The sequence below is a fragment of the Acidocella sp. MX-AZ03 genome, assembly GCF_027626035.1.
GTDB classification, from domain to species: domain Bacteria; phylum Pseudomonadota; class Alphaproteobacteria; order Acetobacterales; family Acetobacteraceae; genus Acidocella; species Acidocella facilis.
Map to the genome: position 1 here is coordinate 555,596 of NZ_CP110774.1, position 54,311 is coordinate 609,906.

At 64.8% G+C, this 54,311-nt stretch carries 56 protein-coding genes and 13 pseudogenes (2 of these 69 running past the window's edge); 41 read left to right on the plus strand and 28 right to left on the minus strand.

Going from position 1 to position 54,311, the window contains the following annotated elements; all coding sequences use genetic code 11:
• Together GT370_RS03140 and GT370_RS03145 are read right to left on the minus strand one after the other, a co-directional pair.
• A protein-coding gene (locus tag GT370_RS03140) for an OmpP1/FadL family transporter (RefSeq protein WP_270183882.1) crosses the window boundary here: on the minus strand, positions 1-256 show its 5' portion. The gene continues 68 nt to the left of window position 1, outside the view; only the first 256 of its 324 coding nucleotides appear in the window; its start codon is at positions 254-256; the stop codon falls past the left edge of the window.
• Positions 253-1,230, minus strand: coding sequence for an OmpP1/FadL family transporter (locus GT370_RS03145; RefSeq protein WP_270183883.1), 978 nt, complete (start codon positions 1,228-1,230; stop codon positions 253-255). Before GT370_RS03145 ends, GT370_RS03140 begins: the two co-directional genes overlap by 4 nt.
• A gap of 135 nt (positions 1,231-1,365) precedes the next feature.
• Here GT370_RS03145 and GT370_RS03150 point away from each other — a divergent pair, with 135 nt between their 5' ends.
• From GT370_RS03150 to GT370_RS03180, 7 genes and pseudogenes are all read left to right on the plus strand, one after another.
• Positions 1,366-1,848 (plus strand): DUF2147 domain-containing protein, encoded by a 483-nt coding sequence (locus GT370_RS03150; protein WP_168118396.1) that lies wholly within the window; start codon positions 1,366-1,368, stop codon positions 1,846-1,848.
• 2 nt (positions 1,849-1,850) lie between these two features.
• On the plus strand, positions 1,851-2,495 hold the full coding sequence (locus GT370_RS03155; RefSeq protein WP_270183884.1) for an AMP-binding protein: 645 nt from the start codon (positions 1,851-1,853) through the stop codon (positions 2,493-2,495).
• Positions 2,414-3,006, plus strand: a pseudogene (locus tag GT370_RS03160) (AMP-binding protein); the annotation flags it as partial. The gene GT370_RS03155 and the pseudogene GT370_RS03160, both read left to right, overlap by 82 nt.
• 207 nt (positions 3,007-3,213) lie before the next feature.
• Positions 3,214-3,507: an AMP-binding enzyme gene (locus GT370_RS03165; protein ID WP_270184347.1), complete on the plus strand. Its 294-nt coding sequence runs from the start codon at positions 3,214-3,216 to the stop codon at positions 3,505-3,507.
• Complete coding sequence (locus tag GT370_RS03170) at positions 3,504-3,656, plus strand: hypothetical protein (protein WP_270183885.1); 153 nt, start codon at positions 3,504-3,506, stop codon at positions 3,654-3,656. Before GT370_RS03165 ends, GT370_RS03170 begins: the two co-directional genes overlap by 4 nt.
• A pseudogene (locus GT370_RS03175) lies at positions 3,656-4,026 on the plus strand (thioesterase family protein). The gene GT370_RS03170 and the pseudogene GT370_RS03175 overlap by 1 nt, the downstream one beginning before the upstream one ends.
• A 66-nt stretch (positions 4,027-4,092) precedes the next feature.
• Positions 4,093-5,298, plus strand: coding sequence for an MFS transporter (locus GT370_RS03180; protein WP_008493255.1), 1,206 nt, complete (start codon positions 4,093-4,095; stop codon positions 5,296-5,298).
• 63 nt (positions 5,299-5,361) lie between these two features.
• On the opposite strand, the pseudogene hydA reads toward GT370_RS03180, so the two are convergent.
• The 3 genes and pseudogenes from hydA to GT370_RS03195 all read right to left on the minus strand — a co-directional run bounded on the left by hydA (position 5,362) and on the right by GT370_RS03195 (position 7,479).
• A pseudogene (hydA, locus tag GT370_RS03185) lies at positions 5,362-6,824 on the minus strand (dihydropyrimidinase).
• Complete coding sequence (locus GT370_RS03190; protein ID WP_270183887.1) at positions 6,821-7,204, minus strand: TetR family transcriptional regulator C-terminal domain-containing protein; 384 nt, start codon at positions 7,202-7,204, stop codon at positions 6,821-6,823. The pseudogene hydA and the gene GT370_RS03190 overlap by 4 nt, the downstream one beginning before the upstream one ends.
• The gene (locus GT370_RS03195; RefSeq protein ID WP_270183888.1) at positions 7,201-7,479 is read right to left on the minus strand and encodes a TetR/AcrR family transcriptional regulator; all 279 of its coding nucleotides are present in this window, start codon (positions 7,477-7,479) and stop codon (positions 7,201-7,203) included. Before GT370_RS03195 ends, GT370_RS03190 begins: the two co-directional genes overlap by 4 nt.
• Before the next feature lie 112 nt (positions 7,480-7,591).
• On the opposite strand from GT370_RS03195, the gene GT370_RS03200 reads away from it, so the two are divergent.
• The 7 genes and pseudogenes from GT370_RS03200 (at position 7,592) to GT370_RS03230 (ending at position 14,921) form a co-directional block, all read left to right on the plus strand.
• The gene (locus GT370_RS03200) at positions 7,592-8,971 is read left to right on the plus strand and encodes an NAD(P)-dependent oxidoreductase (protein WP_008493252.1); all 1,380 of its coding nucleotides are present in this window, start codon (positions 7,592-7,594) and stop codon (positions 8,969-8,971) included.
• A pseudogene (gene preA / locus GT370_RS03205) lies at positions 8,964-10,234 on the plus strand (NAD-dependent dihydropyrimidine dehydrogenase subunit PreA). Before GT370_RS03200 ends, preA begins: the two are co-directional and overlap by 8 nt.
• Entirely contained in the window at positions 10,231-11,487 is a 1,257-nt protein-coding gene (locus GT370_RS03210) for a M20 family metallo-hydrolase (RefSeq protein WP_008493250.1), read from the plus strand. The pseudogene preA and the gene GT370_RS03210 overlap by 4 nt, the downstream one beginning before the upstream one ends.
• Before the next feature lie 14 nt (positions 11,488-11,501).
• The gene (locus tag GT370_RS03215; RefSeq protein WP_039885042.1) at positions 11,502-12,269 is read left to right on the plus strand and encodes an ABC transporter ATP-binding protein; all 768 of its coding nucleotides are present in this window, start codon (positions 11,502-11,504) and stop codon (positions 12,267-12,269) included.
• A complete protein-coding gene (locus tag GT370_RS03220) occupies positions 12,262-13,044 on the plus strand; it encodes an ABC transporter permease (RefSeq protein WP_026438864.1) in 783 nt (260 codons plus the stop codon). The genes GT370_RS03215 and GT370_RS03220 overlap by 8 nt, the downstream gene beginning before the upstream one ends.
• A complete protein-coding gene (locus GT370_RS03225; protein WP_240376542.1) occupies positions 13,041-13,883 on the plus strand; it encodes an ABC transporter permease in 843 nt (280 codons plus the stop codon). Before GT370_RS03220 ends, GT370_RS03225 begins: the two co-directional genes overlap by 4 nt.
• A 27-nt stretch (positions 13,884-13,910) precedes the next feature.
• Complete coding sequence (locus GT370_RS03230; RefSeq protein WP_008493245.1) at positions 13,911-14,921, plus strand: ABC transporter substrate-binding protein; 1,011 nt, start codon at positions 13,911-13,913, stop codon at positions 14,919-14,921.
• On the opposite strand, the gene GT370_RS03235 is transcribed toward GT370_RS03230, so the two are convergent.
• The gene (locus GT370_RS03235) at positions 14,922-15,470 is read right to left on the minus strand and encodes a TetR/AcrR family transcriptional regulator (RefSeq protein ID WP_270183889.1); all 549 of its coding nucleotides are present in this window, start codon (positions 15,468-15,470) and stop codon (positions 14,922-14,924) included.
• A 160-nt stretch (positions 15,471-15,630) separates the two neighbouring features.
• On the opposite strand from GT370_RS03235, the gene GT370_RS03240 reads away from it, so the two are divergent.
• Together GT370_RS03240 and GT370_RS03245 are read left to right on the plus strand one after the other, a co-directional pair.
• Positions 15,631-16,470, plus strand: coding sequence for an enoyl-CoA hydratase/isomerase family protein (locus GT370_RS03240; protein ID WP_270183890.1), 840 nt, complete (start codon positions 15,631-15,633; stop codon positions 16,468-16,470).
• A complete protein-coding gene (locus GT370_RS03245; RefSeq protein ID WP_008493242.1) occupies positions 16,452-17,228 on the plus strand; it encodes an enoyl-CoA hydratase-related protein in 777 nt (258 codons plus the stop codon). Before GT370_RS03240 ends, GT370_RS03245 begins: the two co-directional genes overlap by 19 nt.
• 61 nt (positions 17,229-17,289) lie before the next feature.
• Here the strand turns inward: GT370_RS03245 and GT370_RS03250 are convergent.
• From GT370_RS03250 to GT370_RS03260, 3 genes are all read right to left on the minus strand, one after another.
• Positions 17,290-18,044 (minus strand): IS5 family transposase gene (locus GT370_RS03250; RefSeq protein ID WP_144052895.1). Its coding sequence is split into 2 segments (ribosomal slippage): positions 17,290-17,711 and positions 17,711-18,044, totalling 756 coding nucleotides; the frame shifts between segments, so codons are not numbered across the junction.
• A 247-nt stretch (positions 18,045-18,291) separates the two neighbouring features.
• Entirely contained in the window at positions 18,292-19,203 is a 912-nt protein-coding gene (locus GT370_RS03255) for a GDP-mannose 4,6-dehydratase (RefSeq protein WP_008493241.1), read from the minus strand.
• Positions 19,200-20,177, minus strand: a complete 978-nt coding sequence (locus tag GT370_RS03260; RefSeq protein ID WP_008493240.1) for a GDP-mannose 4,6-dehydratase — start codon at positions 20,175-20,177, stop codon at positions 19,200-19,202. Before GT370_RS03260 ends, GT370_RS03255 begins: the two co-directional genes overlap by 4 nt.
• 197 nt (positions 20,178-20,374) lie before the next feature.
• Between GT370_RS03260 and GT370_RS03265 the strand changes: the two genes are divergently transcribed.
• Together GT370_RS03265 and GT370_RS03270 are read left to right on the plus strand one after the other, a co-directional pair.
• Positions 20,375-20,773 carry a baeRF12 domain-containing protein gene (locus GT370_RS03265; RefSeq protein ID WP_083878497.1) on the plus strand — a complete coding sequence of 133 codons (399 nt, stop codon included), beginning with the start codon at positions 20,375-20,377 and terminating at the stop codon, positions 20,771-20,773.
• 89 nt (positions 20,774-20,862) lie between these two features.
• On the plus strand, positions 20,863-21,426 hold the full coding sequence (locus GT370_RS03270; RefSeq protein ID WP_333490011.1) for a ferritin-like domain-containing protein: 564 nt from the start codon (positions 20,863-20,865) through the stop codon (positions 21,424-21,426).
• Between the two features lie 143 nt (positions 21,427-21,569).
• Here GT370_RS03270 and GT370_RS03275 read toward each other — a convergent pair whose 3' ends face one another.
• Both GT370_RS03275 and GT370_RS03280 read right to left on the minus strand, forming a co-directional pair.
• Positions 21,570-22,013, minus strand: coding sequence for a DNA polymerase III subunit chi (locus tag GT370_RS03275; protein ID WP_270183891.1), 444 nt, complete (start codon positions 22,011-22,013; stop codon positions 21,570-21,572).
• 1 nt (position 22,014) lies between these two features.
• Positions 22,015-23,030: pseudogene (locus GT370_RS03280) on the minus strand (Mrp/NBP35 family ATP-binding protein).
• 64 nt (positions 23,031-23,094) lie between these two features.
• Here GT370_RS03280 and GT370_RS03285 point away from each other — a divergent pair.
• Entirely contained in the window at positions 23,095-24,549 is a 1,455-nt protein-coding gene (locus GT370_RS03285) for a trypsin-like peptidase domain-containing protein (RefSeq protein ID WP_008493235.1), read from the plus strand.
• A gap of 67 nt (positions 24,550-24,616) precedes the next feature.
• Here GT370_RS03285 and GT370_RS03290 read toward each other — a convergent pair whose 3' ends face one another.
• Positions 24,617-24,907 carry a 4a-hydroxytetrahydrobiopterin dehydratase gene (locus tag GT370_RS03290; protein WP_008493233.1) on the minus strand — a complete coding sequence of 97 codons (291 nt, stop codon included), beginning with the start codon at positions 24,905-24,907 and terminating at the stop codon, positions 24,617-24,619.
• A gap of 177 nt (positions 24,908-25,084) precedes the next feature.
• On the opposite strand from GT370_RS03290, the gene GT370_RS03295 reads away from it, so the two are divergent.
• Positions 25,085-25,465: a YidB family protein gene (locus GT370_RS03295; RefSeq protein ID WP_008493232.1), complete on the plus strand. Its 381-nt coding sequence runs from the start codon at positions 25,085-25,087 to the stop codon at positions 25,463-25,465.
• A gap of 88 nt (positions 25,466-25,553) precedes the next feature.
• Here GT370_RS03295 and GT370_RS03300 read toward each other — a convergent pair whose 3' ends face one another.
• From GT370_RS03300 to efp, 6 genes and pseudogenes are all read right to left on the minus strand, one after another.
• Positions 25,554-26,093 (minus strand): 5-formyltetrahydrofolate cyclo-ligase, encoded by a 540-nt coding sequence (locus GT370_RS03300; RefSeq protein ID WP_270183892.1) that lies wholly within the window; start codon positions 26,091-26,093, stop codon positions 25,554-25,556.
• 5 nt (positions 26,094-26,098) lie between these two features.
• Entirely contained in the window at positions 26,099-27,205 is a 1,107-nt protein-coding gene (locus GT370_RS03305; RefSeq protein ID WP_008493230.1) for a peptidoglycan -binding protein, read from the minus strand.
• Positions 27,202-28,366 (minus strand): annotated as a pseudogene (locus tag GT370_RS03310) (flagellar motor protein MotA). Before GT370_RS03310 ends, GT370_RS03305 begins: the two are co-directional and overlap by 4 nt.
• Positions 28,363-28,905: an OmpA family protein gene (locus tag GT370_RS03315; RefSeq protein WP_270183893.1), complete on the minus strand. Its 543-nt coding sequence runs from the start codon at positions 28,903-28,905 to the stop codon at positions 28,363-28,365. Before GT370_RS03315 ends, GT370_RS03310 begins: the two are co-directional and overlap by 4 nt.
• Before the next feature lie 85 nt (positions 28,906-28,990).
• Complete coding sequence (locus tag GT370_RS03320; protein ID WP_083878494.1) at positions 28,991-29,818, minus strand: inositol monophosphatase family protein; 828 nt, start codon at positions 29,816-29,818, stop codon at positions 28,991-28,993.
• A 284-nt stretch (positions 29,819-30,102) separates the two neighbouring features.
• Positions 30,103-30,668, minus strand: a pseudogene (efp, locus tag GT370_RS03325) (elongation factor P).
• A 231-nt stretch (positions 30,669-30,899) separates the two neighbouring features.
• Here efp and GT370_RS03330 point away from each other — a divergent pair.
• From GT370_RS03330 to GT370_RS03390, 14 genes and pseudogenes are all read left to right on the plus strand, one after another.
• Positions 30,900-32,057 carry a hypothetical protein gene (locus tag GT370_RS03330; protein WP_270183894.1) on the plus strand — a complete coding sequence of 386 codons (1,158 nt, stop codon included), beginning with the start codon at positions 30,900-30,902 and terminating at the stop codon, positions 32,055-32,057.
• Positions 32,045-33,490, plus strand: a complete 1,446-nt coding sequence (locus tag GT370_RS03335) for an autotransporter outer membrane beta-barrel domain-containing protein (protein ID WP_270183895.1) — start codon at positions 32,045-32,047, stop codon at positions 33,488-33,490. Before GT370_RS03330 ends, GT370_RS03335 begins: the two co-directional genes overlap by 13 nt.
• A 319-nt stretch (positions 33,491-33,809) precedes the next feature.
• Positions 33,810-34,637, plus strand: coding sequence for an urease accessory protein UreD (locus tag GT370_RS03340; protein ID WP_008493224.1), 828 nt, complete (start codon positions 33,810-33,812; stop codon positions 34,635-34,637).
• Between the two features lie 11 nt (positions 34,638-34,648).
• Positions 34,649-34,951 carry an urease subunit gamma gene (locus tag GT370_RS03345; protein ID WP_008493223.1) on the plus strand — a complete coding sequence of 101 codons (303 nt, stop codon included), beginning with the start codon at positions 34,649-34,651 and terminating at the stop codon, positions 34,949-34,951.
• A complete protein-coding gene (locus tag GT370_RS03350) occupies positions 34,948-35,256 on the plus strand; it encodes an urease subunit beta (RefSeq protein ID WP_008493222.1) in 309 nt (102 codons plus the stop codon). The genes GT370_RS03345 and GT370_RS03350 overlap by 4 nt, the downstream gene beginning before the upstream one ends.
• Positions 35,256-36,960 (plus strand): annotated as a pseudogene (gene ureC, locus GT370_RS03355) (urease subunit alpha). Before GT370_RS03350 ends, ureC begins: the two are co-directional and overlap by 1 nt.
• A 2-nt stretch (positions 36,961-36,962) precedes the next feature.
• Positions 36,963-37,226, plus strand: a complete 264-nt coding sequence (locus GT370_RS20700; RefSeq protein WP_333490012.1) for a hypothetical protein — start codon at positions 36,963-36,965, stop codon at positions 37,224-37,226.
• Between the two features lie 8 nt (positions 37,227-37,234).
• Positions 37,235-37,990 (plus strand): NUDIX hydrolase, encoded by a 756-nt coding sequence (locus tag GT370_RS20705; RefSeq protein WP_333490013.1) that lies wholly within the window; start codon positions 37,235-37,237, stop codon positions 37,988-37,990.
• A gap of 131 nt (positions 37,991-38,121) precedes the next feature.
• Entirely contained in the window at positions 38,122-39,084 is a 963-nt protein-coding gene (gene nadA / locus GT370_RS03365; protein ID WP_008493219.1) for a quinolinate synthase NadA, read from the plus strand.
• 32 nt (positions 39,085-39,116) lie between these two features.
• Positions 39,117-40,477: pseudogene (locus GT370_RS03370) on the plus strand (L-aspartate oxidase).
• Positions 40,477-41,329: pseudogene (nadC, locus tag GT370_RS03375) on the plus strand (carboxylating nicotinate-nucleotide diphosphorylase). The pseudogenes GT370_RS03370 and nadC overlap by 1 nt, the downstream one beginning before the upstream one ends.
• 128 nt (positions 41,330-41,457) lie before the next feature.
• Positions 41,458-42,627 (plus strand): aminotransferase class I/II-fold pyridoxal phosphate-dependent enzyme, encoded by a 1,170-nt coding sequence (locus tag GT370_RS03380; protein ID WP_008493215.1) that lies wholly within the window; start codon positions 41,458-41,460, stop codon positions 42,625-42,627.
• Positions 42,624-43,193, plus strand: coding sequence for a methyltransferase domain-containing protein (locus tag GT370_RS03385; protein ID WP_270183896.1), 570 nt, complete (start codon positions 42,624-42,626; stop codon positions 43,191-43,193). The genes GT370_RS03380 and GT370_RS03385 overlap by 4 nt, the downstream gene beginning before the upstream one ends.
• Positions 43,190-43,330: a hypothetical protein gene (locus GT370_RS03390; protein ID WP_168118395.1), complete on the plus strand. Its 141-nt coding sequence runs from the start codon at positions 43,190-43,192 to the stop codon at positions 43,328-43,330. Before GT370_RS03385 ends, GT370_RS03390 begins: the two co-directional genes overlap by 4 nt.
• 18 nt (positions 43,331-43,348) lie before the next feature.
• Here GT370_RS03390 and GT370_RS03395 read toward each other — a convergent pair whose 3' ends face one another.
• From GT370_RS03395 to GT370_RS03435, 9 genes and pseudogenes are all read right to left on the minus strand, one after another.
• Positions 43,349-44,146, minus strand: a complete 798-nt coding sequence (locus GT370_RS03395) for an ABC transporter ATP-binding protein (RefSeq protein WP_270183897.1) — start codon at positions 44,144-44,146, stop codon at positions 43,349-43,351.
• Between the two features lie 89 nt (positions 44,147-44,235).
• Positions 44,236-44,382, minus strand: a pseudogene (locus GT370_RS03400) (ATP-binding cassette domain-containing protein); the annotation flags it as partial.
• Positions 44,379-45,173, minus strand: coding sequence for an ABC transporter permease (locus GT370_RS03405; protein WP_240376540.1), 795 nt, complete (start codon positions 45,171-45,173; stop codon positions 44,379-44,381). The gene GT370_RS03405 and the pseudogene GT370_RS03400, both read right to left, overlap by 4 nt.
• A 9-nt stretch (positions 45,174-45,182) precedes the next feature.
• Entirely contained in the window at positions 45,183-45,335 is a 153-nt protein-coding gene (locus tag GT370_RS03410) for a hypothetical protein (RefSeq protein WP_270183898.1), read from the minus strand.
• On the minus strand, positions 45,332-45,577 hold the full coding sequence (locus GT370_RS03415) for a hypothetical protein (RefSeq protein ID WP_270183899.1): 246 nt from the start codon (positions 45,575-45,577) through the stop codon (positions 45,332-45,334). Before GT370_RS03415 ends, GT370_RS03410 begins: the two co-directional genes overlap by 4 nt.
• The gene (locus GT370_RS03420) at positions 45,571-46,062 is read right to left on the minus strand and encodes an ABC transporter permease (protein WP_270183900.1); all 492 of its coding nucleotides are present in this window, start codon (positions 46,060-46,062) and stop codon (positions 45,571-45,573) included. The genes GT370_RS03415 and GT370_RS03420 overlap by 7 nt, the downstream gene beginning before the upstream one ends.
• Entirely contained in the window at positions 46,047-47,060 is a 1,014-nt protein-coding gene (locus GT370_RS03425; protein ID WP_035178764.1) for an ABC transporter substrate-binding protein, read from the minus strand. Before GT370_RS03425 ends, GT370_RS03420 begins: the two co-directional genes overlap by 16 nt.
• On the minus strand, positions 47,060-47,398 hold the full coding sequence (locus GT370_RS03430) for an NIPSNAP family protein (protein WP_008493207.1): 339 nt from the start codon (positions 47,396-47,398) through the stop codon (positions 47,060-47,062). The genes GT370_RS03425 and GT370_RS03430 overlap by 1 nt, the downstream gene beginning before the upstream one ends.
• Positions 47,399-47,569: 171 nt before the next feature.
• Positions 47,570-48,265, minus strand: coding sequence for a GntR family transcriptional regulator (locus GT370_RS03435; protein ID WP_035178761.1), 696 nt, complete (start codon positions 48,263-48,265; stop codon positions 47,570-47,572).
• 131 nt (positions 48,266-48,396) lie between these two features.
• Between GT370_RS03435 and GT370_RS03440 the strand changes: the two genes are divergently transcribed.
• From GT370_RS03440 to GT370_RS03460, 5 genes and pseudogenes are all read left to right on the plus strand, one after another.
• Positions 48,397-48,984 carry an amino acid synthesis family protein gene (locus GT370_RS03440; RefSeq protein WP_008495854.1) on the plus strand — a complete coding sequence of 196 codons (588 nt, stop codon included), beginning with the start codon at positions 48,397-48,399 and terminating at the stop codon, positions 48,982-48,984.
• Positions 48,977-49,798 carry an alpha/beta fold hydrolase gene (locus GT370_RS03445; protein WP_270183901.1) on the plus strand — a complete coding sequence of 274 codons (822 nt, stop codon included), beginning with the start codon at positions 48,977-48,979 and terminating at the stop codon, positions 49,796-49,798. The genes GT370_RS03440 and GT370_RS03445 overlap by 8 nt, the downstream gene beginning before the upstream one ends.
• Positions 49,799-49,842: 44 nt before the next feature.
• A pseudogene (locus GT370_RS03450) lies at positions 49,843-50,873 on the plus strand (LLM class flavin-dependent oxidoreductase).
• Entirely contained in the window at positions 50,866-52,344 is a 1,479-nt protein-coding gene (locus tag GT370_RS03455; protein WP_270183902.1) for an aldehyde dehydrogenase, read from the plus strand. The pseudogene GT370_RS03450 and the gene GT370_RS03455 overlap by 8 nt, the downstream one beginning before the upstream one ends.
• 20 nt (positions 52,345-52,364) lie before the next feature.
• A pseudogene (locus tag GT370_RS03460) lies at positions 52,365-52,870 on the plus strand (flavin reductase).
• Positions 52,871-52,924: 54 nt separating this feature from the next.
• On the opposite strand, the gene GT370_RS03465 reads toward GT370_RS03460, so the two are convergent.
• On the minus strand, positions 52,925-53,281 hold the full coding sequence (locus GT370_RS03465) for a MarR family winged helix-turn-helix transcriptional regulator (RefSeq protein ID WP_270183903.1): 357 nt from the start codon (positions 53,279-53,281) through the stop codon (positions 52,925-52,927).
• A gap of 262 nt (positions 53,282-53,543) precedes the next feature.
• Between GT370_RS03465 and GT370_RS03470 the strand changes: the two genes are divergently transcribed.
• Positions 53,544-53,867 (plus strand): enoyl-CoA hydratase-related protein, encoded by a 324-nt coding sequence (locus tag GT370_RS03470; RefSeq protein WP_270183904.1) that lies wholly within the window; start codon positions 53,544-53,546, stop codon positions 53,865-53,867.
• Positions 53,780-54,311: the 5' portion of a p-hydroxycinnamoyl CoA hydratase/lyase gene (locus tag GT370_RS03475; protein WP_270184348.1), read on the plus strand. Its footprint extends 50 nt past the window's final position; the window shows 532 of its 582 coding nt (coding positions 1-532); the start codon lies at positions 53,780-53,782; its stop codon lies off the right edge, out of view. Before GT370_RS03470 ends, GT370_RS03475 begins: the two co-directional genes overlap by 88 nt.

A 54,311-nucleotide genomic window follows, 5' to 3' on the forward strand; every position in this document is an offset into this window, starting at 1 on the left:
CGGTGGTGTTGACGCTGCCGCCCGGGGTGAAGACATGGCCATAAGCGAGCTGGAAGGTCGTCGCCGGGGTCAGCTTATATTGCGCGCCGACGCCGATATCGTAATGGTTGGCATCGGGCACGCGCGAGGTGCGGTTGCTGTCCGTCACCGGCGACTGGTCGAAGGCAAAGCCCGCCTGCAGCATCAGCCGTTCGCTGAGCTGATAATTCGCGCCGATGCCGGCGAACCAGGTATTATGCCAGTTCTCGTTGATCACCGTGCCCGGCGCGCCGTTGGTGGGGTGACATGGAGGCTGTTGAACAGCGCCCAATGCGTCCATTGCAGGCTGCCCATCAGCGCCAGCCGGTCATTCACCTGGTGATAGATGCCAACCCCGATCGAATCCGGCAGGGTGATGGAGGTGGTGGCACGGCTGTTTTCCGCCCCCAGCAGCGCCACCGTCGCCGGGCTCAGCGCGGAATAGATCGGCGGGGTGGAGATGCTCTGGGTGCCGGTGATGTTGTGGCGGATGCGCGAATGGTAATCCACGCCGATGCGCGTCGCGTCATCGAGCTGATACATCATACCGATATTATAGCCGACGCCGAGATCGCTGCCATGCACATCGGCGAAGGGATCCTGCCCGGTGGCGGCACTCAGCACCGGCACGTTCAGCGCCTGGGTGAGGCGGGCATGGAAATATTCGAACACCGGCCCGCCGCCGATGGAGAAATGGTTGTTCACCTTATAGGAAATCGACGGGCTGAAATCGATGCCGGTGATGCTGGAGACCAGACTCTGATAGCGGCCGACGAAATTGGTGGGGTAGGAGGTGCGCTCGCCATACGGGTTGGTGACGGAGAAGCCCACCCGCCAATCCGGCCCCAGCACCAGCACGCCGAACATCGCGCCCGAGGCCGCCGGGGTGACGGCATTGCCGCCCTGCACGCCGCGCACCGTGCCGCCGGTCAACGGGTCGGTGTTATAGCCGCTGAAGCTGGCGGACGGGCCGATATAGCTGACATTGCCGTCAATCTCGTCCTGGTTCAGCAGCGCCATGCCGGCCGGGTTGGTCCAGGCGGTGGAGGCGTCATAGGCTTTCGCCTCGCCGCCGACAAAGGCGTTGCCCAGCCAGTCGGCGGAGCCCTCACGCAGGCCAAAGCCGGAGGCCCGCGCCGTGGGCGCCGCGGCGAGGGCGCACAAGGCGCTCGCCGCCAGAAGATAAGGCCTGATCGCTGTTGTTTTTTTCATGATACCGCTTTCCTCCTCAGCTTTCTTTCTAGGGCCAGGTCCCGTGTGCGTCTTTGCCGTCACGCCGCGTCTTTATTGTTGAATAGAGTCGTTACCTGACGTATTGTGTATGTTAAATACCAAAAAGGGATGGAAATGCAAGCATTCACTTTCCGCCGCCTGGCGATTTTTCTTCCGGCGCTCGCCGCCGGGGCGCTGTTGGGCGCCCCGGCCAGCGCGCAGCCCTCGCCGCAAGGCTGGTGGCTGGACCAGACCGGCAAGGCCGGAATCGAGATCGCGCCGTGCGGTGCTGATCTCTGTGGCAAAATCGAATGGCTGCGCGCGCCGCTGGATGCGCAGGGCAAGCCCAAGACCGATATTCACAACAGCAATGCGGCGCTGCAAAACCGCCCGCTCTGCGGCCTGCCGATTCTCGGCCGCTTCACCCCGGATGGGCCGGGCAGTTGGAAAGGCGGCTGGATCTACGATCCCGAAAACGGCAAAACCTATAAATCGGTGATGCATCTGGCCGCCGACGGCACGCTGCATGTGCGCGGCTATGTCGGCATCCCGCTGCTCGGCCGCTCCGAAACCTGGACCCGTCTGCCGGCTCCGCCCACCCCCTGCGCGGGAGGCTGAGCATGCTGCAATTCGATAGCCGTCACGGCAGCATCCCGGCGGTGCCGGTGCACGCGCTGCTGGAGCGCGCCGTGGCGCAATGGCCGCAGATCACCGCTTTGGATTTCCTGGGCAAGCGCACGAGCTATGCCGAGCTTGGCCGGCTGGTGGCGCGCGCCGCCGCCGGGTTTCAGCGGCTGGGGGTGGAGAAGGGCACGCGCGTGGCGCTCTGCCTGCCGAACACGCCTTATTATGTCATCTGCTATTTCGCCATCCTGCAGGCGGGCGGCATCGTGGTGAATCTCAGCCCGCTTTATGTCGAGCGCGAGCTGCGGCATTTTCTGAAAGATAGCGGCGCGCGGATCGCCGTGACGCTCGATGTCGCGGAGCTGTATAACAAATTCGCCCCCATCGTCGCCGATGGCGGGCTGGACCATCTCATCGTCGGCTCGATGCTGGAGAGCCTGGATGTCGTCAAACGCTGCGGCTTCTGGCTGACGCGGCGCAAGAGCCTGGCACGGCTGCCGGCGGATGCGCGGGTGGTGCGGTTTGCAGAACTTGGGGCGGGCGCGGGGCGCCGCGCCCGGTGCCGTGCGATCCCCAGACCGACATCGCGGTGCTGCAATATACCGGCGGCACCACCGGCATCCCGAAAGCGGCGATGCTGAGCCACGCCAATCTCTCCGCCAATTGCGCCCAGGTGGATCGCCGCCTGCCCGAGATCGAGGCCGGTGCTGGCATGCTCACGCTGGTGCCGCTTTTCCATGTGCTGGCGATGACGGTGGCGATGAATCTTTCGGTGCTGCTCGGCCTCACCATGATCCTGTTGCCGCGCTATGACAAAGCCTTGCTGCGCAAGACGCTGGCACGCACCCGCCCGCTCTTCTTCCCGGCGTGCCGACCATCTATGCCAATATCAACGAGGCGGCGGCGAAGGAGAAATGGGAGCTGGCCTCCATCCGCTTCTGCGTCTCCGGCGCGGCGCCGCTGCCGGCGGAAATCCGCACCCAGTTCGAGGCGCTGACCGGCTGTCAGCTGGTCGAGGGCTACGGGCTTTCCGAGGCCTCGCCGGTGGTCGCCTGCAATATCTTCGGCGCGGTGCGCGATGGCTCCATCGGCCTGCCGGTGGAGGGAACCATTGTCGAAATCCGTGGGCTGGACGATCCCTCCCGCGTGCTGCCGCCTGGTGAGCTGGGGGAGGTTTGCGTGCGCGGCCCACAAGTGATGCTGGGCTATTGGAACCGCCCGGACGAGACCGCGAAGGTGATGGTGGAGGGCGCGCTGCGCACCGGCGATGTAGGCTATATCGACGCGGATGGCTATATCTTCCTGGTCGATAGGATCAAGGATCTGATCATCTCCGGCGGCTATAACGTCTATCCGCGGATGGTGGAGGAGGCGCTCTACCGGCATCCGGCTGTGCATGAGGCGGTGGTGATCGGCATTCCGGACGCCAGGCGCGGCCAGGTGCCGAAAGCCTATGTGACGCTGCATGAAGGGGCCAGCCTCACCGAGGCAGAGCTGCAGTCCTTCCTCGAGGATCATCTCTCCCCGGTGGAACGGCCCAAGCGCATCGAATTCCGTGCCAGCCTGCCGAAAACCGTGGTCGGCAAGCTCTCGCGCAAGGATCTGGTGGCGGAGGAGCAGGCCGCTGTGGCACAGGCCAAGGCCGCGTCATGAATCTGATCTTCCGGCTGCTATGCGTCATCCTTGGCGCCTGGCGCGGCAAGGCGCTGGGCTGGAGGAGGTCTCGCGGGTGTGCTTCCGGGTCTGGCCGCTGGATCTCGATCTCAACCTGCATCTCACCAATTCCCGCTATCTGGCGCTGATGGATCTCGGCCGCACGGATCTGATCCTGCGCTCAGGCGTGTGGCGGGCGATGCGCGCGCAGCGCCTGGGGGTGGTGCTGGGGGCTCCGCCTTGCGCTTTCGCCGCCCGCTCGCCCCTTTCGCGCGCTTCACGCTGGAGACGCGTCTGCTCGGCTGGGATGAGCGCTGGATGTATGTGGAGCAGGTTTTCATCGGGCCGGAGGGCATCGCCTGCAAGGCGGCGATGCGCGCCGGCTTCGTGAAAGCCGGCAAGCTGGTGCCGCCGGGCCCGGTGCTGGCCGGGCTGCGCCCTGACGCGGCGGCGTACGGGCCGCCCGCCCCCAGCTGGGCCTTGGATTGGGCGGCTCTGGAGGCGCAATTCGCGGGGTGAGGTTGTGCCCGCCGCATGGCCGGCGGAATGTACGGGTTGGTCCAAACCGCCTAATAAAGCCGCGCCATGACCGCCCCCAAGCCGCACCCGGATAGCCTGACCAAAGGCCAGCGCACCCTGCGCATTCTGCCCGTCGCCCTGCTCAACGGCATCAATTATCTGCTGATCGGCCTGCCGCTGGCGGTGTTTCCGAGCCTGGTGCATTTCAAATTGGGCTATAGCGCCGCCCTGGCCGGGGCCATCATCAGCCTGCAATATGCCGCCACACTGGTCAGCCGCTCATTGGCCGGGCGGATTTCGGACACGCGTGGCGCAAAAACCATCGTCATCTTTGGTCTGGTCTTTGGCGCGCTGAACGGGCTTTGCATCCTCATCGCCAGCTTCTGCCACACGCCGCTGGTGATTCTGCTCTGGCTGGGGGCAAGCCGGCTGCTGCTGGGCATTGCCGAGAGCGGCACCGGCACGGGCTGCGTCACCTGGAATATCGGCCGGGTCGGCAGCGCCGCCACCGCCGAGGTGATCTCCTGGAACGGCGTCTCCTCCTATGGCGGCATCGCGGCGGGCGCGCCTCTGGGCGTGCTGCTGGCGGGCTGGGGCGGGCTGCATCTGCTCGGCGCGGTGGCGGTGGTGCTGCCTCTGGTCGGCCTCTATTTCACCGGCAGGATCCCGGCTGTGCCACCGCTGGTGGGCGCGGTGCGGATGAGCGCCTGGCGCGTGGTCCGGCAGATGACCCCTTACGGGCTGGCGCTGGCCGGCGGCTCTTTTGGTTTTGGCATCATCGTCGCGTTCATGGCGCTCTATTATGTCGCCCATGGCTGGGAGGGGGCGTCGTTGGCGCTCACCGCCTTCGGGGTCAGCTTCGTGCTGGTGCGCATTGTCCTGGCCGGGGCGATCGGCCGGTTCGGTGGGTTTCGCGCGGCTCTGGTCTCATTCATGGTGGAGGCGGCGGGGCTGGCGCTGATCTGGCTGGCCCCGGCGCCGCTGATCGCGCTGCTTGGCGCATCGTTGGCCGGGTTCGGGTTCTCGCTGGTGTTTCCAGCCTTGGCGGTGGAGGCGCTGCACCCGGTCGCCGCCGGCAGCCGCGGGGCGGCGATTGGCATCTATACCGTGTTCATGGATATCGCGATGGGCCTCACCGGCCCACTGGCCGGGCTGGTGGCGGCGCAACTGGGCTATCCGACGGTGTTCCTGCTCGGGTTGCTGATTGTGCTGGGCGCGCTGACACTGACCTGGAAGCTGCGCCAGGCGGTGCTGATGAAAGGCATCGGCTAAAAGCGAGCAAAAGTTTTTTGGCGATGTGGGGAGCTTTTTCAAAAACGCCCCACGTCTTTCGCTTTAAGGCGTCACCGCCACCGCCGGCTCCCGCAGAACGGCCTGCGGCGCGGCAAGCCGGTTGCGGATCTCCTGCGCCCGCAGCACCGGCGTATAGCAAGGCCGTTCGATATAGCGCCCGGCCCCGCGCTCAGCCCGCAAATCCCCCTCGCTATACACAAGCTTCCCCGCCGCGATGGTGTGGCGCGCCAGCCCGGTCACCTCCATCCCCTCATACATATTCACATCCACCTGTTGATGCTGGGTCCTCGCCGAGATCACCCGGCGCGCCTTCGGATCCCACACCACCAGATCCGCATCCGCCCCCACCGCAACCGCGCCCTTGCGCGGATAGATGTTGAAAATCTGCGCCGTGTTGGTGGAGGTGATGCGCACGAATTCCTGGGGCGTAATCCGCCCGCTGCCGACACCGTGGTGCCAGAGCACGCTCATCCGGTCCTCGATGCCGCCAGTGCCGTTGGGAATGGCGGTGAAGTTCTCCCGCCCCGCCGCCTTCTGCGCGGCGCGGAAACAGCAATGATCCGTCGCCGTGGTCTGCAACTGCCCGGACGCCAGCCCCGCCCACAACGCTTTTTGATGATGCTTGGGCCGGAAGGGCGGGCTCATCACATGCGCGGCGGCAAAATCCCAATCCGGGTTTTGGTAGACACTCTCATCCACCACCAGATGCTGTGCGAGCACCTCACCATAGACACGCTGCCCCGCCGCCCGCGCCCGGGCGATGGCATTCGTCGCCTCCGCCGTCGAGACATGCACGATATAAACCGGCACGCCGAGCACATTCGCAATCGCAATCGCCCGCTCCGCCGCTTCGCCCTCCACCGCCGGCGGGCGCGAGAGCGGATGCCCCTCCGGCCCGGTAATCCCTGCGCCAGCAAAGCCCGCTGCAGATGATACACCGCCTCGCCATTCTCGGCATGCACGGTCGGAATCGCGCCCAGCTCCAGCGCCCGGGCGAAGCTGTTCAGCAGCACATGGTCATCCGCCATGATGGCGCCCTTATAGGCCATGAAATGCTTGAAGCTGTTTACCCCATGCTCGCGCGCCAGAATGCCCATCTCCTCGGCCACGCGCGCGGACCATGAGGTGATGGCGACGTGAAAGCCGTAATCCGAACAGGATTTCTCCGCCCAGCGCCGCGAGGTCTTGAAAATCTCCAGCGGTGAATCGTTGGGGCCGGGAATGGCGAAATCGATAATCATCGTCGTCCCGCCCGCCAGCCCCGCCGCGGTGCCGGTGTAAAAATCATCAGAGGCGGTGGTGCCCATGAAGGGCAGCTCCATATGGGTGTGCGGGTCGATCCCGCCCGGAATCACGTAGGCTTCCCCGGCCTCGACAATCTCCGTGCCTACGGGGGCGTCCAGCCTTTCGCCGATGGCGATGATCTTGCCGTCCGCGCACAGCACGTCGGCCCGGTGCTGATGCTCGGCGGTGAGAACCGTGCCGCCGCGAATGAGTAGGCTCATGCTCTGTGCTCCTTGAGGGGAAACTCCAGCCCGCAGCCGCGTAAGGTGAGGCGCAGGATCAGGTCTTCGGCAATCGCGAAATCCTCCTCCAGCAGCGCCTCACGCCCGAGCACGGTGCGGATTTGAGTGTCGAAATCGGCGTAGGTCTGGGTCATCGCCCAGAGCAGGAAAAACAGGTGCCGCGCATCAACGGGCTCCATCTGGCCTTTTTCCATCCAGCCTTGCAGCACCTGGGTTTTCCGCGCCACCACCAGCCGCAGCTCCTCGCCCAGATAGGACTGCAGATGCACCGCCCCATGCAGCACCTCATTGGCGAACACTTTCGAGGCGTAGGGGCGCGTGCGCGAGTAGGCGAGTTTCGCTTTGATGTAGGCGCTCAAGGCCTGGGCGGGGCGGCGGAGGCGGTGATGCCCTCTGCCGCCTCCAGCCAGAGCCGCATGATATTCTGCAGCACCGCCTTATAAAGCCCTTCCTTGGTGCCGAAATGATAATGCAGGTTGGCCGAAGGCAGCCCCGCCGCCGCCGCCAGCGCGGACATGGTGGCGCCGCCAAACCCGGCCGTTGCAAAAACCTGCTCGGCGGCGGCGAGAATACGCTGCTCCGCCTGTTCGCTGCGGGCCTGGCGCGGTTTTGCGGGTTTATGCGTCAACTGCATAAAATTTATCCTGATTTTCGCGGATATATTTCTGTTTCGCTATCTTGATAAACAACTTGACTGTTTAATCAGCTTTGGTCAAGCTGGATTTGCGATCCAATCGGGAGCTTTCATGAGCGCCACCGGAGACTCTGTTTATAATTTGGGCGGTGGCGATATTGCCGCGTCGCGCGTGCCTGTAGCGCGCCTGGCGGAATGTTTCGCCGATGCGCACCCGCTGCTGAGCCGCGACGAAGCCGCTATCGAAGCCGCGCGCTGTTATTTCTGCTACGACGCGCCCTGCATCGCCGCATGCCCGACCAGCATCGACATTCCCGGCTTCATCCGCGCCATCGCCACCGACAATCTCGCAGGCGCTGGACGCAAAATTCTAGAAGCGAACATTCTCGGCGGCGCCTGCGCGCGGGTCTGCCCGACGGAAATTCTTTGCGAGGGCGCCTGCGTGCGCACCGCCCAGCAGCATAAGCCGGTGGAGATCGGCGCGCTGCAACGCGTCGCCACAGATGCCGCCATGGCCCGCGCGGCGGCGAGCGGTCAGCATCCTTTCACCCGCGCGCCGTCCACGGGCAAACGCGTCGCCATCCTCGGCGCTGGCCCGGCCGGCCTCGCCTGCGCGCATGAGCTGGCCAAACAAGGCCATGCTGTCGCCATTTTTGATGCCAAGCCCAAGCCCGGCGGGCTCAATGAATACGGCATCGCTGCCTACAAGATGGCGGACGACTTCGCCGCCCGCGAAGTCGCGTTCATCATCTCCATCGGCGGTATCGAGATCATTCCCAACCAGGCGCTGGGGCGGGAACTCGATCTCGGCACGCTGCGCCGGGATTATGATGCGGTGTGTCTCGCCATCGGCCAGTCCGGCGTGAAGGCGCTCGCCATTCCCGGCGAGGAACTGCAAGGCGTGATGGATGCCGTGCGTTTCATCGAAAATCTTCGCCAATCCAGCGACAAATCGGACGTGCCGGTCGGCCGCCATGTGGTGGTGATCGGCGGTGGCAATACCGCTATCGACGCTGCCGTGCAAGCCAAGAGGCTCGGCGCGGAGCAGGTGAGTCTGGTCTATCGCCGTGGCCGCGAGGATATGCCGGCCACCGCCGTGGAGCAGGATTGGGCCCTGGTGAACGGGGTGGATTTCCGCCATTGGGCGGCGCCCGTGGCGCTGGAAGGGCAGGGGGCGGTGCAACGCATCCGCTTTGCCCGCACCAAGCTGGACGATGGCAGGTTGGTCCTGGGCGAGGATGGCTATATCTTACGCGCCGACATGGTTCTGAAAGCCGTCGGCCAGAGCCTGGAGATTTCGGAAGACGAAGCCTTGCCCGCAATCCGCGCCGGCCGCATCGTGGTGAATGAAGATCTGCAAACCTCGCTGCCCGGGGTTTTCGCAGGCGGGGACTGCATCCCCGGCCAGGATCTCACCGTCCAGGCCGTGGCCGATGGCAAGCGCGCCGCGCAAAGCATCAACGCCTACATGAAAGGCGAACTCAATGGCTGATCTGCACATCGATTTCGCCGGCATCAAGGCACCCAATCCGTTCTGGCTCGCCTCCGCCCCACCCACCGACAAAGCCTATAATGTCGAGCGCGCCTTCAAGGCCGGCTGGGGCGGGGTGGTGTGGAAAACGCTGGGCGAGGATCCGCCGGTGGTGAATGTCAGTTCCCGCTATGGCGCCATTGGCTATAACGGCCAGCGTCTGATGGGCATGAATAATATCGAGTTGATTACGGATCGTCCTCTGCACCTCAATCTCGACGAAATCCGCACGGTGAAACGCAACTGGCCGGACCGCGCCGTCGTGGTCAGCCTGATGGTGCCGTGTGAGGAGGAGAGTTGGAAGCGCATCCTGCCGCTGGTGGAAGCCACGGGCGCTGACGGCATCGAACTGAATTTTGGCTGTCCGCACGGCATGAGCGAGCGCGGCATGGGCGCTGCCGTCGGCCAGGTGCCGGATTATGTCGAGATGGTCACGCGCTGGTGCAAACAATATAGCCGGATGCCGGTGATCGTGAAACTCACGCCCAACATCACGGATATTCTCAAACCCGCCGAAGCCGCCCGGCGTGGCGGTGCGGATGCTGTCAGCCTCATCAACACCATCACTTCCATCACCGGGGTGGATCTCGACAATATGGTGCCGGAACCCGCCGTTGATGGCCTCGGCACCCATGGCGGCTATTGCGGCCCGGCGGTGAAGCCCATCGCGCTGCGCATGGTCGGTGAAATTGCTCGCTCCCTCAAGGGCCTGCCTATCTCCGGCATTGGCGGCATCTCAAGCTGGCGCGACGCGGCGGAGTTCCTGGCTCTGGGGCGGGCAGTGTGCAGGTTTGCACCGCCGCCATGCATTACGGGTTTCGTATCGTCGAAGACATGATCAGCGGTCTCTCCAACTGGATGGATGAGAAAGGCTATGCGTGCATCGAAGATGTCACCGGCCGCGCGGTGAAGAATTTCGTGCATTGGAACGACCTGAACCTGGCCTGGAAAACCATCGCCAGCATCGACCCCACCGCCTGCATCGGCTGCGGGCTGTGCCATATCGCTTGCGAGGATACGGCTCATCAGGCAATCAAGCTGCAAGAGACCGGCGAGAAGAGGATTTACGAGGTGATCGATGATGAATGTGTCGGCTGCAATCTTTGTTCGCATGTGTGCCCGGTGAGCGGCTGCATCACCATGGTCCCGCAGGCGACGGCAACGCATCTCACCTGGAAGCAGCATCCGAATAACCCGATGCGCGTGGCGGAGCCAGCCCAATGAACACCAACCTACGCGTGGATGCCGCCCGTCTCTGGGAGACCATCATCGAGACCGCGAAAATCGGCGGCACGGAAAAAGGCGGCGTCAAACGCCTGACGCTGACGGACCTCGACGCCCAGGTCCGCCACTGGCTGATCGATAAATGCACCGCCGCGGGCTGCGACGTTTCCTATGACGATATGGGCAACATCTTCGCCCGCCGGCCGGGTAAGGATAACAGCCTGCCGCCGATCGCCATCGGCAGCCATCTCGACACCCAGCCGACCGGCGGCAAGTTTGACGGCATCATTGGCGTGCTCGCCGGGCTGGAAGTGCTGCGTAGCCTCAACGATGCGGGCATCGAGACCAACGCCCCGATCGAGCTGATTGACTGGACCAACGAGGAAGGCGCGCGCTTTGCCCCGGCCATGCTCTCCTCCGGCGTCTTCGCCGGCGTATTCTCGAAGGACTACGCCTACGAGCGCGAGGATTGTGAGGGCCTACGCTTCGGCGATGAGCTCAAGCGTATCGGCTTCGTCGGCGCGGAAGCCTGCGGCGCCCACAAGCTCGCCGCGCATTTCGAGCTGCATATCGAACAGGGGCCGATCCTGGAAGATGAAGGTAAATCCATCGGCATCGTCACCGGCGTGCAGGGGATGCGCTGGTACGGCGTGACGGTAACGGGCATGGATTGCCATGCCGGCACCACGCCCATGCGCATGCGCCAGGATGCGCTGGTCGCTGCCTCCAAGATGATCCAGGTGGTTCAGGCCATCGCCCTGGCGCACGGGCCGGACGCGGTCTCCACCGTCGGCCTCATCGAGGCGCGGCCGAATTCCCGCAACGTCATTCCAGGTGAAGTTTTCTTCAGCATTGATTTTCGCCACCCCAACGATGAGGTTGTGGCGAAAATGGAAAAAGAGGTGAAGGACGCATTCGAGAAAATCCTTCTCGGCACCGGCATCAGCTTCACCTTCGAATGTATATGGGATTCCCCTGCTGTGCATTTCGATTCTGACTGCATCGCCGCCGTCGAGCGCGCCACCACTGATCTCGGCCTTTCCGCGCGCCGCATCGTCTCCGGTGCCGGACATGATTCCGCCTACATCGCCAAAATCGCGCCGACGACGATGATTTTCGTGCCTTGTGAGAAAGGCATCAGCCATAACGAGGCGGAGAGCGCAGAGCCCGCGCATGTCGCCGCCGGCGCGGATGTGCTGCTGCAGGCCGTACTGGCGACAGATGCGCGCCTGGCGCAGAAACACCCGGCATGAACCAAGAGGGCTCGATGAAGCTCCCGGCTGTTTCGGCGCGTGATCTGCGCGTTGAGTTCAAAGGCACGGTCGCACTTGAGAGGATCAGCCTGGACATCGCGCCAGGTGATTTCGTCTCCTTCATCGGCCCTTCCGGCTGCGGCAAGACCACGCTGCTGCGCGCCATCGCTGATCTCGTGCAGCCGACCAGTGGCGAATTGAAGGTGAATGGCGTCAGCGCCGCCGAGGCCAGGCGCGCGCGCGCCTACGGCTATGTATTCCAGGCGCCGGCTCTCTATGCCTGGCGTAATATCGAACGCAATGTGATGCTGCCTCTGGAAATCATGGGGCTACCAAAGCGCGAGAGGCAGGAACGCGCCGCGCGCTATCTTGATCTGGTCGGGCTGACAGGCTTTGCGAAAAAATTTCCCTGGCAACTCTCCGGCGGCATGCAGCAACGCGCTTCCATCGCCAGAGCACTCTCCTTTGAGCCCTCCTTGTTGCTGATGGACGAGCCCTTCGGCGCGCTCGACGAGATCACCCGCGATGGCCTCAACCTGCATCTCCAGGACCTCTGGCGCACGACAGGCCTCACCTGCGGCTTTGTCACCCATTCCATCGATGAGGCGGTGTTTCTCTCCACCCGCATCGTCGTCATGTCGCCGCGCCCGGGCCGGATCGTTGAAATCATTGAGAGCGATCTCCCACGCACCCGTGATCTTGCCTTGCGCGATAGTGCGGTCTTCGCCGATGTCGCGCACCGCGTGCGTGCAGCGCTGCGGGCGGGGCATTCCTATGACTAGATCCGTGCTGCCGGTCGCCACTGTTGCGCTCGCCGCCATCATCCTTTGGTACGCGGCCTCGGCCTTGGTTGGCACAAATCTCCTGCCGCGTCCGGACCAGGTGATCGGCGCGCTTGGTGACAGCATCTTTGGCTGGCCGCTTTCCTCGCCGCGTAACCTGCTCTACCATGCCGGGGTTACGGCGGAGGAGGCGCTGCTGGGCCTCGCCGTGGCGCTCGTGATCGGCGGCGTCATCGCCACGCTGATCGTGCATGTGAAAGCGCTGGACCGCTCCTTGATGCCCTGGGTCATCGCCAGCCAGACTGTGCCGGTGCTCGCCATCGCGCCGATGGTGGTGGTGGTGCTCGGCAATCTCGGCCTCTCTGGCCTGGTCCCGAAAGTTGCCATCGCCGCCTACCTGGCATTCTTTCCCATCGTCGTCGGGCTGGTGAAAGGCATGCGCGCGCCGGAGACAATCCAGTTCGAGTTGCTGCAAACCTACTCGGCGCGCGAGTCCGAGATCTTCTCCAAGCTGCGCCTGCCAGCCTCCGTCGCCTTCCTGTTTCCCTCTCTGCGCGTCTCCGCGGCGCTGGCGGTGATGGGGGCCATCGTCGCGGAATTGCCGACCGGCGCGCAGGCCGGGCTTGGCTCGCGCCTGCTCGCCGGCAGTTATTACGGCCAGACGCTGATGGTCTGGTCCGCGCTGCTGGCGGCTTCCTTGCTTTCCGCCCTCATCCTGGGCGCGATCTCGCTGCTGGAGGCCGGTTTGCGTTGGCAGCGCGGGGGCAGGTTGTGAAATATCTCCTGCTTTCCATCATCTTCAGCATCGTCGCGCTCCTCGCCATGGCCGCCAGCGTGCGCCGGGAGAGCCTCGCCGCGCGCCTCGCCACCCCTGCCATCTTCGGCCTTTGGCTGCTCTGGCTCTGGCAGGCGCTGGTGAAGGGCTTTGCCGTTCCGGCGATTTTGCTCCCCGCCCCCAGCGCCATCTTCACCGCCCTTAGCGCCAATGCCGGCATGCTGGCGGCGGATTTCGTGCAAACCGTGCTGCGCTCCGTGCTGCCCGGCTACATTATCGGCTGCGTAGGCGGATTCCTGCTGGCCCTGGCCATCGACCGTTCGGATTTCCTCAAGCGCGGCCTGATGCCGTTGGGAAACCTCGTCTCCGCCATGCCGATCATCGGCATCGCGCCGATCGCGGTGATGTGGTTCGGCTTTGGCTGGCAATCCAAGGCGGCGGTGGTCGCGGCGATGACGATCTTTCCCATGCTGGTCAACACCACGGCTGGGCTGGGTGAAGCCGGCGTGCTGGAGCGGGAACTGCTGCTGAGCTACGCCGCCTCCTACCCGGTCACGCTACTCAAGCTGCGCCTGCCCGCTGCCCTGCCGCATATTTTCGCAGCGCTGAAGCTGAACTCCACTCTGGCGCTCATCGGCGCGGTGGTCGCGGAGTTTTTCGGCTCGCCGATCCTTGGCCTTGGCTTTCGCATTTCGACAGAAGCCGCCAGCCTCAATCTGGACATCGTCTGGGCCGCCATCCTCATCGTCGCGCTCACCGGCTCGCTCTCTTTCGCCGCCCTGGCGCTGCTGGAGCGGGCGGTGACCTTCTGGCATCCATCCTACCGCAACCCGAACTGAAAAACCCTATAGGAGAGGCTGAAGATCATGAAGAAGACCCTGGCCTGGATGTTGGCGCTGGCCCCGTCGCTTGGTTTCGCATCCGCCGCCTCGGCCGCGGATCATCTGACATTGCAGCTGAAATGGGTCACGCAGGCCCAGTTCGCCGGCTATTACGTCGCCCAGGCCAAGGGGTTTTACAAGGATGCCGGGCTGGACGTGACCATCAAGCCCGGCGGACCGGACATCAACCCCTCCCAGGTCATCGCCGCCGGCGGTGCCGATGTGATCGTGGACTGGATGCCGGACGCACTGGCCGCGCGTGAGAAGGGCGTGCCGCTCGTCAACATCGCCCAGGTTTTTCAGAAATCCGGCCTCGAACTCACCTGCCGCAAGGATAGCGGCGTCACCTCACCGAAGGATTTCAAAGGCAAAATTTTGGGTGTCTGGTTTGCCGGCAACCAATATCCCTTCCTCGCCTGGATGGGCAAGCTCGGCTACACCACCTCCGGCGCCAACCCGGATGTCAAGGTTCTCAAACAAGGCTTCAACGTGCAGCCGCTGCTGCAGAAGCAGGCCGCCTGCATTTCGACGATGAATTATAATGAATATTGGCAGCTGATCGAAGCCGGGATGAAGCCGGACCAGCTCGTCGTCTTCAAGTATCAGAATGAAGGCGTGGCGATGCTCGAAGACGGGCTCTACACCACCGATGCCGAGCTGGCTAACCCGCAGAAGGCGGCCGACCTGGCCAAATTCGTAAAAGCCACGATGCAGGGTTGGGATTATGCCGCCGCCCACCAGGCCGAAGCGGTAAAAATCGTGATGGATAACGACACCGCCGGGGTGCTGGATGCGGCGCATCAGACCAGGATGATGGGCTCCGTCGCCACGCTGCTCACCGACGGCAAGGACAAGGACGGCTATCTCGACCCAGCCGCCTACCAGCGTACGGTGAGCGTGCTGATGGCGGACAAGACCGATCCGGTGATCACCAAACTGCCGGAAGGTGCCTACACGCATAAAATCTACGACGCCGCCTACGGCATCAAGGAGTAACTATCCTCTCGGCTCAATCCCGCGAAGCAGGATATCCACCAGCTTCGCGGCGAGCGGCTCCGGCGGCAGATCGCCTTCGGCCTCCTGCCAGCGCGCCGTCCAGTTCAGCGCGCCGGCCAGGCCAAAGGCGGTCAGCTTCACATCGCTGATCCGCGCCGAGCCATCATCGGACGCCGCTTGCAGAAACCGCCGCAGCGCCTCGTCGATCTCGCGTTTCAGCGCGCGGAACTGCGCCCGGCTCTCCGGCGCCAGCACCTCGTCCCCGGTGCGGATCACGCAGCGCCCGAAATCATCCATGATCACCTGCGCATAGATGCACAGGAAAAGCTTCAGCCGCTCAAGCCCATTGCCTTGCAGCGCCTCGGCCTGCCGCACCGCCTCGCGCAGCCGGCTGATTCCAAGCCGCAGACACTCGAACAGCACCTGCTCCTTCGCCCCCAGATAATGATAGATCAGCGGCTTGGAGATGCCGAGGCTGGCGGCGACATCGTCGAGCGAGGTGGTGTGGTAGCCGCGCTCATTGAACATCCGCACCGCCGCCCGCAGCACAGCATCGCGCTTGGCCGCACGCTCCTGCTCACGCTCGCGCGCATTGCGGAAAGGGGGATCGCGGGCGCGCTCTTATCCATCACATCCAGGCTTCATCTTGACGGGGGCAATGAAGCATGGAACCTACGCGTTAGTAAATAATGTACCAAGAGGTTTGTTCATGAACCCGCCGCCGCCGTTGCTTTTCACCCGCGAAAGCGGGCTTGCCCGCATCACCCTCAACCGCCCAGACGCGGCCAATACGCTGAACCCGGAGATGTCCCGCGCTCTGTTCGACGCCGCCATCGAGTGCGATGAGGATGCCTCCATCCGCGCCGTGCTGCTCACCGGCAATGGTCCGTTGTTTTGCGGCGGCGGCGATATTCACGGCTTCGCCGCGGCGGGGGCGCGGGTCTCGCATCTGGCCAAGGAAATGACCACCATCCTGCATGGCGCCGTCTCCCGCCTGGCGCGCATGGGCAAGCCGCTGGTCGTGGCGGTGAATGGTCCGGCGGCAGGGGCGGGGCTGTCGCTCGCCATGCTGGGGGATATCGTCATCGCCGCGCCCGCCGCGCATTTCACAGTCGCCTATACCGCCATCGGGCTGACGCCGGATCTGGGGGCGAGCTGGTTGCTGCCACGTCTGGTCGGGCTGCGCCGGGCCCAGGAGCTGGCGCTCACCAATCGCCGCGTGGGCGCCCAGGAAGCCGCCGCCATCGGGCTGATCACCCGCGTCGCCGATGACCCGCAGGCCGAGGCGCTGACGGTGGCGCGGACGCTGGCCCAGGGCCGGGCGCGGCGCTGGCCGGCACCAGGGCGCTGCTGGCGCGCAGCCTTTCCACCGGGCTGGAGGAGCAGATGGAATGGGAAGCCCGCGCCATTGCCACCGCCCTGCGCGGCGCGGAAGGGCAGGAGGGCATTGCGGCCTTTCTGGCCAAGCGTGCGCCGGATTTTTCGTAACCATGCTAATCTGGCCGCACCACAAGGAAGGATGCCAAAATCATGGCTTATGAGACGCTGATCGTCGAACAGCATGGCGCGGTGACGCTGGTCACCCTGAACCGGCCGAAAGCGCTGAACGCGCTCAACGCCCAGGTTCTGGCGGATCTCGAAGCCGCCTTCGCCGCGTTCGAGGCGGATGCGGGGCAAGGCTGCCTGGTGCTCACCGGCTCGGAGAAGGCCTTTGCCGCCGGGGCGGACATCAAGGAGATGCAGACCCAGGGCTTCGCCGACATGTACGGGCCGGACAAATTCGCCGGCTATGACCGCATGCTGCGCGCCACCTCCAAGCCCTGGATCGCCGCCGTCTCGGGTTACGCGCTCGGCGGGGGCTGCGAGCTGGCGATGATGGCGGATTACATCCTGGCCGCCGATACCGCGAAATTCGGCCAGCCGGAGATCACGCTCGGCACCGCGCCGGGCATGGGCGGTTCGCAGCGCCTCACCCGCGCCGTCGGCAAGGCGAAGGCGATGCAGATGTGCCTTACAGGCCGGATGATGGGGGCCGAGGAAGCCGAGCGCGCGGGGCTGGTGGCCGAGATCGTCCCGGCGGCGAAGCTGATCGAAACCGCGCTGGCCCAGGCAACGACCATCGCCGGGCTCGGCCCGCTGGCGGTGAAAGCGAACAAGGAGCTGGTCAATGCCGCGTTCGAGACCAGCCTGTCGGAAGGGGTGCGCTTCGAGCGGCGGATGTTCTTCGGCCTGGCGGCGAGCCAGGACAAGCAGGAAGGCATGGCCGCCTTCATCGAGAAGCGCAAGCCGAGCTGGACGGGGAAGTAAAAACCCCCTGTAAAAACGTAAAAGTTTTTTGATGCCGCTTTTTTTCAGGGCTTGTTGACATTCATCGTGAATTGATTGTTGCAGCGGCGAGATAGATCATTGCTTTGAAGGATTGGTCTGTCTTGTCGCTGCGCATGGCGATACGCTTGAACTCCTTGAGTTTGGCGAAAAAGTTTTCGATGAGATGGCGGGCCTTATAGGTCGTTTTGTCATAATCGCGTTTGACGATACGGTTTTTCCGTTGGGGAATGACGGCCTCTGCCTTTTGCTTTTCCAGAGCCTCACGGATCCACTCTACGTCAAATGCCTTGTCGGCAAGCAAAGCGGCAAAGTCCGCCTGCTGGATGAGCGGGGCGACGCCGACAGTGTCAAAATGCTGACCGGGGATAATGACGAAGCGGACCAGATTGCCGAGCGCGTCTGTTAAAGCGACGATTTTGGTCGCCCATCCGGTGACGCTGCGCCCTATGGCCTGGCTTTTGGTCCCCCTTTTGCGCCTTGGCCATGGCGATGGACCTTTACAACCGTGCCGTCGATCATCGCGTATTCCATGTCCGGCTCATCCGATAAGGCCTCGAAAAGCTTCTGAAAAACACCAGCTTTTACCCAGTCACGGTAACGCTTGAACACCGTGTTCCATTTACCAAACCACGGCGGCAGATCACGCCACGGGCTGCCCGTGCGCGCAATCCACAAAACACCTTCAACAAATAAGCGGTTATTCAAACCGCTCCGCCCGGGATCACCCACTTTCCCAAGGCAGTGCGGCTCAATCTTCGCCCATTGGGCGTCAGTCAGGACAAAACGCTCTTCCATGAAAAGCGTGAATCACAAAAGACGTGGTCAGGGGAATCCTTAAATCTCAACAAGCCCCAAAAAAGCGTCAAAAACCTCGAGGTTTTGGCACGGGCGCCACCAAGCCCCCGAACCTTCGCGGCCCTTTCGGACAAAGGGCCGCGGCTTAAAGCATCAAGCTTTTAGCTCGATGCTTTAAGTTTTGTTTTAGCGAGCAATTCCATGTGTTTATCTTGACGCTGGCGCGTCAACCTAAACACATATTGCTCTAGCCAGCTTCCTTGGCCGCCTCCGCGCGCCAATAGGCCAGCGTCGCGGCGAGGGTTTCGCGCATGGCGCGCCGCGGCGCCCAGTTCAGCCGCGCCTTGGCCCGGCTGGCGTCGATCAGGGTATAGCGGATCTCGCCCTGCCGCTGGCGCGCCGCATCCGGCTGCACGGAGATTTCCACGCGCGCCATGCTCAGCAGCATGTCCAGCAGCGTGCCGATGCGCTGCGGCTTGCCGCTGGCGATGTTCAGCACCTCCTTGGGCGCGAAGTCGGGCAAGGCGCAGGCTGCATTATAGGCCGTGCAAATATCGTGAACATCCAGGAAATCTCGCCAGCTATCGAGATTTCCCGTCTTCAGCACCGGCGGCTGCAGCCGCGCCTCGATCCGCGCGATCTGCCGCGCGAAGGCCGGCACCACGAAATCCGGCAGCTGCCCCGGCCCGGTATGGTTGGCCACGCGCAGGCGCAGCAGCTTCAGCCCCGGCAGCGCGGCCAGGGCCTCCTCGGCATTGGCCTTGCTCAGCGCGTAGGGGCCGACCGGCTCGGGCACCGTCGCCTCCGTCACCGCCTCGCCATCGATGAAGGCGCGGCCATAGACTTCCGTGCTGGAGACGAAGATGAAGCGGCAGGCGGGCGCATGCGCCAGCACCGCCTCTGCCAGATTGAGGCTGCCCAGAACATTCACCGTGAAGCTGCGCTCCGGGTTGGCGGCGGCATGGCGGGGCGAGGAAATGCCAGCCAGATGCAGCAAAATATCCGGCTGCGCGGTTGCGATCAGCGCCTCGATGGCCTTCTGGTCGGTAATGTCGAGCGAGGGGGCGAGTAATTCCAGATGCGGTGCCTCTTGGCGCAGATGCGCCAGTAGATGCCGTCCGGCGAAACCGCTGGCGCCGGTGATCAGCAGCCTGGTCATGCGGCGCGCGACAGACGGTGCAGATCGGCCTCCACCATCTCGGCGGCCAGCGCCTCCAGCCCGACCTGCGGCACCCAGCCCAGGGTGAGATGCGCCTTGGCCGCGTCGCCGCGCAGGCAATCCACTTCCGCCGGGCGGAAAAAAGCGGGATTCACCCGTACATGATCCCGGTAATCGAGCCCGGCATGGCGAAAGGCGATCTCGCAGAATGATCGGATGCTCACGCTACGTCCGGTTGCAATGACATAATCTCCCGGACTGTCCTGCTGCATCATCAGCCACATCGCTTTCACATAATCACGGGCATGTCCCCAGTCCCGTGTCGCTTCAAGATTGCCTAGCTCAAGCCCTTGATTCAAGCCCAGCTTGATCCCTGCCACGGCATTTGTAATCTTTCGGGTAACGAATTCCATGCCACGCAATGGGCTCTCATGGTTGAATAAAATGCCGGAAGAGGCGTGCAACCCGAAGCTTTCCCGGTAATTCACGGTAATCCAGTGCCCGGCCAGCTTCGCCACCGCGTAGGGGCTGCGCGGATAGAACGGGGTGGTCTCGCTCTGCAGCGGCGCCTGCGCCTTGCCGAACATTTCCGAGGATGAGGCCTGGTAGAACCGCACCGGGAGGTTGGAGAGCCGGATCGCCTCCAGCAGGTTGAACACCCCCATGCCGGTCACCTCGCCGGTGAGAATCGGTTGCTGCCAGGAGAGCGCGACAAAGCTTTGCGCGCCGAGATTATACACCTCATCGGGCCGCACCCGGGTCAGCAGCCGCAACAGGCTGGAGAGATCGGTCAGATCCCCGTCCAGAATCTCCACTTCGTCCGCGATGCCCAGCCAACGCAACCGCGCACGCGCCTGGTCAGGGTTTGAACAGCGCCGCGCCATGCCGGCGACATGATAGCCCTTCTCCAGCAGCAGCTGCGCCAGATAGGCGCCGTCCTGCCCGGAGATGCCGGTGATCAGGGCGGTTTTCATCGGCGGTCGGCAAGCGAGCGGGGTGGGAGCATGTCGAGCCTCTTCATCTTCTGGGTGGTCATGGGCCTGTAGGTATGATGCAACCATAGGTTGGCGGCTTTATCAATCGTTCCGCCTTCGGATTTTTTTGACCAGGATCAAGGACGCGGCGATTCTGGCGACGCTATTGCTGGTTTAACGCAATAAGGGGAGTGGCCATGCCTACTCATTTGAACACGCTGATCGTCCTGGCCGACGCCGAACATGCGCGGTTCGTGCGGCCCGAACCGGAGGATGACAGCCTGCATTCAAGCGCGCGCGCCGCGCCGCAGGGGGGCACCCCCGGCGCGCGTGAGGACGCCCATGCCCGCGCCCGCGAAATATTGCCGATCTGGGTGGCGACCGAGCTGAACCAGCAGGTGGCGCTCTATGACCAGCTTTATATCGCGGCACCGGCGCACACGCTGAAGGGGATCCGCCTGCATCTCGGCAAGGCCGCGCAAGCCAAGTTGCGGGAGGTTTCGGACAAGGACCTGACCTGGCTGCAGGATCACGAGCTCTGGCCGCATCTGCGCCAATGGCTGTGCCCGGTATATGGCGCGCGGCTGCCGACATGAACAGGTTTCAAGCCGCCCGTCACATTGCGCTGGTTTCATCCGGGCAGCGTCAGGGCCAAGTGGATGTCCGATAGTTTCGGAGATCAATCATGGCCAAGACCCAAGAGAGCGGCAATTATTTCCTACGTGACATGAACGTGCTGCGCGCCCAGGCGCAAAAATCCATCGCGGATGGCGCGGTGACGCCGGATTATAAAAACCCCGCGCGCGCCATCGAACTTCTGCAAGGCGCGCTGGCGACGGAAATCGTCTGTGTGTTGCGCTACACGATGAACTCGATCTCCGTGTCCGGCATCACCTCCAAGAGCGTCGGCGAGGAATTTGCCGAGCACGCGGCGGAGGAGCGCGAGCATATGGAGCGCCTCGCCGAGCGGATCGATCAGCTCGGCGGCACGCCGAATTTCAATCCGGAGGGCCTGGCCTCACGCTCGGCCACGGAATATGGCCATGCCGAGACGCTGACCGAAATGGTGAAAGGCAATCTCGTCGCCGAGCGCGTGGCGATCGAGCATTATCGTGATCTGATCAAATATTTCAGCGAGGCGGGGATCCATCCACCCGTTCGTTGCTGGAAGAGATACTGGCGGATGAGGAAGACCACGCCACCGACATGCTGGATCTGCTTGAAGACGGCGACGTCAGGCCCATCGTAAAGGACTAAAGCGCAAAAGTTTTTGGAGGGCGGCCCTTTTTTCAAAAAGGGCCGCGAAACGTTGGGGGGGGTGGGCACAGGCGCTGCCAACACCCCAGACGTTTTCCGCCCCTTTTTTCAAAAAAGGGGCGGCCCCAAAAACTTTTATCCGGCTTTCACCCAGCCGGACTCTTCCTGCTTCCAGTAAGCCAGCACATGCCCTGCCGCCTTCTCCGCCTTCCAGCGGGCGCGCGCGGCCAGTACCTGCGCCTCGTCATTGCCATCGAACAGATCGAACGCCCGGGCAAACCCCTCCACCGGCGCTTCCACCCCGCCGACGCGAAACAGAAACCGCGCTCCGGCCGGGTTCTGCATGTCCGTGGTCAGGAAGATCGGCTGCAGCTCCGGGTAGGGGGACTGCGCGGTGCCGTGCGGCAGCCAGTCCGGGTTCTGCGCCTGCCACAGCGCATCATCCAGCGCGGCCATCATCGTCTCATCCGGGCAGGCCACCAGCGCCGTCTCGCCGGCCGCCAGCGTGCGCCCGAGCAGCGCCGGCAGCGCCTGCGCCAGCCCCGTCCGGGTGAGGTGATAGAAGCCGATCTCGGCCAAGTTACAGCCCCAGCGCCTTGCTCACGCTGGCCGCCAGCTGCCGGAACGCCACAGCCACCTTGCCGTTCTCATCATGCGCCACCACCGGCTTGCCCTCGTCCCCGGCCTCGCGCACCGCGATCTCCAGCGGAATCTCGCCCAGGAACGGCACGCCGATCCGCTCCGCCTCGCGCTCCGCCCCGCCATGGCCGAAAATCTCCGCCCGATGCCCGCAGGCGGGGCAGCAGAAGAAGGACATGTTCTCCACCACGCCCAGCACCTTGATGCCGACCTGCTCGAACATCTGCACGCCACGGCGCGCATCCAGCAGCGCAAGGTCCTGCGGGGTGGAGACGATCACCGCCCCGAGGGCTTGGCCTTCTGCGCCAAGGTCAGCTGCGCATCGCCGGTGCCGGGCGGCATGTCCACCACCAGAATATCCAAAGCCCCCCAATCGACCTGACCCAGCATCTGGTTCAGCGCCCCCATCACCATCGGGCCGCGCCAGATCATCGCCTTGTCCTCGGGCACCAGATAGCCGATGGACATCGACTTCACCCCCCAGGCGTCCAGCGTCTGGATGCGCCCGTCACGCACCTGCGGCTTGGTCGCCAGACCCAGCATTTTCGGCAAGGAGGGGCCGTAAATATCGGCATCTAGCAGCCCCACCTTCAGCCCGCGCTGGGCCAGTGACACCGCCAGATTGACCGCGACGGTGGATTTGCCCACCCCGCCTTTGCCCGAGGCCACGGCCACCACATGCTTCACCTCCGGCAGCAAAGGCGGCTCGGTGGCGGGCGCGGGGGGCGAAGACGGAGAGGGGGCCGCATGCGCGGTGAGCACCACGGTCGCGGATTTCACCCCTTGCAGCCCTTTCAGCCTCGCCTCGATCTCGCGGCGCAGCCCTTCCAGCCCCGCCGCTTCCTGGCGGGCGGCACGCAGGCTCACCTGCACCAGCCCGTCCTGAACATGCACACCGTCGATGCGGTTTTCGATTTTAAAGGGCGCGAGGGCCGCGCGAATCTCTGCTTCGGTCATGTCCTAGAGATAGTCGCTGTCGCCCCTCTTGCGAAGATCGTCCGCCGCCGCCACTCTTGGCCGCATGAAGTTTCTGGCGCGTCCGCTCCCTGCCTTGTTTCTGCTCGCCGGCATGGCCGCGCATGCCGCCCCGCCCAGCCTGGCGCCGAATGACGCCCAGGCGCTGCCGCCGCCGCTGGCGGATCTGGCGGCCAAGGTCGGCCCCGCCGTGGTCTCCATCGCCTCGATGGCGCCGGTCTCCGCCACCCCGCCCGCCGCGGGCGATAATGGCGACAATAACGGCGATGGCAGCGATGGCGGCGACGGCAATACCGGCTTCCACCCCGCCGCCGACACCAAGAACGCCGCCGATGGCGGGGTGGTGCCGCCGCCCAAAACCATCGAATCGCTGGGCTCCGGCTTCGTCTTCGACCCCGCCGGCTATATTCTCACCAATCATCACGTGGTGAATGGGGCCAGCAACGTCACCGTCACCTTCCCGGACGGCACGGTCTATCCCGCCATCATCGCCGGCGTGGATAAGGATGCTGATCTCGCGGTGCTGAAAATCAATGCCGGGCATCCGCTGCCCTATGTGCCGTTCGGCAATTCCGCGCAGATGCGGGTGGGAGATTGGGTGCTGGCCATCGGCAACCCGTTCGGCATGCCCAATTCCAACACCGCCGGCATCATCAGCGCCCTACACCGGCAGATCGGCGACACCAAATTCGATGATTTCATCCAGACCGATGCCGCCATCAACAAGGGCAATTCCGGCGGGCCGCTGTTCAATCTGCAGGGCCAGGTGATCGGGGTGAATTCCGCGATCTATTCGCCTTCCGGCACTTCGGATGGCATCGGCTTCTCCATCCCCTCGGCGATGGCCGAGCCGGTGGCCGAGGCGCTGGCCCATGACGGCAAAATGCAGCGCGGCTGGCTCGGCGTGGCGGTGGAGGAGCTGACCCCGCAGATCCAGACGGCCTTGAAGCTTTCTTCCACCAAGGGCGTGCTGGTCGGCGCGGTGGACCCGCATTCCCCCGCCGCCGGCAAGCTGCAGCCCGGCGACGTGATCACCGCCATCAGCGCCGCCGCGGTCGACGATCCCCAGGCCCTGACCATCCGCATCGCCGAATTTCAGACCGGGCAGAGCGTGACCGTGGATTATGTGCGCGACGGCAAGCCGGGCCAGGCCAGCCTGGTGATCCAGGCGCCGCCGCCCAAGCAGGATGAGAGCATCGCCCAGGCCGATGCGAAACCGGCCGCCCCGGTGGATCTGCCGCAATATGGGCTGGGGCTGGCCGGCCCGCCGGCGGCAACGGGCGTCTCCGTGCTCTCCGCCAAGGGGCCGGCGGAAAAAGCCGGGATCGTCGCGGGCGATGTCATCGAGCAGGTGAATGGCGTCGTCGTCGCCACGGCGGCGGGTTTACGCAAACAGGTGCAGGGTCTGGGCCAGATGCCGGCCATATTCATGGTCACCGGCGCGGATGGCAGCGGCGGCGATCCCGGCCCGCGCTGGGTGCCAGTGAAACCCGGTAAATAAGATTGCGAAAGTTTTTGAGGGGGTGTGGGGGAGTTTTTTCAAAAACTCCCCCACCTCTTTCAAGGCGTTACTGCGGCAACCAGACAAACTCACTGATCGCCTTCGCCAGCCCGATATCCTTCTCCGTCACCCCGCCCGCATCATGGCTGCTCAGGCTGATCGAAACCTTGTTATAGCTGTTCGACCAATCCGGGTGGTGATCCGCCTTCTCCGCCAGCAGCGCCACATGCGTCATGAACGAGAAGGCCTCGGCGAAGCTCTTGAACTTGAAGTCCTGGGTGATGGATTTGCCATCCTGCGCCAGCGCCCATTTCGCGGGCAGGGTCTTCAGCGCCTCCTGGCCGAGCAATGTGGACATTTCGGGCTCCTTTCCGGTTGTTGTCCCCTGACGCTGGGCGCGCGCCGCCCTGGCCGCAAGCGGAAAAACTTTTGCAATTCCTCACGAATATAACGGTTTGGTGAATCCATTGCGCATTCGGGATGCTTTTTTCCGGCGCCCAGGCTAGGCTGGGGCCCTGTTTAAAAGGAGCCCGCCATGTCGCTGTTCGGAAACCTCTCCGGCCTGTTCACCGAGTTTCAGTCCCTGCAGAGCAACCAGCTTGCCGGCCCGCTGATGAATGAACTGTCCCAGCACGGGATCGACGGCGTTGACGGTCTGGTCGATCGCTTCGCCCAGACCGGCTTTGGCGAACATGTCGGCTCCTGGATCGGCAATGGACAGAATTTGCCGCTGGACCAGGACAGCATCCAGCGCGTGCTCGGCCAGCCGGTGCTGCAGGGTCTGGCGGATAAATATGGCCTCGACACCAGCCAGGTCAGCGCCATGCTCGCCCAGCATTTGCCGGGCATTATCGACCATCTGACCCCGGGCGGGCAGACCCCGAACGGGCAGACGGCCGCGGACGTGCAGGGGTAAATGTCGAAGCCTTGGCGACGGCGTTGCCAGAACCCCGGGCGTTGGTGGGGAGTTTTTGGAAAAACTCCCCACACCCCCAAAAAACTTTTTAAAATTTTTTGATCCCGGTTTCGGTCGCCACGGCATGCAGCGGCAAATCCGTCGCCTCCACCGGCAGCGTCGCGACCTCCTGCATCGCATAGGCGCAGCCGAGCCGGAATGCCCCCGGCAATGCGGCCAAGGTCCGGTCATAATACCCACCGCCATAGCCCAGCCGGTGTCCCCGGGCATCAAACCCCAGCAGCGGGATCAGCAGAAAATCCGGCACAATCTCAACCGCATCCGGGTAAGTGGTGCGAAACCGCCCCGGCAGCATCTTCGTCCCCGGAATCCAGGCGCGAAACACCAAGGGCTGACCCAAAGGCAGCGTTTCCGGCAGCGCCAAGGCCTGGCCGCGCGCCGCCAGCGCGTGCAGCAGCGGCAGGATATCGATCTCGCCGCGCATCGGCATGAAGCCGCCGACCACCGCATCCGGCGGGATGATCCCGCTCGCCAGCACATGCGCGCAAAGCGCTGCCCCCAGCGCCGGGTCCTGCGCCGCGCGTAGCCCCAGAAGCTCCGCCCGCAGCGCCGCCTTGCGCGCCCCCATCTCCATCAGGGCGTGGTCAGCCGGAACTCGATCCGCCGGTTCTGCGCGTAATCCGCCGGCGTGTTGCCGGTGGCAATCGGGTTGTTGGCGCCCATGCCGGAGGTCACCAGCCGGTTCGCCGGCACCCCGTCGGCAATCAGCAGATCCAGAACCGCCAGTGCGCGCGCCGCCGAGAGGTCAAAATTCGACTTATACGGCCCGCCTTTGATCGGCTGCGCATCCGCATAGCCATCCACCGAGAGCACCCAGTTCACATTATCCGGGATCTTCGTGGCGATCTTCTTCACCGCATTCGCCACCTGCGCGATCTCCGCCTTGCCGGCCGGGGTGATTGTCGCCTCATCCACCGGAAACAGCACGTCGCTCTCAAACACGAAGCGGTCGCCGACCACCTTGATGTTCTTCTCGCCCTGCAGACTCTGGCTCAGCGTCTTGAAGAACACGCTCTGATATTGCTGCAACTCCTCCACCTTGCGGGCCAGTGCCTCATTCAGCTGCTTGCCGAGATCGGTGATCTGCACCTTATCCTTCGCATCCGCCGCCTGGGCCGCGTCCAGCGCCTGCTGCAACGCCGCCAGCTGCGTCCGCAAGGCCGCCATCTGCTGGTTCAGGAGCGCGATCTGCGCCGCATCCTGCTTGTTCAGTTTCTGCGCATCCGCGAGCTTGGAGGCGGTATCGCCGCCGCCTTGCAGGTTGGCCAGCCGCCCGCTCGCCGCCGCCAGCTGCGCCTGCGCGTCCGAAAGCTGCGCCTGCAACGCGCCCTCAGCGCTTTGCAGCCCGGAAATCGTGCTCTTATCCTGCGTCGCCTGCTGGCTCAGCGCCGCATTCGCACTCTGTGCGGCCGCCAGCTGCGCATTCAGCGCCGCCAGCTCCTGGGCGAGCGTGCTGTCCTTCGCCGTCTCCATCGACAGGCTCTGGGTCAGCTCGGCGATCTGCTCCTTCAGCCGGCTGATCGTATTGTCCGAGCCGTTCAGTGCGGAGGAGAGAAACGCCTCCGCCAGCACGAACACCAGCAACACGAAGATGGTGACCATGAGCAATGTGGAGAGCGCGTCCACATAGCCCGGCCAGGCCTCCAGCCCGTTATTGCCGCCGCCGCGCCGCCGGCTCATCCGCGCGGCTCGTCCAGCCGGTTGGTTCGCGGCTCATCCAGCCGGTTGGCCAGCGTCCGTGTCAGCAGCCGCAGATCGGCGCGCAACTCACCCAGGCTCTGCGCCCGGCCCTGGTCGGTCTCGGTGATGAAGCGGTTGAGCAGCAGCTCGATATTGCGCAGATGCGCGCGCAGCGGGTCGGTGGCGTTTTCGCGCTCCTCCGCCATCTTGGTCAGGATCGGGGTGAGGCTGAGTTGGTTGCGCGCCAGCTTCTCCATCAGCTGCTGCTGCACCCGCAGCGTCTCGTCCAGATCCCCCATGCGCTCGCCCAGAGCCCGCAGCGCCTGGTTGCCCTGCTCGCGGCTTTCCTCGCCACGCGCCAGCACACGCTGCAGCTGGTCCATATTCTCCGCCGTCTGCTCCAGCAGCGCCTGCACATAGCCCGGCACGCTGCCCTCGCCATCGCCGGAGAGGATGCCCGTGCCCAGCCTGGTCAGCGAGGCCAGCCATTCCTCCAGCTCATTGAAAAACCGGTTCTGCGCCTGGCCGGCGGTGAGGTCCAGAAACCCCAGGATCAGCGCGCCCGAAAGGCCGAACATCGAGGCCGAGAAGGCGGTGCCCATCCCGCCAGCGGCTTCGCCAGCCCGGTTTTCAGCTGCGCGAACATCGCGTTCACATCGCCGCCGGTGGTCAGGTTCATGCCATTGATCACCTCGGCCACGGAGGACACCGTATGCAGCAGCCCCAGAAGGTGCCGAGCAGACCCAGGAAGATCATCACCCCGGTGATGTAGCGCGACAATTCCCGGGATTCGTCGAGCCGGGTGGAAATCCCATCCAAAATCGTGCGCATGGACTGGCCGGAGAGGGTCAGCCGCCGCTCGCCATCCGCGCGCCCTTGCAGCATCCGCGCCATCGGCGCCAGCAGCGTCGGCGCCGGCGCCTCCACCAGCTTCTGCCGGTTGCGCCGGAACTCCTCCACCCAGGCCGCCTCCGGATAGAGCCGTTGCACCTGCCGGATATTCCAGAACACACCGAAGATCTCGACCAGCAGGATCACCGAATTGATCACCGGATTGGCCATGAAAAACCGCGCCAGCACCGGCGAGAGCGCTGCCGCCCCGCCATAGACGATGATGCAGAACAAAATCATCCGGATCAGATAATTGGTCGGTCTGGTCATGGCTTCGCCCCCGCGCCGATCTCGGCCTGATTGCTGTCCCCGCTCTTCGCCGGACCCGCCGCGCGCGGGATCACATTCGCCGCATTCACCCCGCAAGCGGTCAGCGCATCACGAATCGCAAAGGCCCGCGCCAGAGAAAGCCGCATCGCGCCGGAGGCATCGTTCGGGTCACGCGGCGCATGCGCGATCACCGGCACCGGCGTGCTGGCCGCACAGAAGGGCTTGAGCACTGCCTGCGCATTCGCCGGCAAGGCGGCGCTGCCGGGCGCGAAATCAAGGGTCGCCAAACTGGGAATCGACGGCTTCGGCGGGGCAGGGGGCGCTACAGGCTTCGCCACCACCGGCTGCGGCGCCGGCGGGGCCGGTTTGGGCGCCGGGGCCGGCTTGGCCACCGCCGGCACCGGCTTCACCGCCGCACGGTTTTCGGTATGCCGCTTATAGTTCTTATGCGGCCGCTCCATTGCCGGCTTGGCCGCCGGCACCGCCACTGGCGCGGGTTCGGGCAGCCCCTGCAATTGCCGCAGGGCCGCTGGATTCACCGTAACCTGCGCGTGCGCGTAGGCCGGAGCAACGAGGAGGAGGCCGCACAGCCAGACTGAAATCTTCACATCTGGCAAACTAGCCTTAACCCTTCCTGGCGGAAAGCCCGTCCTGCACCAGCTCCAGCAGCTTGCCGTGCAGATGCGGGTTCGCCGCCACCACCACGTCATCCACCAGATCCTTGCCCTCGCCATCGGTCGCATAACCGCCGGCCTCACGCACAATCAGCATGCCCGCCGCAATATCCCACGGCTTGATGCCCATTTCCCAATAGCCATCATACCGCCCGGCCGCGACCCAGGCGAGATCCAAAGCCGCCGAACCAAACCGGCGCACACCCGCCGTCGCCGGCATCAACGCCCCCAGCGTGCGCGCAAAGGCCAGGCGGTTCTTCGCCGACGTGGCGGCAAACGGAATCCCCGTCGCGAACAACGCCGTATGCAACTCCCGGCGCGCCGAAACCCGCAGACGCTTATCATTGAGATACGCGCCCACCCCCTTCTCGGCCCAGAACATCTCGCCATTCACCGGGCAATACACCACCGCCGCGGCGATCTCGCTGCCGCCATCCGGCAGCCGCTTTTCCAGCGCGATCGAAATCGCCCAATGCGGAATGCCATGCAGAAAGTTCGTGGTTCCATCCAGCGGATCAACCACCCAGCGCCAGGACCATTTCTCCGACCCCGAGGCCCCGCTCTCTTCCATCAGAAACGCATAGCCAGGGCGCGCCTTCTCCAGCTCCTCACGCAGCGTCTGCTCCGCCCGCATGTCCGCCTGGCTGACAAAATCCCCCGGCCCCTTCACCGAAACCTGGAGATTCTCAACCTCCATGAAATCACGCAACAAACGCTTCGCCGCCTTGTTCGCAGCGTTGTGCATCACCGTCATATGCGCCGAAAGACGTGGCATCATGGAAATACGCTCCTAGAGATGGGCAACCCAGGGGGCGCCGCCCCTGGACCCCCGCTGGGCCTGAGGCCCAGACCCCGCTACTTGGGTTCCGGGTGGGAGGGTAACTCGCCGCCCCGGACAAGGGCCATAAAACAGAAAAACCGGGCGGCGAGTTACCCCTCCCACCCGGAACCTAAACTAATGGGGGGCTGGGGCCGGCGGCCCAAAGGGCCGCCGGTTTCAGATCCGGCGCACCTCCGGTGCGACGGCCCCAGCGGGTCCAGGGGCGGAGCCCCTGGCCTTGCTTACCCCTTGGCGCGTTCCACGTAGCTACCGTCTTCGGTGCGCACGACGACGCGTTCGCCGGCTTCGATGAAGGGTGGGACGAGGGTTTTGACGCCGTTGGAGAGTTTCGCGGGCTTGTAGGAGGAGGAGGCGGTTTGGCCTTTGACGACCGGGTCGGCCTCGACGATTTCGAGGGTGACGTGGGGCGGCAGGGTGATGCCGACCGGGTCGCCTTCGACGAGGGCGACGGAGACGGCCATGTTATCCTGCAGGAAGGGGCGCTATCGCCGAGGATGGCGGTGGGGACCATGAATTGTTCGAAGGTTTCGGGGTCCATCAGCACGAGGTTGTCACCGTCGGTGTAGGAGTAGGTATAGTCCCGGTCTTCGGTGGTCAGCCGTTCGACGGTATCGGCGGTGCGCCAGCGTTCGTTGGTTTTATTGCCGGTCTTGAGATTGCGCATTTCCACCTGGATGAAGGCGCCGCCTTTGCCGGGGGTGATGATTTGCTGCTTCAGCACGGTCCAGCGCGCGCCATCGTGCTCGATGACCTGGCCGGCGCGGATGAGGTTAGCCTGCTGCTTCATAATACTGCCCTGCGGATTGAACTTTGAATGATCGTGAGGCCGGGGCTTACGCCGCCCCGGCGCGGGAGGCAAGGGTTTGTGGGCATTTCGGCCTGCGGGGCTGATTAAAGAAAAGCAAATCAACATTGCGGGCGATTAACTTTTCTTTCACGTTTTCTCTCTAAAAATGACTTATCCGTAATTAAACAGCCATGCCCGCAAAATGGGGGCTTGTTGAAAGACCCCTATCCCATGACCACCCTGAGGAGGCTCGCGCGCAAGGCGCCGCTGACCGTTTGCGCCCCGGTTTTGGCTCTGCCTGCCGCCATTTCGCTCGCCCAGCCGACGATGGCGCAGACCCAGCAACCAAGCGCCATCGACAACACCACCAATCTGCTTTCCAGCACCGCCATCGGCATTGCGCTGCCCGGCAATGGCGCCCTGATCAACAGCGCCATCATCGATGCGCCGGGCTATGCGGTACAGGGCAACGGCGCCGGGGTGAGTGTGATCAACAGCGGCGCCATTGGCGGCGGCATTGACGGTGTCAGCCTCAACCAGGGGGGCAGCGTGGCCAATAGCGGTTCCATCTTCGGCGGCCATATCGGCGTCTATACCGGTGGCGCGGCGGGCAGTGTCTCCAATAGCGGGCGGATTTCCGCCGGCACTGGCGATGCGGTCTCGCTCTTTGCCGGAGGCACCCTCACCAACCAGGCCAGCGGCCGCATTCTGGGCGCCAGCGCCGGGGTTTATGCCAATGGCAGCGGCTCCAGCATCAATAATGCCGGGCTGATCACCGGGCCCGCCTTCGGGGTCTATCTGATGGGCGACAGCGCTGTGACCAATAGCGGCAGCCTTGCCGGCGGCACGGTCGGGTTGATCGATATCGGCCATGGCGGCGAGATCACCAATACCGGGCTGATCCATGGCGGCCAGACCGGCGTGCAGCTCACCAACGGCGCCAGCCTCGACAATGCGGGCAACATCAATGGCGGCGTCGTCGGGGTGAAGCTCGGCGCGGCGGGCGGCCTGACCAATGCGGCGGCCGGACAGATCACCGGGGGCGTTGTCGGGGTTTCGGCGACGGCGGGCAGTGTCATCAATAATCAGGGCAGCATCACCGGCGGCATCGGCATTCTGGTCGGCGGCGCGGTCACCATCGACGAGACGGGTATGGTCACCGGCACCGGGGGCAGCGCCATCGCCTTGCATAACGGCGCCTCCAGCCTGACGCTCGGCACCGGGGCCCAGATCAACGGCGCCATTGATGGCACCGGCACCGCCAGTGCCATCACCCTCGCCGGGCATGGCGATCTTTCCAGCCCGATCGTGAATTTCGGGGCCGGCAGCCTGACGGTGGCCCGAACGCGGCCTGGACCGTCACCGGCAACTGGGCGGTGGGGCAGGTGACGAATAACGGCACGCTGACCGCCGGGCTGGTCGGCACGCCTCTGACCATCCAGGGCAATTTTACCCAAGGGGCGACCGGCACGCTGCGGGTTGTCGTCACCCCAACCGGGATGAATCAGCTCATCGTCACCGGCCATGCCCAGCTTGGCGGCACGCTGGCCTATGTGCTCTCGCCCGGCACCTACGCGCCGGGGACCTACGCCTTCCTGAACGCCGCCGGTGGGGTGAGCGGGGATTTCACCAGCATCGTCAGCACCGATTCGGCCCAGCATGCCCGCACCCTGACGAGCAGCCCGGCGGCCAGCCCGCTCCTGGTCAGCACGGCGCAGAGCCTGGCCCCCAGTGCGCTCGCCAGCGCCGCCACGGTGACGACTACCTCCACCACCACCCAGACCGTGCCGCTGCTCAGCCTGGCGCAGAGCGTTGTGGTCGCCCCCCAGGATGCCAGCCTCTTCGCCAATGCGGCGCAGGATGAGGCGCTATCCGGCGACGCGCTGACCCAGACCCTGCTGGCCCCGCCCGCGTCCGGCACCGGCCAGTCCTGCTCCATCCAGGTGCCGCAAGCCTCCGGTGAGGCGGGCAATCTCGCCACCGCGTTGGCAGCCGGGATGTGCCGGCTGGGTGGTTGGGTGCAGGCCAGCGCCACGGATCTTTCCACCAGCGCCTATTCCGCCCAGGGTGGCGGGGTTCTGGCTGGGCTGGACCGGAAACTGGCCAATGGCAGGATCGGTTTCGCGATGGGCTATGACCAGCAGGATCTGCTGGACAAGCAATCCGGCAAGGCCTCGATGCAGGCCGTGCGGCTGGGGCTTTATGGCGGCTTCAGCTTCGGCCGGGTCGAGATCAACGGCGCGCTCTCCGGCGGGCTGCTGACGGATCGCTCCACCCGGCCGACCGGCGCGGGCTATGCCATCGGCAAAGGCACCGGCGGGCTGATCTCGGGCGGCTTGCAGGCGGCGCTGCCCATCGAACTGAATGGGCTGGTCCTGCGACCCGCCATCGGGCTGCGCATCACCCATATCAGCCTCGGCGCCCTCTCTGAAACGGCCGCCACCCAGGGATTCGCGGTGCAGACCAAGAGCGCCTCCGGCACTTATGTCGCGCCCTATCTGCGGATGAGCGTGGCGAAACGCTTCCTGACCGCCAGCGGGGTGGAGATTGTGCCGCGGGCACTGCTGGGGGTGACGGTGAATGCCACCAATCCTGGCGCCTCGACCAGCCTTGTCGCCGCTGATGGCAGCCTGACCTCCACCAGCGCCACGCATCTCTCCCCGGTCAGTGCCCAGCTTGGCGCCGGGCTCACCATCGGGCGCGGGCCTGGCAGCTCAGCCTACGCTACGAGGCCGCGCTGGCCGCCAGTGATCACACCCAATCCGTGCAGGCGGAGCTCGCCTTGCGCTTCTGAGACCCGCTCCCACAGCCGATACGGATAAAAGCTGTTGGGGCGGTGGCGCCCGAGCTCGCAACATCGCCTGGGGGTGTTGGCGCGGCGCCGCAAAGGGGAGGCTTTTAGCCTCCCTTTGTATTTATGGGCAGGACTTAGCCTGAAGTTTGCAAAAGTTTTTTTGGGGGGGCTTTTTACAAAAAGCCTCCCACAAACGTTTGGGTGTTGGCAACGGCGTTGCCAACACCCCAAAATTTTTCGCCGCTTTTTTGAAAAAAAGCGGCACCAAAAAACGTTTATAATTTCTCCCACCGCCGCTAAGTCATTTGCCCCTTGTCCCGGGCTAAGGCCTTGGTCATGCTGGGCCAATGACCCACATCTCCGCCCGCGACGCGCTGCGCGCCGCCCCGCACCAACGCGCGTCGGGCCGGCTCGATCTGGCGCTGACGGCGCAGAACGGGCGCACCCGGCTGCGCAGCTTCTACCAGCAAGGCTGCCTGAAAGCCCGGCTGCTGCAGAGCGGGCCGATCCCCGAGCTGGTGGCGATCAATATTTCCGGGGGCATCGCCAGCGGCGACGCGGTGGAAACGCATCTGGATCTCGGTGCGGGTGCGTGCTGCATCTTCGCCTCGCAGGCGGCGGAGCGCATATATCGGGCGCTGGGCGAGGCCCCGGCGCGTATCAGCACCCGACTGACCCTCGCCCCTGACGCCCGGCTGTTCTACCTGCCGCAGGAAACCATCCTGTTCGACGGGTTTTCCCTGGACAGACATCTGGACATCGACATCGCCCCCGGCGCCACGCTGGTCGGGGTGGAGAGCCTGCTCTTCGGGCGGCTGGCGATGGGCGAGGCGTTGCGTTCCGGCTGCCTGAAAGATCGCATCGCCATCACCCGCGCCGGCAAGACTCTCTGGCGCGATGTGGCGCGGCTGGAGGGGGATTTGTTCGCCCAGCTCGACCAGCCGGGGCTGGCCGGCGGGGCGCGGGCGATGGCCAGCCTGTTCGCCATCGGGCCGGACCTTGCGGCGAAACTGCCCGGCTTGCGCGCGGCACTGCCCGGCGCGGGGGTGAGCCTGCATGATGATCTGCTGCTGGCCCGCATCCTGGCGCCGGATGCGATCACGCTGCGTCGCCGCGTGGTTGCGGCGCTGGCGATATTAAGCGAATTTGGGCTGCCGCGCGTCTGGCAAAGCTGAGGGGCAAGATTGTGATTCTGACACCGCGAGAAAAAGACAAATTGCTGGTGGCGATGGCCGCCATCGTCGCGCGCAAGCGCCTCGAGCGCGGGGTGAAGCTGAATTATCCCGAGGCGGTGGCGCTGATCACGGATTTCGTGGTCGAGGGCGCGCGCGATGGCCGGCGGGTGGCGGATCTGATGGAGGCGGGGGCGCATGTGGTCTCCCGCGACCAGGTGATGGAAGGGGTGGCGGAGATGATCCATGACGTGCAGGTGGAGGCCACCTTCCCGGACGGCACCAAGCTCGTCACCGTGCACGAGCCGATCCGATGATCCCGGGCGAGATTTTTACGCCCGAAGGCGAGATCGAGCTGAATGAGGGGCTGGAAAAGACCGTCATTCTCGTGGCCAATAAGGGCGACCGGCCGATCCAGGTGGGATCGCATTATCATTTCGCCGAGACCAATGCCGGGCTGGTGTTTGAGCGCGCGGCGGCACAGGGCAAGCGGCTTGATATCGCGGCTGGCACGGCCATCCGTTTCGAGCCCGGCCAGAGCCGGGAAGTGACTTTGGTGCCCTTCCGTGGCGCGCGCAAAATCTACGGCTTTCGTGGCCTGACCATGGGGAGCGCTGAGTAATGGCGAAAATCACGCGCGCCGCTTATGCGGATATGTTCGGCCCCACCGTGGGCGACCGGGTGCGGCTGGCCGATACGGAGCTGTTCGCCGAGGTGGAGAAGGATTTCACCCTCTATGGCGAGGAGGTGAAATTCGGCGGCGGCAAGGTGATCCGCGATGGCATGGGCCAGTCCCAGATCACCAACGCGCAAGGGGCGGTGGATACCGTCATCACCAATGCGCTGATCATCGACCATTGGGGCATCGTGAAGGCGGATGTCGCCATCGTCGGCGGGCGCATCGGCAAGATCGGCAAGGCCGGCAATCCGGATGTGCAGCCGGGGTGGATATCATTATCGGGCCGGGGACTGAGGTGATCGCGGGGAGGGCAAGATCCTCACTGCCGGCGGCATCGATGCGCATATTCATTTCATCTGCCCGCAGCAGATCGAGGAAGCGCTGAGCAGCGGGGTGACGACCATGGTCGGCGGCGGCACAGGCCCCGCCACTGGCACCGCCGCCACCACCTGCACGCCGGGGCCGTTTCATCTGGCCCGCATGCTGCAGGCGGCGGAGGCGTTTCCGATGAACATCGCCTTCACCGGCAAGGGCAATGCCAGCCGGCCGGAGGCGCTGGAGGAGATGATCCGCGCCGGGGCGTCATCGCTGAAACTGCATGAGGATTGGGGCACCACCCCGGCCGCCATCGATAACTGCCTCAGTGTGGCCGACCGGTTCGACGTGCAGGTGATGCTGCATTCGGACACGCTGAATGAAAGCGGCTTTGTCGAGGACACCATCGCCGCCTTCAAGGGCCGCACCATCCATGCTTTCCATACCGAGGGGGCCGGCGGTGGCCATGCGCCGGATATCATCCGCGTGGCGGCCCTGCCCAACGTGCTGCCCAGCTCCACCAACCCGACCCGGCCCTACACGGTGAACACGCTGGATGAGCATCTGGACATGCTGATGGTCTGCCATCATCTGGATGGCTCGATCCCCGAGGATATCGCCTTCGCTGAAAGCCGCATCCGCAAGGAGACCATCGCGGCGGAAGATATTCTGCATGATCTCGGCGTGCTCTCGATGTTCTCCTCCGACAGCCAGGCGATGGGCCGTGTCGGCGAGGTGATCATCCGCACCTGGCAGACCGCGCATAAAATGAAAATCCAGCGCGGGTCTCTGGCCGGGGACGGGGCGGCCGATAATGCCCGGATCAAGCGCTATATCGCCAAATATACGATCAACCCGGCCATCGCGCAGGGGCTCTCCCGGCATGTCGGCTCTATCGAGACCGGCAAGCTGGCGGATCTGGTGCTGTGGAGCCCGGCCTTTTTCGGCATCAAGCCGGATATGGTGCTGAAGGGCGGCTCGATTGCGATGGCGCAGATGGGCGACCCGAACGCCTCCATCCCCACCCCGCAGCCGGTGCATTACCGGCCGATGTTCGGCGCCTATGGCCGGGCGGGGATTGAATCCTCGCTGCTCTTCGTCTCGCAGGCGGCTCTGGCCGATGACATTGGCGGGCGGCTGAAGCTTTCCCGCCCGCTGGCGCCGGTTGAGAATGTGCGTGGCGGCATCGGCAAGGCGTCGATGATCCATAACGATGCCACCCCGCATCTGGAGGTCGATCCCGAGACCTATGAGGTGCGGGCGGATGGCGAGCTGCTGGTCTGCGAGCCCGCCGAAGTGCTGCCGATGGCGCAACGCTATTTTCTGTTCTGACCATGCCAGGTAGCGCGGTTCAGGCGGATCTGATCGCGGTGCTGGTCGCCGTGACCGGCGGGGAGCCGCGTGTGCTGACCATCGAGGATGGGTTCGCGCTGCCCTCCGGCCCGCTGCAGACCGGCCATCGCAGCCTGCAGGCCGGCTTGCGCGCCTGGGTCGAGGCGCAGACCCATCATCCGCTCGGCTATGTGGAGCAGCTTTATACCTTCGCGGACCAGCGCGGGGTGATGATCGTAGCGTTTCGATTTCGTATCTGGGGCTGACCCGCGAAGTGGGGGCGTCTTATCCCGGCGCGCAATGGCGGGGATGGTATGAGTATTTCCCCTGGGAGGATGCCCGCAAGGGGCCGCCGGCTTTGGCGCCTTTGCGAGCGGCGCTGGAGGGCTGGGCGGGGGAAGAGCCGACGCGCCGGGCCAGGCTGGCCTGGCTGTTTCCCGCAGGCGAGGGCTGGAACGAGGAGCTGGTTTTGCAGCGCTACGAATTGCTGTGGGAGGCCGGGCTGCTGCCCGAGGCGATGCGCAAGACCCAGGCGCATGTTCTCCCCGGCACCGGGCTGGAGATGACGCATGACCATCGCCGGATTCTGGCCACGGCGATTGCCAGGCTGCGCGCCAAGATCAAATACCGGCCGGTGGTGTTCGAGCTGTTGCCGAAGGAGTTCACGCTGCTGGATTTGCAGCAGAGCATGGAGGCGCTGGCCGGGCAGAGCCTGCATAAGCCGAATTTCCGCCGGCTGATCGAGACGCAGAATCTGGTGGAGGAAACTGGTGAGCTGGCCTCGGGACTGGCGGGGCGGCCGGCGAAGCTGTTCCGCTTCCGGGCGGAGGTGCTGGCGGAGCGGGGGTTGTCGGGACGAAGCTGCCGCTGGTGCGTTAAAAGCCTGAAAATGTGCAAAAGTTTTTTGGTGCCGCTTTTTTTCAAAAAAGCGGCGAAGAGGCTTGGTTTGGGCAACGCCGTCGTCACCGCCCCAGGCGTTTTTCGCAGCTTTTTGAAAAAAAGCTGCACCAAAAACTTTTGCGAATATTAATCCCACCACACATGGCTGCCCTGCGGGATCTGCCGCCGGGCCTGTAAGAAAATTGACTTGAAGCTTATTCTCACTCTGAGTATAAGCGGCTCAATGATTATACTCATATTGAGTATAAATGGAGAGCCGCCATGCCGCTGGACCAGCTTTATAACCGTGTCTCCCGCGTGATCCCGCCCTTCGAATGGGCCGCGATGGAGGAGGATGCAAAGGCCATTCTGGAGCTGAAAAAAGCCCGCAACGCCGTCATCCTGGCGCATAACTACCAGACGCCGGAGATTTTCCACGGCGTGGCGGATATTGTCGGCGACAGCCTGGCGCTGGCGCGCGAGGCGCAGACTGTGGATGCGGATGTGATTGTGCTGGCCGGCGTGCATTTCATGGCCGAGACCGCCAAGCTGATGAACCCGAACAAGATCGTGCTGATCCCCGACAGCGAGGCCGGCTGTTCGCTGGCCGACAGCATTACCGCTGCCGATGTGGCGCTGATGCGCGCCCGCTATCCTGGCCGCCCGGTGGTGACCTATGTGAACTCCACCGCCGAGGTGAAGGCCGCCTCCGATATCTGCTGCACCTCGGGTAATGCCAAGAAGGTGGTGGAATCGCTGGGCGTGCCGGAAGTGATCATGCTCCCGGATGAGTTTCTGGCGCAGAACGTCGCCAAGGAAACCGGGGTGAAGATCATCGCCTGGAAGGGCCATTGCGAGGTGCATGAGCGCTTCACCCCGGAGGATATCCATGCGCTGCGGGCCCAGCATCCCGGCGTGGTGGTGCTGGCGCATCCGGAATGCCCGCCTGAAGTGGTGGATGTGGCGGATTTCTCCGGCTCGACCGCGGTGATGGCGGATTTCGTTCGCGAGAAGAAACCCGCCCGGGTGGCGCTGATCACCGAATGCTCGATGAGCGATAATATCGCCCAGGGTGCGCCGGAGACGGAGTTTGTCCGCCCCTGCAATCTCTGCCCGCATATGAAGAAGATCACGTTGCGCAATATCCGCACGGCGCTGGAGGAGATGCGGACCGAAGTGACCATCCCGGCCGAGCATTTCGAGGCGGCGCGGCGTTCGGTCGAGCGGATGCTGGCGGTCAAATGATCACCATCATCGGCGGCGGCGTGGCGGGGCTGATGGCGGCGCTGGCAGCCGCCCCGGCGCCGGTGACGCTGATCAATCCGCGCCCCCTGGGTGAGGGGGCGGCGAGCTGGCTCTCCCAGGGCGGCATGGCGGCTGCGGTGGGGGCGGATGACGATGTCGCGCTCCATATCCAGGATACGCTGGCTGCCGGGGCGGGCTTGTGCGACCGCGCGGCGGTGGAGAGGATTGTCGGCGCCGGGCCGGCTCTGGTGGAAACGCTGCTGGGCTATGGCGTGGCGTTTGACCGCAGGCCGGATGGAGCACTCTCGCTGGGGCTGGAGGCGGCGCATTCCCGCCATCGCATCCTGCATGGCGGCGGCGACCAGACCGGGGCGACGATCATGCGCGCGCTGATCGAAAAAATGGCGCAGACGCCCTCGATCACGCTGCTCCAGGCGGTGGCGACGCGGATTTTCGTCGGCGAGGCCGGGGTCGAGGGTGTGCAGCTGCGCCAGGGTACGCGCCTGTTCAATCTGGCGACGGACCGGGTGTTGTTGGCGACGGGGGGATTGGCGGGCTGTTTCGCTATTCCACCAACCCGGTGGGCGCCATCGGCCAGGGGTTGATGCTGGCGAAGGCGGCCGGGGCGGGGCTGAAACATCTGGAATTCGTGCAGTTCCACCCGACGGCGTTGGCGAGCGAGAGCTTTCCCTGCCCGCTGGTCTCGGAAGCCGTGCGCGGCGAAGGGGCGCGGTTTATCGACGAAACCGGGGCCTATTTCATGAATGGGCGGGATCTGGCACCGCGTGACGTGGTGGCGCGGGGCGTGTTCGGGCATCTGGCGGCAGGGCATAAAGTGTTTCTGGATGCGCGGCCCTTGGCGGATTTCGCGAACCATTTCCCGACCATCCAGGCAGCCTGCTTGGCGGCGGGGATTGATCCGGCGCGTGACCCTATCCCGGTGCGCCCGGCGGCGCATTATCATATGGGCGGTGTCGCGGTGGATGCGGATGGCCGCAGCGATGTGGATGGGCTGTTCGCCGCCGGTGAGGTGGCCTGCACCGGATTGCATGGCGCCAACCGGCTGGCCAGTAACTCGCTGCTGGAGGCGGCGATCTGCGGGGCGCAGGCGGGCCGGGTGATGGCCGGGATGACAGCGCGCCCATTGCGGTCGCTGCCGGACATGGCGGCCCCGCCGGCACCTGACGCTGAAGCTGTGCGCGAAATCATGTCCGCCGATTGCGGGGTAATGCGCTCGGAAGCCGGGCTGGCGCGGGCCGAGGCGGCGCTGGCGGCAATGGCCGGTAATCCCGCCGCCGAGCTGTCGCTGGCCATCGTGCAGGCGGCGCGGGCGCGTAAACATTCCGTCGGGGCGCATGCGCGCATCGACCAACCTTTGTCTCAGGCGGCTTGATGATGAGTGTGACGAAACTTCCCGATATCATGATCGAACCCGCTGTGCGGGCGGCGCTGCTGGAGGATCTGGGCCGGGCCGGGGATGTGACCTCGGAGGGCGTGATCCCGCCGGATGCGCAAGCCGCTCTGGTGTTGAATGCGCGCGAGGAGGGGGTGCTGGCGGGCTGGATTTCGCCCGCATTGCCTTTCATCTGATCGATCCCGAGATCAGCTTTCAGCCCGTGCTGCAGGATGGCGCGGCGCTGGCGCCGGGGGTGGAGATTGCGCGGATTTCCGGCAATGCCCGGGCGCTGCTGAGCGGGGAGCGGGTGGCGCTGAATTTCCTCGGGCATCTCTCGGGCATTGCCAGTGCGACCAACGGCATAGCGCGGGCCATCGCCCATACCAAGGCCAGGATTTCCTGCACCCGCAAGACCACGCCGGGGCTGCGCTTTGCCGAGAAATATGCGGTGCGGGCCGGGGCGGGGCGAATCATCGCTTCGGGCTGGATGATGCGATTTTGATCAAGGACAACCATATCGCCATTGCCGGCGGGGTGGAGCCAGCGATGCAGGCGGCCAAGGCCTATGCCGGGCATCTGGTGAAGATCGAGATCGAGGTGGATAATCTGGTACAGCTGGAAGAGGCGCTGCGGTTCGGGCCGGATGCGATTTTGCTGGATAATATGGGGCCGGATGTGTTGCGCGAGGCGGTGGCGATGATCGCCGGGCGGGCGGTGGCGGAGGCGTCCGGGCGGATCAATGCCCAGACCGCCCCGGCGATTGCCGAGGCCGGGGTGGATCTGATCTCCGCTGGCTGGCTGACGCATAGCGCCAGGGTGCTGGATATCGGGCTGGATTTCGCCGTCTAATTCAAAGCCTTAAACTTGCAAAAGTTTTTTGGGGCCGCCCCTTTTTTACAAAAAAGGGGCGGATGCCCAGGACCATCGTCCTGAGGCTAGATTTCGCTCCCCAGGCCTTTTGGGCTAGACCCGGCCCGATGTTTGAGTTCGACGAGCTATGGGGCCGGGCGCTGGACGAGGCGGCCGTGGCGGGACGCAGGCGCCGCTTGCGCCCGGTGGTGAAACTGCCCAACGCGCGGCTGCGCTATGGCGACGGGCCGGCGCTGATCGATTTTTCCTCGAATGACTATCTCGGCCTGGCGCATCATCCGGCGCTGATCGAGACGGCGCGGGATTATGCCCAGCGTTTCGGCGCCGGGGCCGGGGCCTCGCGGCTGGTGGCGGGGAATCTGGCGCCGCTGGAAGAGATCGAGGCCAAGCTGGCGGCGGGGAAGGGGGCGCAGGCGGCCTTGGTGTTCGTCTCCGGCGCGCAGGCGAACCTGACCTTGTTGCCGGCGTTGCTGGATGCGAAAACACTGGGCGCGGCACCGCTGGTTTATGCGGACCGGCTGAACCATGCCAGCCTGATCCAAGGTTGCATCGCGGCCGGGGTAAAGCAGATCAGGTTCCGGCATAACGATCTGGCGCATCTGGAAGAGCTGTTGGCGCGGGATGCGGAATTGGACCGGCCGCGCTTCATCATCACCGAGTCGGTGTTTTCCATGGATGGGGATGGGCCGGATATGGCCGCCCTGCAGGCGCTGGCGGAAAAATTCGGGGCGTTTCTTTATATCGACGAGGCGCATGCGACCGGCGTGCTGGGCGAGACCGGCTTCGGGCTGGCGCATGGTCTGAAAAACGGTCTGGCGATGGGCACGTTCAGCAAGGGGCTGGGCGGGTTCGGCGCCTATGTGGCGGGCTCGGCGATGCTGCGGGAGTATCTGGTCAATCGCTGCGGGGGGGTGATTTATGCCACCGCCCTGCCGCCGGCGGTGCTGGGGGCGATGAACGCGGCGCTGGATTTGATCCCGCAAATGGCGGCTGAGCGGGCACATTTGCACGGGCTGGCAGCGCATCTGCGCGCGCGGCTGCGGGCGATGGGGCTGGATACGGGCGAGAGTTTCACCCAGATCGTGCCGTTGATTCTGGGCGAGGAGGCGAAAGCCCTGGCGCTGGCGGCAGCTTTGGAACGGGATGGGTTTGCGACGGTGGCGATCCGCCCGCCGACGGTGCCGGCCGGCACGTCGCGCTTGCGGCTGGCCTTGTGCGCGCTGCATACGCAAAGCGAGATCGATGCGCTGGCGGATGCGATCGGGCGGTTGCTGTGAGCCTGATCGCGCGGCATTTCGCCAAGGCGGCGACGCGTTATGACGAGATCGCGCAGGTGCAGCCGCGTGTGGCGGCGGCACTGGCGGCAAGGCTGGGCGGGGCGCCACGGCGGATTCTGGAAATCGGCTGCGGGACGGGCGGGTTGAGCGCGCATCTGGCGCGGCTGTTTCCGCAGGCGGAGTTGGTGCTGACGGATATTTCCGCTGAAATGCTGGCGGTTTGCGAAGCGCGCCTGGGAGGGCGCGGGCGGTTTCTGCGGATGGATGGGCAGGCGCCGGATGCGGGGTTGGGGTGCTTCGAGCTGATCGTCTCCAGCCTGGCGATGCAATGGTTTGAGGATTTGCCGGCATCTTTGGAGCGGCTGGCGGCGATGCTGGCCCGAGGTGGCGAAATGCGCTTTGCCACGCTGGGGGCAGGGACGTTCGCGGAATGGCGGGCGGTGCTGGGCGAGGCGGGTGGCTTGCATGATTATCCGAGGCGCGTGCGTTTCCGTGGCGGGCGCAAATCGAGGCGGAGATGTTTGTCGAGCATCATGCAAGTGGCAGGGATTTTCTGCGGGCTTTGAAAGCGATCGGTGCGCAGACGCCGCGTGCCGGGCATCGCCCGGTGCCAGCCTCGGTGATGCGGCGGGCATTGGCGCGCACGGCGAACGGGTTCGATGTAGGTTACGAGGTGCTGTTCGGCAGCTATATCAAGCCATAGGTGCACAGGGTCCGTGGCCTACTCGGGAATGATGTAGGCCTGTTCACGGTTGAAGTCGATTTTCACCGTCTCGCCAATATAGGCCTGGTGCTGCGCCGCCCGGCGCTGGGCGCGGATGGATAGATCCTGCCCCCAGCCTGTCCGCACCGTGTAGGCGATGACATCGCCGAGATAAATCCGCTCCGTCACCTGCCCGGCAATCCCCTCCGCGGCGAGATGCATATCCTCCGGCCGCACCATCAGGCGTTTGGCGCCCTGATCCGGGTGATTGAAATGCCGCAGGCTGGTGCCATCGGGCAGATGGGCGGCGCCGGCATCCAGGCGGATCTCGATCAGGTTCGAATTGCCGATGAACCCGGCGGCGAAGCTGCTGCGCGGGCGGTCATAGAGATCCTCGCCGGTGCCGACCTGCTCGATGCCGCCATGGTTGAACAGCACGATCCGGTCCGACAGACGCAGCGCTTCCTCCTGATCGTGGGTGACGTAAATGATGGTCACCCCGGTTTCGGCATGGATGCGTTTGATCTCGCCTTGAATATCCTCGCGGAGTTTCTTGTCGAGGGCGGAGAGCGGCTCGTCCATCAGCAAGATCTGCGGATCATAGGCCAGCGCGCGGGCCAGGGCGACGCGTTGTTGCTGGCCGCCGGAGAGCTGGGCGGGCTTGCGCGCGCGCATCGGGGTGAGATGCACGAGCTCCAGCATCTGCGCCACCTTCGCCTCGATCTCGGCCTTTGGCCGGCGGCGCACACGCAGCGGGAAGGCGATGTTTTCCGCGACACTGAGATGCGGGAACAGCGTATAGCGCTGAAACACCATGCCGATATCGCGATGATTGGGGCCACCCCGACCAGCGAGCGGCCATTGAGCAGCACATCGCCGGCATTGGGCTCGACGAAGCCGGCGATGGCGTAGAGCGTGGTGCTCTTGCCCGAGCCGGACGGGCCGAGGAAGGTGATGAACTCGCCCTTCTCGATGCGCAGCGAAATATTGTCGATGGCGACGAAATCGCCGAACTCCTTGCGCAGGTTGCGCAGCTCAAGATAGGCGCTCATCGCTTTGCATCCTTGTTGAAAATGGCCGCCAATCCCATCAGCAGCAACGTGCCGAGCACGAGCAGGGAGGAGACCACGGCGATATCCGGCGAGAGATTCTGCCGCACCTCGCCCAGCATGCGCACCGGCAGGGTTTGCAGGCCGGGGCTGGCCATGAAAATCGCCACCACCACCTCATCCCAGGAGGTGAGGAAGGAGAAGATGGCGGCGGAGAAAATGCCATGGCGGATGGCGGGCAAAATCACCCGCGCCCGCGCCTCCCACAGCCCGGCGCCGCACAGCATGGCGGCGTCCTCCAGGGATTTGTCGGTCGCTTCCAACGCGCCGGTGATGGCGACGATGGAGAAGGGCAGGGCCAGCACCAGATGCGCCAGCACGAAGCCCAAAAACGTGCCGGCCAGATGTAGCCGCAGAAACACCGCATAGAGCGCGATGCCCAGCACGATCGAGGGCATGATCATCGGGGTGAGGAAAAAGCCGCGCAGGGTCTCGCGTCCGGGGAAGCGCCCGCGCGCGATGGCGAAGCCCGCGAGCAGCCCCAGCAGCACCGAGGCGAGGGTGACGACCGCCCCCAGCTCAAGCGAGGTGAGCAGCGAGGCCAGCCAGTTCGGGTCGGCGAAGACCTGCGCGTACCATTGCAGCGTCCAGCCCGGGGGCGGGAATTGCAGCCATTGCGAGCTGTCGAAAGACAGCGCGATCAGCAGCCCCAGAGGGGCGAGCAGGAACAACGCCGCCAGCCCGGCCACCGCCGAGAGCACGACGCGCCACCAGCCGAGCTGTGAGAACTCCATCAACATCGATCAGTGCCCTTTCCGGCCATGCGGGGCGAGGTAGCGCGCCTGCACGGCATAGAGCGCCAGGGTGACCACCAGCAGCACGAAGGAGGCGGCGCCGGCCAGCCCCCAATTGAGCAGCGTTTGCACCTGCTGGGCGATGAGTTCCGCCAGCATCATGTCCTGCGCGCCGCCGAGCAGGGAGGGGTGATGTAATAGCCGAGCGACATCACGAAGATGATCAGCCCGCCCGCCCCCAGCCCCGGCAGCAGCAGCGGCAGAAAGATGCGGGTGAAGCTTTGCAGCCGCGCGGCGCCGCACAAGGAGGCGGCCTGGAACATCGCCGGGTCGAGCGCGGCCAGCGGCCCGCGCAGGGAAATCACCATGAAGGGCAGCATGATATAGACCATGCCGATCACCACCCCGCCATGCTGCCGTAAAGCGGCAGAGGATTTTTGATGAGCCCGGTCCAGATCAGGAAATTATTGATCGGCCCGGTATCCTGCAGCAGCACCATCCAGGCATAGGTGCGCGCCAGCAGATTGGTCCACATCGAGAGGATGACGATGCCAAAGACCAGCCGGCCGAGACGGCGCGGGGCCACGGTGATGAACCAGGCCAGAGGCAGCCCGACCACAGCGGTGATAGCGGTGACGATGAAGGAGATGAGAAAAGTATTTTCGAGCACATTCGCGTAGGTGCCGGTGGCGAGCAGCGCGGCGTAATTCTGCAGCCCGGGATGCGGCTCCAGGATCGAGCGCAGCAGCAGCGCCAGCACCGGCAGCGCGAAACAGAGCAGCAGGAAGGCGAGAACCGGCGCCGCCGGGGCAAAGCCCCTGGCGCGGCGGCGCCTTGCTTCACGCGAAGCGGCGGGCGCCGCTCTGCTCAGGCTTATTTGGTCTGCCATGCATACCAGCGGTTGGCGATGTCATCGCGATGCGCGGCCCAATAGGCCATGTTCAGATCCACATGGCTGGCGGCATGAGCGCCTGGCAGCGCGGCCAGGGCTTTCGGGCCCATCAGCGCGGCGGCACCTTTATTCACCGGGGCATAGCCGGTATCGGTGGCAAAGGCGGCCTGCGCCTTGGCGCTGGTGGCGTAGGCGATGAATTTTTGCGCGGCCGCCAGATGCGGCGCGCCCTTGGGGATCACCAGCATGTCGCCAGTGGTGAGGTTGTCGTCCCAGCTCATCGCAACCGGCACGCCGCTATCCTGCAGCGCCTGCACCCGGCCATTCCACATCAGGCTGATCGGGCATTGGCCGGAGGCCAGCTGCTGCTGGGATTGCGCGCCGGTGCTCCACCAGACGATGTCGCTCTTGATGCTGTCGAGCTTCTTGAAGGCGCGGTCGAGGTCCAGCGGGTAGAGCTGGTCCGGCTTCACCCCGTCGGCCAGCAAGGCGGCTTCGAGCACGCCGGCGAAGGACCATTTATAGAAGCAGCGCTTGCCGGGAAATTTCGCGGTGTCGAACAGATCCGCCATGGTCTTTGGCGCGTCGCCTTTGAATTTCGATTTGTTGTAGGCGATGACGAAGGAATAATAGAAAGAGCCGACGGCGTCGGGGCTGTTGAAGCGCGGGTCGAGCTGGGCGGCATCCGCCGCGGGCAGATCGATCGGGGCGAGCAGCCCGGCCTTGGCGGCTGCCTGCGCGAAATCACCTTCGACATCGACCACGTCCCAGGAGACATTGCCGCTCTCCACCATCGCCTTGAACTTGCCGTAATCGGTGGGCCCGTCCTGCAGCACCTTGATGCCGGTGGTCTTGGTGAACGGGTCGGCCCAGTCTTTCTGCTGGGCCTGCTGGGTGGTGCCGCCCCAGCTGGTGAACACCATGCTGCTCTGCGCCTGCGCGGCGGCGATGCCGCCCAATGCCAGACAAAGCCCCAAGCCTAAGCGTCGCATCATCAGACCTCCTTGTTGAGCGGGTTGCCAGGCAGCGGCGAGAAGGGCGCGGGACGCAGGATTTTCGTCTCCATCGTCTCGATCAGGGCCTGGATTTTGGGAAGAAACGCCAGCCAGCGCGGATCGCGGATGAGCGCGGCGCGGCGGCGGTCGCGCTCATCCAGGCTGGGATAGGCCCAGATATGCACGATCTCGTTCTGCGGGCCGATCTCGGTGAAGAAATAGCCCGCCAGCCCGCCCAGATGCGCGCTCTGGATGGCGATGCCCTCCTCCTCGACCAGTTTCAGATAGGCCGGAACCATGCCGGTCTTTAGCCTGTAGGTACGCATCTCGTAGAACATCGGAGCGGGCCTCGGTGTGTTTATCTTATGGTATACCATAAGAGCGACGGAAAGACGCTGTAAAGAGGAAAACGCGCCCGGCTTGCCGTATTTATCGCCAAACTGGGTGAGGCCTATGAAGGGTCTTTGCGAAAAGGAGCGGTCTGGCGATTTTTTGTGCGTTGCGGCGGGTCAGTTTGGGCTCTGGCTTTCGGCGGGGCCCTGCTTCAGGGCCAGCTGCAGGGCGTTTTGCAGATGCCGCACCGAAGCCGCCGCCGCCGCGTCCGGATCGCGCGCGATAATGGCGTCCAGGATCGCCTGCATCTCCGCCATCCCGTCGCGCTCCCGCCCCGAGGTCGAGATGGTGCGAGCGCGCAGATGGGTGATCCGCCCATTCAACGCCACCAGCAGCTCCCACGCCACCTGCCGTCCGGCGGCGCGGAACATCGCCTCGTAAAACCGCGCGGTGGCGGCCAGCACGGTGAAGGGCTCGCCGGCGCCGTAGCCGGCGCGCACCGCCTCCAGCGCCGTGCGCAGGGCGGCGAGGTCGGCCGGGGTGGCGCGGGCGGCGCAGTGGCGCGCGGCCAGCGCCTCCAGCATCGAGCGCAGCTCATAGATCTGCGCGATCTTCGCCGGCTCCGGGGCCGCCACGGCCGGGCCGTGATTGGGAATGGTCTCGACCAGCCCTTCGGATTCCAGATGCCGCAGCACCTCGCGCACGACCGAGCGGCTGACCCCCAGCCGCTCGCACAAGGCGCGTTCCACCAGCCGCTCGCCGGGGCGGAATTTCATCGTGAGGATGGCTTCGCGCATTTTCTCAAGCGCCAATTGCCGCAAGGTTTTCGCGGGGCGGTCGATCAGCAATGCGTCTGGTTGGCTGTCCGGCATGGAAGAAGACCTGTTTCCCGTGGCTTTGTTTATCATGTCGTGAGTCAAAAACGACCCGCAATGCCAGTTTCCTCTTTACAGCCCGCTCTTGTCAATCTTATGGTATACCATAAGACAATAAGGAGTTCGCCATGACGCTGTCCCTGCGCAAGCTCGTCACCTACACCGAAGATATCCGCATCGAGGGCGGGCGCGCCGCGCCTGGGCCGTTCAAGCTGTTCGGCACCGCCGCGGTGCTCGCCAATCCCTGGGCCGGGCGGGGCTTCGTGGAGGATCTCTCGCCGGAAATCCGCGCCATCGGGCCGGTGCTGGGCGAGATGCTGACCGCCGAAATCCTGCGCCTGGCCGGCTCGGGCGAGGCGGTGGAAGGCTATGGCAAATGCGCCATCGTCGGCAGTGCGGGGGAGGTTGAACATGCCTCGGCGCTGATCCATACGCTGCGCTTTGGCAATCACTACCGCCGCGCCGTCGGGGCGAAATCCTATCTCGCCTTCACCAACACCCGTGGCGGGCCGGGCGCCTCGATCCAGATTCCGCTGATGCACAAACATGATGAGGGGATGCGCTCGCATTATCTCACCGTGCAGTTCAGCATCGACGATGCGCCAGGCCCGGATGAAATCCTGGTGGCACTCGGCGCCTCCATCGGCGGGCGCCCGCACCATCGCATCGGCGATCGGTACAAGGATCTGGCCGAGCTGGGCGACCTGAATGGCTGAGGGCTATCATCTCGGCCGGCTGGGCGGCACCGGCTATTGCCGGGCGGGCGCCGGCCCGGCGCTGGTGCTGATCCATGGGGTGGGCATGCATGCCGGCTTCTGGGCGCCGCAGATGGCCGCCTTCGCGTCGCGCTGGGATGTCGTGGCCTATGACACGCTGGGCCATGGCAGCAGCGCGTTGCCGCCGCAGGCGCCCACGCTCGAGGATTATGCGGCACAGCTCCTGGCGCTGCTCGATGGGCTGGGGCTGGCGCGTGTCAGCCTCGTTGGCCACTCGATGGGCGCTCTGGTCGCGCTGGAATTCGCGCTGGCGCATCCTGAACGGGTGCGGGCGGTGGTGCCGATGAATGCGGTCTATTGCCGCACGCCGGCACAGCGCAGCGCCGTGGCCGCGCGCGCCGCCGCCTTGCGGGCCGGGGCCGGAGAGCTGGGCTGGCGGCAGGCGGCGATTGATCGCTGGTTCGGCGCGCCGGTGCCGCCCGAGCAGTTGGAAACCGCCGCCTGGGTCGGCGCCGCGCTGGCGACGGTGGATCCGGTCGGCTATGCCCGCGCCTATGGGCTGTTTGCCCGCGCCGATGCCGCGCATGAAGGCCGGCTGGGGAGCCTGGCGATGCCGGCCTTGTTCCTGACCGGCGAGGAGGATGAGAATTCCTCGCCCGCTATGTCCCGCCGCATGGCAGACTCTGCCCCGCAAGGGCGGGCCGTGGCGCTGCCCGGCCAGCGCCACATGATGAGCCTGGCCGCACCCGGGGTTGTGAATGACGTTCTTGGCCGTTTTCTCGATGAAACCGTGCTGTTGCAGGCCGCGCAATAGCTTTACGACGGAGCGACATTATGAAATTCTCGCTGTTTGTGCATATGGAACGCCTCTCTGCGGGGCAGAGCCAGATTGAGCTGCTGGACGAGCTGGAGGCGCTGGTGACGCAGGCCGAAGCCGGCGGCATGAAGGCCGCCTGGATCGGCGAGCATCACGGCATGGAATTCACCATCGCGCCCAACCCGTTCCTGCAGATCGCCTATCTGGCGCCGAAGACGACGAAGATCCGGCTGGGCACCAGCTCGGTGATCGCGCCGTTCTGGCACCCGATCAAGTTGGCGGGGAGACGGCGATGACCGATCTGATCACCCGTGGCCGGCTGGAGCTTGGCATCGCGCGCGGGGCCTACAGCTTCGAGTATGAGCGGCTGCAGCCGGGGCTGACACCGATGGAGGCAGGCTTGCGCATGCGCGAGCTGGTGCCCGCGGTGCAGAAGCTGTTCCAGGGCGATTACGAACATCACGGCGAATATTGGCAGTTTCCGAAAACCAGCGCGGTGCCGCAGCCGCTGCAGCCGGGCGGGCCGCCGATCTGGGTGGCGGCGCGTGACCCGAACTCGCATGAATTCGCGGTCCGCACGGGCTGCAATGTGCAGGTCACGCCGCTGGCCAGCGGCGATGCGGAGGTGGAGAGTCTGATGCAGCGCTTCAACGCCGCCTGCGACGCCAATCCGCAGGTCAAGCGCCCGCAGATCATGCTGCTGCAGCATACTTATGTCGCCGCCGACGAGGAAGACGCCGCGCAAGGGGCCGAGGAGCTGAGCCGGTTTTATTGCTATTTCGGCGCCTGGTTCCAGAACAAAAAGCCGGTGACGCGCGGCATGATGGAGGCGCTGACGCCCGAGGAGATGGCCGCGATGCCGCAATACGCCCCAGAGATTGTGCGCAAGAGCTTTGTCATCGGCACCGCCGACGAGGTGGTGGCAAGGCTGAAAGCCTATGAGGCGCTGGGCTATGACCAGTTCAGCCTGTGGATCGATAGCGGCATGAGCTTTGCGCGCAAGCAGGCCTCGCTGCGGCGCTTCATCGAAGAGGTGATGCCGCATTTCCAGAAAGCCCCTGAATATGCCTGAACTGAAGCGGTTTCAGCTTTATATCGACGGGCGGTTCGAGGATGCGGCGGCGCATTTCGAAAGCCTGGACCCGGCCACCGGCGCGCCCTGGGCGCTGATGCCCGCCGCCAGCGCGCAGGATGTGGACAGCGCCGTGCGCGCCGCCGATGCCGCTTTGCGCGCCCCCGCCTGGGCCGGGCTCACCGCCACGGCGCGCGGCAAGCTGCTCTCCCGGCTGGGGGATCTGCTGGCCGAGGCGGCACCGCGCCTGGCCGCGCTGGAAACCCGGGATACCGGCAAGATCATCCGCGAGACCGGCGGCCAGATCGCCTATATCGCCGAATATTTCCGCTTCTATGGCGGGCTGGCCGACAAGGTGATGGGGCTGCACGTGCCGGTGGACAAGCCGGAGATGGAGGTGACGCTGCGCCGCGAGCCGGTGGGGGTGGTGGCCGCCATGGTGCCCTGGAATTCGCAGCTTTTCCTGGCGGCGGTGAAGCTGGGCCCGGCCCTGGCAGCGGGCTGTACAATGGTGCTGAAGGCCGCCGAGGATGGCGCCGCACCGCTGCTGGAATTCGCCCGTGTGGTGCATGAGGCCGGCTTCCCGCCGGGGGTGGTGAACATCATCACCGGCACCGGCGCGCAATGTGGCCAGGCGCTCACCACGCATCCGCTGGTCGCGCGCATCGCCTTCACCGGCGGGCCGGAGACGGCGCGGCATATCGTCCGCAATTCCGCCGCCAACCTGGCCGCGACGACGCTTGAGCTGGGCGGCAAATCGCCGGTGCTGGCCTTCGCGGATGCCGATCCCGATAATGTGGTCAGCGCGGTCATCGCCGGGATTTTCGCGGCCAGCGGGCAGAGCTGCGTGGCCGGCTCGCGGATGCTGGTGCAGCGCCCGCTGCTGCCGGCGCTGCTGGAAAGATTGAAGGCGCGGGCGGAGCAGATCGTCATCGGCAACCCGGCCGACGCGGCCACGCAGATGGGCCCGCTGGCCACCGCGCGCCAGCGCGACCGGGCCTTGGCGCTGATCAAGGACAGCCAGGACCAGGGCGCGGTGCTGATCACCGGTGGCGATGTGCCGGCGGGGTTCGAGGCGGGCTTTTATCTGCGCCCGACGATCCTGCTCTGCGATACGCCCAAGCCGCCCTGCTGGGGCGAGGAGTTTTTCGCCCCGGTGCTCAGCGTGATGGCGTTTGATACCGAAGACGAGGCACTGGCGTTGGCGAATGATTCGAAATTCGCCCTGGCCAGCGGTGTGTTCACGCAAAATCTCGCGCGTGCGCACCGGCTGGCCCGCGCCATCCGGGCCGGGGTGGTGTGGGTGAATACCTACCGGGTCATCTCGCCGCTGGTGCCCTTTGGCGGCTACAAGGAAAGCGGGCTGGGGCGCGAGGGCGGGGTCGAATCGATCCTGGATTATACCAGAACCAAATCGGTCTGGATCAATCTCTCGGATGCGCCATTGCCTGATCCGTTCGTGATGCGTTGAGTTTTGGAAAGGCCCGCCCGATGACAATCGACACCACCTTGTTCAGGGATGCGATGGCCCGGCTCGGCGCCGCGGTGAACATCATCACCACCCGCGCGCCGGAGGGCGATATGGGCTTTACCGCCTCGGCCGTGTGCAGCGTGACCGACACGCCGGCGACGCTGCTGGTCTGCATGAATAAAAACAGCCGGCTCTCGGGGCGTTTCAGCAGGGTGGGCCGTTATGCGTGAATGTGCTCAATGCGGATGGCGAGCCGCTCTCGCGCTGGTTTTCCGGTCAGCAGGGGCTGAGCATGGCGGAGCGCTTCGCCCAGGCCGGCTGGGTGCGCCTGGAAACGGGCGCGCCGGTGCTGGAGAGCGCCACCGCCGCCTTTGATGGGGTGATTTCCAGTGTCGTCGAAATTGGGACGCATCGCGTATTGTTCTGCGATGTGAGGGCGGTCAAACTATGTCCCCAGGCCACCGGGCTGGTCTATCACCAGCGCCGCTATCACCGGCTGGAGACGGCGCTGCAAGACGCTGGTTGAGGCGCGGCGCATGATGTGGCGCTGTCTGGCGCGTCAACCGAACCCCAGATAGTGTTAACCCTCCCACACCATCCTTAAGTGCCGCAACAGCGCCTCGCGCTGGGTTTTGCCGATACCGGCCAGCAAGCGTGCCTCATGCCGGGCCACGCGCTTGCGGCATTCGCGCATCAGCGCCCGCCCGGCGGGCGTCAGGCGCAGCGCTTGTGCCCTTCCCGTGGTCACCCCCTTGCGCAGCAGCCCACGGCGTTCCAGCTGCGTGGTCAGCGGCACCATGTTGGCGCGCTGGATGGCCAGCACCCGGCCGATTTCGCTCTGGGTAATGTCCTGATTCTCCTCGATCACCATCAGCACCGACATTTCCGTGACCTTGAGGTCCAGATCCGCCAGCTCGGTGCCGAGATCCGCCATCATCGCCTGGGAGGCGCGGCGCAGCTGGTAGCCCAGAAGCTGTTCCAGGGGATTGCTGGGGCCGCGTTTTCAACCGGGCAGGGGCGGGGGATTTCAGTTTCAGCGCCATGGCGCGACTATGCCCGCGCCCTGAGGCTGGCGCAATCTTATCCAGCTCCGGCGCGGCGTCGTCGGGGCTTGTATGTTATGATATATAGCATTAAAACCGGAAGCAGATGAGGCGCGCCGGCTTTGCCGCGGGCCTTGCTTTTGAAGGGGAATGAAAATGTCTGAGACCGATACCGTCGCGTTCACGGTTGAAAACCGCATCGCCTGGGTGAAATTCAACCGTCCGGAGAAGCGCAATTGCATGAGCCCGGGGCTGAACCGGCGGATGATGGAGGTGCTCGACGAATTGGAATTCCGCGAGGATGTCGGGGTGCTGGTGCTCACCGGCGAGGGCACGGCCTGGTCCGCGGGCATGGATTTGAAGGAATATTTCCGGGAGACGGAGGCGCAGGGCTGGGTGCCACGCGCAAGGCGCAGCGTGAATCCTATGGCTGGTGGCGGCGGCTGCGCTGGTACCAGAAGCCGACCATCGCGATGGTGAATGGCTGGTGTTTTGGCGGCGGCTACGGTCCGCTCTTCGCCTGCGACCTCGCCTTTGCGGCAGAAGAGGCGCAGTTTGGCCTCTCCGAGATCAATTGGGGTATTCTGCCCGGCGGTGGGGCCACCAAGGTGGCGGTGGAGCTGCTCTCTTTCCGCAACGCCATGTACCACGCCATGATGGGCGAGATGGTGGATGGCAAAACCGCCGCCGCCTGGGGGCTGGTGAATGAGGCGCTGCCGCTCTCTGGCCTGCGCCAGCGCGTGACCGAGGTTGCCAACGTGCTGCTGAAGAAGAACCCCGTGGCGCTGAAGGCGACAAAGGATGCCGTGCGCCGGGTAGGGGAGATGACCTATGAGAATGCCGAGGATTATCTGGTGCGTGCCCAGGAAGCGGCGAACTCCTATGATAATGATGGACGAAAAGAGGGGATCCGGCAGTTCATCG

What these genes read in the sequence shown, in the direction of transcription:
- GT370_RS03145 (WP_270183883.1), bottom strand. Translation starts at nt 1,230, where the DNA reads ATGAAAAAAACAACAGCGATCAGGCCTTATCTTCTGGCGGCGAGCGCC.
- GT370_RS03150 (WP_168118396.1), top strand. Translation starts at nt 1,366, where the DNA reads ATGCAAGCATTCACTTTCCGCCGCCTGGCGATTTTTCTTCCGGCGCTC.
- GT370_RS03155 (WP_270183884.1), top strand. Translation starts at nt 1,851, where the DNA reads ATGCTGCAATTCGATAGCCGTCACGGCAGCATCCCGGCGGTGCCGGTG.
- GT370_RS03165 (WP_270184347.1), top strand. Translation starts at nt 3,214, where the DNA reads ATGGTGGAGGAGGCGCTCTACCGGCATCCGGCTGTGCATGAGGCGGTG.
- GT370_RS03170 (WP_270183885.1), top strand. Translation starts at nt 3,504, where the DNA reads ATGAATCTGATCTTCCGGCTGCTATGCGTCATCCTTGGCGCCTGGCGC.
- GT370_RS03180 (WP_008493255.1), top strand. Translation starts at nt 4,093, where the DNA reads ATGACCGCCCCCAAGCCGCACCCGGATAGCCTGACCAAAGGCCAGCGC.
- GT370_RS03195 (WP_270183888.1), bottom strand. Translation starts at nt 7,479, where the DNA reads ATGCAGTTGACGCATAAACCCGCAAAACCGCGCCAGGCCCGCAGCGAA.
- GT370_RS03200 (WP_008493252.1), top strand. Translation starts at nt 7,592, where the DNA reads ATGAGCGCCACCGGAGACTCTGTTTATAATTTGGGCGGTGGCGATATT.
- GT370_RS03210 (WP_008493250.1), top strand. Translation starts at nt 10,231, where the DNA reads ATGAACACCAACCTACGCGTGGATGCCGCCCGTCTCTGGGAGACCATC.
- GT370_RS03215 (WP_039885042.1), top strand. Translation starts at nt 11,502, where the DNA reads ATGAAGCTCCCGGCTGTTTCGGCGCGTGATCTGCGCGTTGAGTTCAAA.
- GT370_RS03220 (WP_026438864.1), top strand. Translation starts at nt 12,262, where the DNA reads ATGACTAGATCCGTGCTGCCGGTCGCCACTGTTGCGCTCGCCGCCATC.
- GT370_RS03230 (WP_008493245.1), top strand. Translation starts at nt 13,911, where the DNA reads ATGAAGAAGACCCTGGCCTGGATGTTGGCGCTGGCCCCGTCGCTTGGT.
- GT370_RS03240 (WP_270183890.1), top strand. Translation starts at nt 15,631, where the DNA reads ATGAACCCGCCGCCGCCGTTGCTTTTCACCCGCGAAAGCGGGCTTGCC.
- GT370_RS03245 (WP_008493242.1), top strand. Translation starts at nt 16,452, where the DNA reads ATGGCTTATGAGACGCTGATCGTCGAACAGCATGGCGCGGTGACGCTG.
- GT370_RS03255 (WP_008493241.1), bottom strand. Translation starts at nt 19,203, where the DNA reads ATGACCAGGCTGCTGATCACCGGCGCCAGCGGTTTCGCCGGACGGCAT.
- GT370_RS03260 (WP_008493240.1), bottom strand. Translation starts at nt 20,177, where the DNA reads ATGAAAACCGCCCTGATCACCGGCATCTCCGGGCAGGACGGCGCCTAT.
- GT370_RS03265 (WP_083878497.1), top strand. Translation starts at nt 20,375, where the DNA reads ATGCCTACTCATTTGAACACGCTGATCGTCCTGGCCGACGCCGAACAT.
- GT370_RS03270 (WP_333490011.1), top strand. Translation starts at nt 20,863, where the DNA reads ATGGCCAAGACCCAAGAGAGCGGCAATTATTTCCTACGTGACATGAAC.
- GT370_RS03285 (WP_008493235.1), top strand. Translation starts at nt 23,095, where the DNA reads ATGAAGTTTCTGGCGCGTCCGCTCCCTGCCTTGTTTCTGCTCGCCGGC.
- GT370_RS03290 (WP_008493233.1), bottom strand. Translation starts at nt 24,907, where the DNA reads ATGTCCACATTGCTCGGCCAGGAGGCGCTGAAGACCCTGCCCGCGAAA.
- GT370_RS03295 (WP_008493232.1), top strand. Translation starts at nt 25,085, where the DNA reads ATGTCGCTGTTCGGAAACCTCTCCGGCCTGTTCACCGAGTTTCAGTCC.
- GT370_RS03300 (WP_270183892.1), bottom strand. Translation starts at nt 26,093, where the DNA reads ATGGGGGCGCGCAAGGCGGCGCTGCGGGCGGAGCTTCTGGGGCTACGC.
- GT370_RS03305 (WP_008493230.1), bottom strand. Translation starts at nt 27,205, where the DNA reads ATGAGCCGGCGGCGCGGCGGCGGCAATAACGGGCTGGAGGCCTGGCCG.
- GT370_RS03320 (WP_083878494.1), bottom strand. Translation starts at nt 29,818, where the DNA reads ATGATGCCACGTCTTTCGGCGCATATGACGGTGATGCACAACGCTGCG.
- GT370_RS03330 (WP_270183894.1), top strand. Translation starts at nt 30,900, where the DNA reads ATGACCACCCTGAGGAGGCTCGCGCGCAAGGCGCCGCTGACCGTTTGC.
- GT370_RS03340 (WP_008493224.1), top strand. Translation starts at nt 33,810, where the DNA reads ATGACCCACATCTCCGCCCGCGACGCGCTGCGCGCCGCCCCGCACCAA.
- GT370_RS03350 (WP_008493222.1), top strand. Translation starts at nt 34,948, where the DNA reads ATGATCCCGGGCGAGATTTTTACGCCCGAAGGCGAGATCGAGCTGAAT.
- GT370_RS20700 (WP_333490012.1), top strand. Translation starts at nt 36,963, where the DNA reads ATGCCAGGTAGCGCGGTTCAGGCGGATCTGATCGCGGTGCTGGTCGCC.
- nadA (WP_008493219.1), top strand. Translation starts at nt 38,122, where the DNA reads ATGCCGCTGGACCAGCTTTATAACCGTGTCTCCCGCGTGATCCCGCCC.
- GT370_RS03380 (WP_008493215.1), top strand. Translation starts at nt 41,458, where the DNA reads ATGTTTGAGTTCGACGAGCTATGGGGCCGGGCGCTGGACGAGGCGGCC.
- GT370_RS03395 (WP_270183897.1), bottom strand. Translation starts at nt 44,146, where the DNA reads ATGGTGTTTCAGCGCTATACGCTGTTCCCGCATCTCAGTGTCGCGGAA.
- GT370_RS03405 (WP_240376540.1), bottom strand. Translation starts at nt 45,173, where the DNA reads ATGGAGTTCTCACAGCTCGGCTGGTGGCGCGTCGTGCTCTCGGCGGTG.
- GT370_RS03410 (WP_270183898.1), bottom strand. Translation starts at nt 45,335, where the DNA reads ATGATGCTGGCGGAACTCATCGCCCAGCAGGTGCAAACGCTGCTCAAT.
- GT370_RS03420 (WP_270183900.1), bottom strand. Translation starts at nt 46,062, where the DNA reads ATGGCAGACCAAATAAGCCTGAGCAGAGCGGCGCCCGCCGCTTCGCGT.
- GT370_RS03425 (WP_035178764.1), bottom strand. Translation starts at nt 47,060, where the DNA reads ATGATGCGACGCTTAGGCTTGGGGCTTTGTCTGGCATTGGGCGGCATC.
- GT370_RS03430 (WP_008493207.1), bottom strand. Translation starts at nt 47,398, where the DNA reads ATGTTCTACGAGATGCGTACCTACAGGCTAAAGACCGGCATGGTTCCG.
- GT370_RS03435 (WP_035178761.1), bottom strand. Translation starts at nt 48,265, where the DNA reads ATGCCGGACAGCCAACCAGACGCATTGCTGATCGACCGCCCCGCGAAA.
- GT370_RS03440 (WP_008495854.1), top strand. Translation starts at nt 48,397, where the DNA reads ATGACGCTGTCCCTGCGCAAGCTCGTCACCTACACCGAAGATATCCGC.
- GT370_RS03445 (WP_270183901.1), top strand. Translation starts at nt 48,977, where the DNA reads ATGGCTGAGGGCTATCATCTCGGCCGGCTGGGCGGCACCGGCTATTGC.
- GT370_RS03455 (WP_270183902.1), top strand. Translation starts at nt 50,866, where the DNA reads ATGCCTGAACTGAAGCGGTTTCAGCTTTATATCGACGGGCGGTTCGAG.
- GT370_RS03465 (WP_270183903.1), bottom strand. Translation starts at nt 53,281, where the DNA reads ATGATGGCGGATCTCGGCACCGAGCTGGCGGATCTGGACCTCAAGGTC.
- GT370_RS03470 (WP_270183904.1), top strand. Translation starts at nt 53,544, where the DNA reads ATGTCTGAGACCGATACCGTCGCGTTCACGGTTGAAAACCGCATCGCC.